General features: G+C 64.9%; 64 protein-coding genes and 1 other RNA gene (2 of these 65 only partly in view). 39 read left to right on the plus strand and 26 right to left on the minus strand.

From position 1 onward, the window contains the following. The 4 genes from GDR53_RS11580 to GDR53_RS11595 form a co-directional block, all read left to right on the plus strand. Positions 1 to 351 carry the 3' portion of a hypothetical protein gene (locus GDR53_RS11580; RefSeq protein WP_193334649.1) on the plus strand. 42 nt of this gene lie to the left of the window's left edge, so the window shows 351 of its 393 coding nt (coding positions 43-393); its start codon lies off the left edge, out of view; it ends in the stop codon at positions 349 to 351. A gap of 100 nt (positions 352 to 451) precedes the next feature. Then, positions 452 to 1,000, plus strand: a complete 549-nt coding sequence (locus GDR53_RS11585) for a hypothetical protein (RefSeq protein WP_193334650.1) — start codon at positions 452 to 454, stop codon at positions 998 to 1,000. An 85-nt stretch (positions 1,001 to 1,085) separates the two neighbouring features. Then, a complete protein-coding gene (locus tag GDR53_RS11590; RefSeq protein WP_193334651.1) occupies positions 1,086 to 1,724 on the plus strand; it encodes a DsbA family oxidoreductase in 639 nt (212 codons plus the stop codon). Between the two features lie 65 nt (positions 1,725 to 1,789). Beyond that, positions 1,790 to 2,602, plus strand: coding sequence for an alpha/beta hydrolase (locus GDR53_RS11595; protein ID WP_193334652.1), 813 nt, complete (start codon positions 1,790 to 1,792; stop codon positions 2,600 to 2,602). 68 nt (positions 2,603 to 2,670) lie between these two features. Here GDR53_RS11595 and rpsU read toward each other — a convergent pair whose 3' ends face one another. Next, entirely contained in the window at positions 2,671 to 2,940 is a 270-nt protein-coding gene (rpsU, locus tag GDR53_RS11600; RefSeq protein ID WP_193334653.1) for a 30S ribosomal protein S21, read from the minus strand. A gap of 152 nt (positions 2,941 to 3,092) precedes the next feature. On the opposite strand from rpsU, the gene GDR53_RS11605 reads away from it, so the two are divergent. Further along, positions 3,093 to 3,863, plus strand: coding sequence for an alpha/beta fold hydrolase (locus GDR53_RS11605; protein WP_232846611.1), 771 nt, complete (start codon positions 3,093 to 3,095; stop codon positions 3,861 to 3,863). A gap of 7 nt (positions 3,864 to 3,870) precedes the next feature. Here the strand turns inward: GDR53_RS11605 and GDR53_RS11610 are convergent, their stop codons facing one another. The 3 genes from GDR53_RS11610 to GDR53_RS11620 form a co-directional block, all read right to left on the minus strand. Further along, positions 3,871 to 4,923 carry a 5-(carboxyamino)imidazole ribonucleotide synthase gene (locus GDR53_RS11610; protein WP_193338067.1) on the minus strand — a complete coding sequence of 351 codons (1,053 nt, stop codon included), beginning with the start codon at positions 4,921 to 4,923 and terminating at the stop codon, positions 3,871 to 3,873. 39 nt (positions 4,924 to 4,962) lie between these two features. Then, a complete protein-coding gene (gene purE / locus GDR53_RS11615) occupies positions 4,963 to 5,427 on the minus strand; it encodes a 5-(carboxyamino)imidazole ribonucleotide mutase (RefSeq protein WP_408639803.1) in 465 nt (154 codons plus the stop codon). Positions 5,428 to 5,533: 106 nt separating this feature from the next. Further along, positions 5,534 to 5,749: a YdcH family protein gene (locus GDR53_RS11620; protein ID WP_193334655.1), complete on the minus strand. Its 216-nt coding sequence runs from the start codon at positions 5,747 to 5,749 to the stop codon at positions 5,534 to 5,536. Between the two features lie 155 nt (positions 5,750 to 5,904). Between GDR53_RS11620 and GDR53_RS11625 the strand changes: the two genes are divergently transcribed. Next, complete coding sequence (locus GDR53_RS11625; protein ID WP_193334656.1) at positions 5,905 to 6,075, plus strand: YdcH family protein; 171 nt, start codon at positions 5,905 to 5,907, stop codon at positions 6,073 to 6,075. A 73-nt stretch (positions 6,076 to 6,148) separates the two neighbouring features. Here GDR53_RS11625 and GDR53_RS11630 read toward each other — a convergent pair whose 3' ends face one another. The 4 genes from GDR53_RS11630 to GDR53_RS11645 all read right to left on the minus strand — a co-directional run bounded on the left by GDR53_RS11630 (position 6,149) and on the right by GDR53_RS11645 (position 10,692). After that, on the minus strand, positions 6,149 to 6,916 hold the full coding sequence (locus GDR53_RS11630; RefSeq protein ID WP_193334657.1) for a sulfite exporter TauE/SafE family protein: 768 nt from the start codon (positions 6,914 to 6,916) through the stop codon (positions 6,149 to 6,151). Between the two features lie 24 nt (positions 6,917 to 6,940). Next, positions 6,941 to 8,791, minus strand: a complete 1,851-nt coding sequence (locus GDR53_RS11635) for a monovalent cation:proton antiporter-2 (CPA2) family protein (RefSeq protein ID WP_193334658.1) — start codon at positions 8,789 to 8,791, stop codon at positions 6,941 to 6,943. Between the two features lie 18 nt (positions 8,792 to 8,809). Further along, entirely contained in the window at positions 8,810 to 9,535 is a 726-nt protein-coding gene (locus GDR53_RS11640) for a DUF1013 domain-containing protein (RefSeq protein WP_193334659.1), read from the minus strand. A 143-nt stretch (positions 9,536 to 9,678) separates the two neighbouring features. Then, complete coding sequence (locus GDR53_RS11645) at positions 9,679 to 10,692, minus strand: NAD(P)H-quinone oxidoreductase (RefSeq protein WP_210321322.1); 1,014 nt, start codon at positions 10,690 to 10,692, stop codon at positions 9,679 to 9,681. A gap of 78 nt (positions 10,693 to 10,770) precedes the next feature. On the opposite strand from GDR53_RS11645, the gene GDR53_RS11650 reads away from it, so the two are divergent. Beyond that, complete coding sequence (locus GDR53_RS11650; RefSeq protein WP_193334660.1) at positions 10,771 to 10,953, plus strand: DUF1192 domain-containing protein; 183 nt, start codon at positions 10,771 to 10,773, stop codon at positions 10,951 to 10,953. Between the two features lie 37 nt (positions 10,954 to 10,990). Here GDR53_RS11650 and GDR53_RS11655 read toward each other — a convergent pair whose 3' ends face one another. After that, the gene (locus GDR53_RS11655; RefSeq protein WP_193334661.1) at positions 10,991 to 11,182 is read right to left on the minus strand and encodes a hypothetical protein; all 192 of its coding nucleotides are present in this window, start codon (positions 11,180 to 11,182) and stop codon (positions 10,991 to 10,993) included. A gap of 384 nt (positions 11,183 to 11,566) precedes the next feature. Between GDR53_RS11655 and GDR53_RS11660 the strand changes: the two genes are divergently transcribed. Then, complete coding sequence (locus GDR53_RS11660) at positions 11,567 to 11,737, plus strand: hypothetical protein (protein WP_193334662.1); 171 nt, start codon at positions 11,567 to 11,569, stop codon at positions 11,735 to 11,737. A gap of 310 nt (positions 11,738 to 12,047) precedes the next feature. Continuing rightward, positions 12,048 to 12,566, plus strand: a complete 519-nt coding sequence (gene rcdA / locus GDR53_RS11665; RefSeq protein ID WP_232846612.1) for a protease adaptor protein RcdA — start codon at positions 12,048 to 12,050, stop codon at positions 12,564 to 12,566. Positions 12,567 to 12,664: 98 nt separating this feature from the next. On the opposite strand, the gene rpmE is transcribed toward rcdA, so the two are convergent. Next, positions 12,665 to 12,886, minus strand: a complete 222-nt coding sequence (rpmE, locus tag GDR53_RS11670; protein ID WP_193334663.1) for a 50S ribosomal protein L31 — start codon at positions 12,884 to 12,886, stop codon at positions 12,665 to 12,667. Positions 12,887 to 13,108: 222 nt separating this feature from the next. Between rpmE and GDR53_RS11675 the strand changes: the two genes are divergently transcribed. Continuing rightward, positions 13,109 to 14,929, plus strand: a complete 1,821-nt coding sequence (locus GDR53_RS11675; RefSeq protein ID WP_193334664.1) for an ABC transporter ATP-binding protein — start codon at positions 13,109 to 13,111, stop codon at positions 14,927 to 14,929. A gap of 208 nt (positions 14,930 to 15,137) precedes the next feature. On the opposite strand, the gene GDR53_RS11680 is transcribed toward GDR53_RS11675, so the two are convergent. Next, positions 15,138 to 16,163, minus strand: a complete 1,026-nt coding sequence (locus tag GDR53_RS11680) for a peptidoglycan -binding protein (RefSeq protein WP_193334665.1) — start codon at positions 16,161 to 16,163, stop codon at positions 15,138 to 15,140. Between the two features lie 4 nt (positions 16,164 to 16,167). Beyond that, the gene (locus tag GDR53_RS11685) at positions 16,168 to 17,154 is read right to left on the minus strand and encodes a flagellar motor protein MotA (RefSeq protein ID WP_193334666.1); all 987 of its coding nucleotides are present in this window, start codon (positions 17,152 to 17,154) and stop codon (positions 16,168 to 16,170) included. Positions 17,155 to 17,324: 170 nt separating this feature from the next. Between GDR53_RS11685 and GDR53_RS11690 the strand changes: the two genes are divergently transcribed. After that, complete coding sequence (locus GDR53_RS11690; protein ID WP_193334667.1) at positions 17,325 to 18,041, plus strand: DUF1868 domain-containing protein; 717 nt, start codon at positions 17,325 to 17,327, stop codon at positions 18,039 to 18,041. A gap of 11 nt (positions 18,042 to 18,052) precedes the next feature. On the opposite strand, the gene GDR53_RS11695 is transcribed toward GDR53_RS11690, so the two are convergent. From GDR53_RS11695 to GDR53_RS11715, 5 genes are all read right to left on the minus strand, one after another. Beyond that, positions 18,053 to 18,847: an inositol monophosphatase family protein gene (locus tag GDR53_RS11695; protein WP_193334668.1), complete on the minus strand. Its 795-nt coding sequence runs from the start codon at positions 18,845 to 18,847 to the stop codon at positions 18,053 to 18,055. A gap of 3 nt (positions 18,848 to 18,850) precedes the next feature. Then, entirely contained in the window at positions 18,851 to 19,417 is a 567-nt protein-coding gene (gene efp, locus GDR53_RS11700; RefSeq protein WP_193334669.1) for an elongation factor P, read from the minus strand. A 122-nt stretch (positions 19,418 to 19,539) separates the two neighbouring features. Then, on the minus strand, positions 19,540 to 20,673 hold the full coding sequence (locus GDR53_RS11705; RefSeq protein WP_193334670.1) for a tetratricopeptide repeat protein: 1,134 nt from the start codon (positions 20,671 to 20,673) through the stop codon (positions 19,540 to 19,542). Continuing rightward, the gene (locus GDR53_RS11710; RefSeq protein WP_193334671.1) at positions 20,670 to 21,266 is read right to left on the minus strand and encodes a thiamine phosphate synthase; all 597 of its coding nucleotides are present in this window, start codon (positions 21,264 to 21,266) and stop codon (positions 20,670 to 20,672) included. The genes GDR53_RS11705 and GDR53_RS11710 overlap by 4 nt, the downstream gene beginning before the upstream one ends. 193 nt (positions 21,267 to 21,459) lie before the next feature. Then, positions 21,460 to 22,488, minus strand: coding sequence for a class I fructose-bisphosphate aldolase (locus GDR53_RS11715; RefSeq protein ID WP_193334672.1), 1,029 nt, complete (start codon positions 22,486 to 22,488; stop codon positions 21,460 to 21,462). Positions 22,489 to 22,694: 206 nt separating this feature from the next. Between GDR53_RS11715 and GDR53_RS11720 the strand changes: the two genes are divergently transcribed. Beyond that, positions 22,695 to 23,525, plus strand: a complete 831-nt coding sequence (locus GDR53_RS11720; RefSeq protein ID WP_193334673.1) for an aldo/keto reductase — start codon at positions 22,695 to 22,697, stop codon at positions 23,523 to 23,525. 69 nt (positions 23,526 to 23,594) lie between these two features. On the opposite strand, the gene GDR53_RS11725 is transcribed toward GDR53_RS11720, so the two are convergent. The 4 genes from GDR53_RS11725 to GDR53_RS11740 form a co-directional block, all read right to left on the minus strand. Continuing rightward, positions 23,595 to 23,885, minus strand: a complete 291-nt coding sequence (locus GDR53_RS11725; protein ID WP_193334674.1) for a type II toxin-antitoxin system RelE/ParE family toxin — start codon at positions 23,883 to 23,885, stop codon at positions 23,595 to 23,597. After that, positions 23,882 to 24,184, minus strand: coding sequence for a type II toxin-antitoxin system RelB/DinJ family antitoxin (locus GDR53_RS11730; protein ID WP_193334675.1), 303 nt, complete (start codon positions 24,182 to 24,184; stop codon positions 23,882 to 23,884). Before GDR53_RS11730 ends, GDR53_RS11725 begins: the two co-directional genes overlap by 4 nt. 69 nt (positions 24,185 to 24,253) lie before the next feature. After that, on the minus strand, positions 24,254 to 25,456 hold the full coding sequence (locus GDR53_RS11735) for a phosphoglycerate kinase (protein ID WP_193334676.1): 1,203 nt from the start codon (positions 25,454 to 25,456) through the stop codon (positions 24,254 to 24,256). An 86-nt stretch (positions 25,457 to 25,542) separates the two neighbouring features. Further along, a complete protein-coding gene (locus GDR53_RS11740) occupies positions 25,543 to 25,833 on the minus strand; it encodes a hypothetical protein (protein WP_193334677.1) in 291 nt (96 codons plus the stop codon). Between the two features lie 181 nt (positions 25,834 to 26,014). Between GDR53_RS11740 and GDR53_RS11745 the strand changes: the two genes are divergently transcribed. Beyond that, on the plus strand, positions 26,015 to 27,079 hold the full coding sequence (locus GDR53_RS11745) for a MerR family transcriptional regulator (RefSeq protein WP_193334678.1): 1,065 nt from the start codon (positions 26,015 to 26,017) through the stop codon (positions 27,077 to 27,079). Here the strand turns inward: GDR53_RS11745 and GDR53_RS11750 are convergent. From GDR53_RS11750 to tkt, 3 genes are all read right to left on the minus strand, one after another. Further along, positions 27,049 to 27,588, minus strand: a complete 540-nt coding sequence (locus GDR53_RS11750; protein ID WP_193334679.1) for a putative glycolipid-binding domain-containing protein — start codon at positions 27,586 to 27,588, stop codon at positions 27,049 to 27,051. The genes GDR53_RS11745 and GDR53_RS11750 overlap by 31 nt on opposite strands. Before the next feature lie 120 nt (positions 27,589 to 27,708). Continuing rightward, positions 27,709 to 28,716 (minus strand): type I glyceraldehyde-3-phosphate dehydrogenase, encoded by a 1,008-nt coding sequence (gene gap, locus GDR53_RS11755; protein WP_193334680.1) that lies wholly within the window; start codon positions 28,714 to 28,716, stop codon positions 27,709 to 27,711. Between the two features lie 48 nt (positions 28,717 to 28,764). Further along, positions 28,765 to 30,738, minus strand: a complete 1,974-nt coding sequence (gene tkt / locus GDR53_RS11760) for a transketolase (RefSeq protein WP_193334681.1) — start codon at positions 30,736 to 30,738, stop codon at positions 28,765 to 28,767. 205 nt (positions 30,739 to 30,943) lie between these two features. On the opposite strand from tkt, the gene GDR53_RS11765 reads away from it, so the two are divergent. From GDR53_RS11765 to GDR53_RS11785, 5 genes are all read left to right on the plus strand, one after another. After that, complete coding sequence (locus GDR53_RS11765) at positions 30,944 to 31,231, plus strand: DUF4164 family protein (protein WP_193334682.1); 288 nt, start codon at positions 30,944 to 30,946, stop codon at positions 31,229 to 31,231. Positions 31,232 to 31,235: 4 nt separating this feature from the next. Further along, positions 31,236 to 31,613, plus strand: coding sequence for a cell division protein ZapA (locus GDR53_RS11770; RefSeq protein ID WP_193334683.1), 378 nt, complete (start codon positions 31,236 to 31,238; stop codon positions 31,611 to 31,613). A gap of 115 nt (positions 31,614 to 31,728) precedes the next feature. After that, a non-coding RNA gene (gene ssrS / locus GDR53_RS11775) (6S RNA) lies at positions 31,729 to 31,885 on the plus strand. A 28-nt stretch (positions 31,886 to 31,913) separates the two neighbouring features. Continuing rightward, complete coding sequence (locus tag GDR53_RS11780) at positions 31,914 to 32,501, plus strand: 5-formyltetrahydrofolate cyclo-ligase (protein WP_193334684.1); 588 nt, start codon at positions 31,914 to 31,916, stop codon at positions 32,499 to 32,501. Then, positions 32,498 to 33,316 (plus strand): TIGR00282 family metallophosphoesterase, encoded by an 819-nt coding sequence (locus tag GDR53_RS11785; protein ID WP_193334685.1) that lies wholly within the window; start codon positions 32,498 to 32,500, stop codon positions 33,314 to 33,316. Before GDR53_RS11780 ends, GDR53_RS11785 begins: the two co-directional genes overlap by 4 nt. Here GDR53_RS11785 and GDR53_RS11790 read toward each other — a convergent pair. Next, positions 33,313 to 33,639: a nuclear transport factor 2 family protein gene (locus tag GDR53_RS11790; RefSeq protein ID WP_193334686.1), complete on the minus strand. Its 327-nt coding sequence runs from the start codon at positions 33,637 to 33,639 to the stop codon at positions 33,313 to 33,315. The two genes, GDR53_RS11785 and GDR53_RS11790, sit on opposite strands and share 4 nt — an antisense overlap. A 52-nt stretch (positions 33,640 to 33,691) precedes the next feature. Here GDR53_RS11790 and GDR53_RS11795 point away from each other — a divergent pair, with 52 nt between their 5' ends. Then, on the plus strand, positions 33,692 to 34,096 hold the full coding sequence (locus GDR53_RS11795) for a winged helix-turn-helix transcriptional regulator (protein WP_232846814.1): 405 nt from the start codon (positions 33,692 to 33,694) through the stop codon (positions 34,094 to 34,096). A gap of 78 nt (positions 34,097 to 34,174) precedes the next feature. Beyond that, positions 34,175 to 34,921 carry a YebC/PmpR family DNA-binding transcriptional regulator gene (locus tag GDR53_RS11800; RefSeq protein WP_193334688.1) on the plus strand — a complete coding sequence of 249 codons (747 nt, stop codon included), beginning with the start codon at positions 34,175 to 34,177 and terminating at the stop codon, positions 34,919 to 34,921. Between the two features lie 55 nt (positions 34,922 to 34,976). On the opposite strand, the gene GDR53_RS11805 is transcribed toward GDR53_RS11800, so the two are convergent. After that, positions 34,977 to 35,759, minus strand: a complete 783-nt coding sequence (locus tag GDR53_RS11805; protein WP_193334689.1) for a GGDEF domain-containing protein — start codon at positions 35,757 to 35,759, stop codon at positions 34,977 to 34,979. 394 nt (positions 35,760 to 36,153) lie between these two features. Between GDR53_RS11805 and ruvC the strand changes: the two genes are divergently transcribed. The 19 genes from ruvC to GDR53_RS11900 all read left to right on the plus strand — a co-directional run. After that, entirely contained in the window at positions 36,154 to 36,660 is a 507-nt protein-coding gene (gene ruvC / locus GDR53_RS11810) for a crossover junction endodeoxyribonuclease RuvC (protein ID WP_193334690.1), read from the plus strand. Next, entirely contained in the window at positions 36,657 to 37,274 is a 618-nt protein-coding gene (gene ruvA / locus GDR53_RS11815) for a Holliday junction branch migration protein RuvA (RefSeq protein WP_193334691.1), read from the plus strand. The genes ruvC and ruvA overlap by 4 nt, the downstream gene beginning before the upstream one ends. 37 nt (positions 37,275 to 37,311) lie before the next feature. After that, entirely contained in the window at positions 37,312 to 37,635 is a 324-nt protein-coding gene (locus GDR53_RS11820; protein ID WP_193334692.1) for a hypothetical protein, read from the plus strand. A 90-nt stretch (positions 37,636 to 37,725) separates the two neighbouring features. Next, entirely contained in the window at positions 37,726 to 38,709 is a 984-nt protein-coding gene (gene ruvB, locus GDR53_RS11825; RefSeq protein ID WP_232846815.1) for a Holliday junction branch migration DNA helicase RuvB, read from the plus strand. Further along, entirely contained in the window at positions 38,706 to 39,224 is a 519-nt protein-coding gene (locus GDR53_RS11830) for an NUDIX hydrolase (RefSeq protein ID WP_193334694.1), read from the plus strand. The genes ruvB and GDR53_RS11830 overlap by 4 nt, the downstream gene beginning before the upstream one ends. Next, on the plus strand, positions 39,221 to 39,616 hold the full coding sequence (gene ybgC / locus GDR53_RS11835; RefSeq protein WP_193334695.1) for a tol-pal system-associated acyl-CoA thioesterase: 396 nt from the start codon (positions 39,221 to 39,223) through the stop codon (positions 39,614 to 39,616). Before GDR53_RS11830 ends, ybgC begins: the two co-directional genes overlap by 4 nt. A gap of 234 nt (positions 39,617 to 39,850) precedes the next feature. After that, positions 39,851 to 40,552 (plus strand): protein TolQ, encoded by a 702-nt coding sequence (tolQ, locus tag GDR53_RS11840; protein ID WP_232846816.1) that lies wholly within the window; start codon positions 39,851 to 39,853, stop codon positions 40,550 to 40,552. Position 40,553: 1 nt separating this feature from the next. Then, positions 40,554 to 40,997 (plus strand): ExbD/TolR family protein, encoded by a 444-nt coding sequence (locus tag GDR53_RS11845; protein WP_193334696.1) that lies wholly within the window; start codon positions 40,554 to 40,556, stop codon positions 40,995 to 40,997. Positions 40,998 to 41,001: 4 nt separating this feature from the next. After that, positions 41,002 to 42,114 carry a hypothetical protein gene (locus GDR53_RS19685; RefSeq protein ID WP_210321323.1) on the plus strand — a complete coding sequence of 371 codons (1,113 nt, stop codon included), beginning with the start codon at positions 41,002 to 41,004 and terminating at the stop codon, positions 42,112 to 42,114. Positions 42,115 to 42,190: 76 nt separating this feature from the next. Next, complete coding sequence (tolB, locus tag GDR53_RS11855; RefSeq protein WP_193334697.1) at positions 42,191 to 43,501, plus strand: Tol-Pal system beta propeller repeat protein TolB; 1,311 nt, start codon at positions 42,191 to 42,193, stop codon at positions 43,499 to 43,501. Between the two features lie 289 nt (positions 43,502 to 43,790). Further along, on the plus strand, positions 43,791 to 44,240 hold the full coding sequence (gene pal / locus GDR53_RS11860) for a peptidoglycan-associated lipoprotein Pal (RefSeq protein WP_232846817.1): 450 nt from the start codon (positions 43,791 to 43,793) through the stop codon (positions 44,238 to 44,240). Between the two features lie 177 nt (positions 44,241 to 44,417). Continuing rightward, a complete protein-coding gene (locus GDR53_RS11865) occupies positions 44,418 to 45,470 on the plus strand; it encodes a tetratricopeptide repeat protein (protein ID WP_193334699.1) in 1,053 nt (350 codons plus the stop codon). Further along, positions 45,455 to 46,729 (plus strand): tRNA lysidine(34) synthetase TilS, encoded by a 1,275-nt coding sequence (gene tilS, locus GDR53_RS11870; protein ID WP_193334700.1) that lies wholly within the window; start codon positions 45,455 to 45,457, stop codon positions 46,727 to 46,729. The genes GDR53_RS11865 and tilS overlap by 16 nt, the downstream gene beginning before the upstream one ends. A gap of 227 nt (positions 46,730 to 46,956) precedes the next feature. Further along, positions 46,957 to 48,885, plus strand: coding sequence for an ATP-dependent zinc metalloprotease FtsH (gene ftsH, locus GDR53_RS11875; RefSeq protein WP_193334701.1), 1,929 nt, complete (start codon positions 46,957 to 46,959; stop codon positions 48,883 to 48,885). A 134-nt stretch (positions 48,886 to 49,019) separates the two neighbouring features. After that, entirely contained in the window at positions 49,020 to 50,363 is a 1,344-nt protein-coding gene (glmM, locus tag GDR53_RS11880) for a phosphoglucosamine mutase (RefSeq protein WP_193334702.1), read from the plus strand. Positions 50,364 to 50,532: 169 nt separating this feature from the next. Then, a complete protein-coding gene (locus tag GDR53_RS11885) occupies positions 50,533 to 51,267 on the plus strand; it encodes an outer membrane protein (RefSeq protein WP_193334703.1) in 735 nt (244 codons plus the stop codon). A gap of 136 nt (positions 51,268 to 51,403) precedes the next feature. Continuing rightward, complete coding sequence (denD, locus tag GDR53_RS11890; protein ID WP_193334704.1) at positions 51,404 to 52,393, plus strand: D-erythronate dehydrogenase; 990 nt, start codon at positions 51,404 to 51,406, stop codon at positions 52,391 to 52,393. A 94-nt stretch (positions 52,394 to 52,487) separates the two neighbouring features. After that, the gene (locus GDR53_RS11895) at positions 52,488 to 53,534 is read left to right on the plus strand and encodes an HD domain-containing phosphohydrolase (protein WP_193334705.1); all 1,047 of its coding nucleotides are present in this window, start codon (positions 52,488 to 52,490) and stop codon (positions 53,532 to 53,534) included. 9 nt (positions 53,535 to 53,543) lie between these two features. After that, on the plus strand, positions 53,544 to 53,895 hold the 5' portion of the coding sequence (locus tag GDR53_RS11900) for a molybdopterin-dependent oxidoreductase (protein WP_232846613.1). 149 nt of this gene lie beyond the right edge of the window; the window shows 352 of its 501 coding nt (coding positions 1-352); the start codon lies at positions 53,544 to 53,546; the stop codon falls past the right edge of the window.

Raw genomic sequence — 53,895 nt, forward strand, 5'->3', positions numbered from 1 at the left:
GCCCTGGTCGTGGGGGCGGCCACCAATGTGGCCATGCCTATCCTGGCCGGACGCATGGCCAATGCCGGCCCGGAGAGCCAGGCGCTGCTCGGCGGGGTGGCCGGCACGATGTCGAGGAACTCGCAACGGGCGCTGCTGACGCTGGTCGCCACCGGGCTGCTGATGGTGGCCATCGTCATCTGGCAGGGACGTGTCACCAGCCCCAGTCCCTGGTTCATCGCCAAGATTGCCCTGGTGCTGATGATCCTGGGCCTGATGCTGGCGCGGGGTCTGCCGGCGCTGAAGAATATCCGTCCCGCCACTTTCGGATTGCTGACCCGTATCGTGCTGCTGGCCATCATTTTCTGCTAAGTCATGGCGTTCAACTGATCACGAGCAGTTGACGCAAAGGGAACCCTTTTGCCGCCCCGGTCATTGCTTTGTCAGATCATGGCAAAGGCGGGAGGCCAGCATGACCACCAGCAGAGCGATTTCTCTTCCGATCCAGTCCGCCCTTGATGCCAACCGCCACGATGCGCTTGGCCTGGTGCTGAGCGGAGCCTTGCCGCTGTCGGTCTTTGTCATCGTGCATGGCATGGCCGAGTTGGCCGGGGTCATGCCGCTGTTTTTCGCGCCCTTCGGCCTGCCGGGTTGGCTCGGCGCGGCGCTGCATATCGGCAGCTTGCCGCTGTTCGGCATTGCCCGCTGGATGGTGGCGCAGCATGGCCCCAAGGGGCGCAGCGCCGGCTGGTGGCTGGTGGGACTGATGGCCGGGGTAATTGCGCTGCCCTTCCTGGTCCAGCCGCTCGATTCGCTGATGCTGAGCCTGGTCACCGTGATCCTGCTGCTGACCGGCATGGCCGCCGGCCTGCGGGTGGCCGCCGTGTCGCCGCGGGCGGCGCTGGTGATGGTGCCGGGGCTGGCCTGGATGGGGCTGAGCGCCTTTATCGGCCTGAGCCTGGCAGCCGGCTGGTCGCCGCCGTTCAGCCTGACCAATGCGCAGGGCCAGGCCGCCCAGTAGAGCAGGTTACATCCGGGTGCGTTCTTGCAGTCCTGCGCCATCCGCGCCATGTGGGGAGCAACAAGGATTTACCGAGGACCTGGCCATGACCAAGACGCTCAAGATCGACGTGTTCACCGATGTTGTCTGCCCCTGGTGCATTGTCGGTTCCGCGCGGCTGGATAAGGCCATCGCGGCGCTGCCGGACGATATCGACGTCGTGGTCGAAAACCATCCCTACTATCTTGATCCCGATACCCCCGCTGAAGGCGTGGTGGTGGCTGACATGCTGCGCCAGAAATACGGCAAGGAACCCAAGGAGATGTGGGAGCGGGTCGAGAGCGAGGCGCGCAAGGCCGGGGTTGAACTCGACCTCAGCCAGCAGCCGCGCATGTTCCCCACCAAGAAGGCCCATACCATCACCAGGTTGGCCAAGCCGATGGGCAACCAGCACGAGTTGGCCAATGCCATAGCCAATGCCTATTTCCTCGAGCACCGCCAGATCAACGACGACAATGTGCTGGCCGATATCGCGGTCGAATACGGCTTTGACCGCGGCGACGCGCTTGACGCCATGAATGACGAGAACGAGCTGGCCATTACCGAGCAGCTGGCAGTGGATGCCGCAGCGCAGGGCATTCGCGGCGTGCCGTTCTTCGTCTTTGGCGAGAAATATGCGCTGTCGGGCGCGCAGCCCGACGAAGTGTTCGAGCGCGCCCTGGCGCAGACCATCGACGAACTCTGAGACCGGCTGTCAGTCCGGCGTCAGTGGTGTAGATTCACCGGCAGTGATTTGCCGAGGTCTGGTCCGTGAAGCTTGTCGTTCGTATCGTACTCGGTGCCGCGCTGGTGGTGTTGCTCGCCTATGCCGGGGTGTTTGGCTATATCTATGTCAACCAGCGGGCGCTGCAGTACAGTCCCGCCGGCCCGGTGGTGGCGCTGGCCGACACTGCCCTGTCCGGGGCGGAGGAGGTGGCGATTGCCTCGGGTGATGGCACGATCAATGGCTGGTACCAGCCGCCGCAGGCCGGTCGCCCCGTGATCCTCTATTTCAAGGGCAATGCCGGCAGCTTCAGCGAGGAACATGTCCGGTTCGAGCAGTTCGCGGCTGCCGGTTATGGCTTTCTCGCCTTCGACTATCGCGGCTTTCCGCTGTCGCCGGGCTCGATCAGCCAGGACAATATCCTGCAGGACGGCACCAGCGCCTTTGACTGGCTGGAACAGCAAGGCTTTCCCATCGTCATCTGGGGACGCTCGCTGGGCTCGGGGCCGTCGACCTATGTGGCCAGCGTTCGCGACGCGCGAGCCTTGCTGATTGAGGCCGGGTTCCATTCAGCGGTGACCGTGGCCAATGAGCGCTATCCTTTTCTGCCGGTGGGGCTGGCCATGCAGGACCAGTACCCGGTCAGCCTGTGGATCGCCACTGTCACCGAGCCGGTGATGGTGGCGCATGGCACGGCGGACATAACGATCGGCGTCAGCAATGGTGAGCGGTTGTTTGCGCTGGCGCCGAACCCGGACGAGATCTGGATCGAGCCGGGCGCCGGGCATGACGACCTCTGGGCGCGCGGCATCTGGGCCCGGGCCGAGGCGTTTTTCAGCCGGGCCATGGCCGGACCGTGACGGAGATCCAGACACAACAAAACGCCGCCCCGAAGGACGGCGCTTGAATTTTTAGGGTGACGTCGCGCTTAGTTGCGCGGCGTTGCCGATGCGCTTGGGCGAACGGGCTGACCTGGACGCGGTGCCGGAGCGGGCAGACCGCCTTCACGCTGCAGGCGCTTGCGCGCCAGCTTGCGGGCGCGGCGGATAGCCTCAGCCTTCTGACGAGCCTTCTTCTCAGATGGCTTCTCGTAATAGTTACGAAGCTTCATCTCCCGGAAGACGCCTTCGCGCTGCAGCTTCTTCTTCAGTGCGCGGAGCGCCTGGTCTACGTTATTATCGCGAACGACTACTTGCAAAGGTCAACCGCCCTTTCGAAGCTTGGACATGTGGGTATGGATCGTGGCGCCGCGGCAAAAACCCCGTCGCCGACCAGCAGGGCTGATCACCGTGGGCCGCTCTATAGCCCAGCTATCCGGCCTTGTCCACCGACTCGTGGAGAAAAACCGTGATGAAGCTGGCGCCCGACTTGCCTGATCTGGCGGCGCAGGAAACAGTCCAGGCGATGATTTGCCGCAAGGAGATGAAGATGACCAGCACGCTGATCCTGCTGCCGGGATTGAACTGCGATGCCCGACTGTGGCGCGATGTGGTGGCGGGTCTGGGCGAGCAGGTGCGACCGATCGTGGCCGATCTGGGGGCAGAGGATTCCATTGCCGGCATGGCCCGGGCGGCGCTGGCGCTGGCCCCGGGGCGATTCTGCGTCGCCGGGCTCTCGATGGGTGGCTATGTGGCGCTCGAGATCATGCGGCAGGCGCCCGAGCGGGTCGAGCGGCTCGCGCTGCTCGACACTTCGGCCCGGGCCGATGACGACGCCCGGCGCGAAACACGGCGGGCGGGGATGGCCGCGGCGGCAGAAGGCAAGTTCGGCATCGTGGTGAGGGCGATGCAGGCGGGCCTGCTGGCGCCAGAGCACCTCAATACGCCGCTGGCCGCCGAAGTCGTAGCCATGGCCGAGCGGACGGGGCCACAGGCGTATCGGCGACACCAGCAGGCGATCATGGACCGAATCGACTCGCGGCCCCTGCTGGGCGCCATTGCCGTGCCGACGCTGGTCGGGGTGGGCGCGCTCGACACGCTGACGCCGCCGGCACTGGCCGAGGAAATGGCCGCAGCCATTCCCGGCGCGGCCCTGGCGGTGTTCGGCGGCGCGGGGCACATGTCCGCGATGGAAGCGCCAGAGGCGGTGGCGGATGCCATGCGCGCCTGGCTGGCGCGCTGAGTCGGGGTCAGCGGCGGCGGGTGATGGTGTTGATGTGGCCCATCTTGCGGCCGGGGCGGGCCTCTGCCTTGCCGTAGAGGTGCGGCTGGGTATTGCCGTCGATCTCGGCCGGCACCTTGGCGACGTCATCGCCGATGAGATTCTCCATCACCGCGTCGGCCATGCGGGCGGGATCGCCGAGCGGCCAGCCAAGCACGGCGCGGATATGCTGCTCGAACTGGTCGGTGAGGCAGACGGCCTCGGTCCAGTGGCCGGAATTGTGTACGCGCGGGGCGATCTCGTTGACGACGAGGGTCGGGCGATCGCCGGGTAGCACGAAGAACTCGACACCCAGCACGCCGACATAGTCGAGCGCCACGACGATGACCTTGGCCAGCATGGCAGCGTGTTTCTCGACGCCAGGCGGGATGTCGGCGGGCACGGTGCTGGTGTGCAGGATATGGTTGGTGTGGACGTTTTGCGCGGCGTCGAAGCTGCGCACCTCGCCATTGGCGTTACGCGCCACGACGACGGAGATTTCCTTGTCGAAGGGGACAAAGGCTTCGAGCACCAGCGGCTTGGGCTCCAATGCGGCAAAGGCTGCGGCGGCATCGGTGCGGTCGCGCAGCACCCGCTGCCCCTTGCCGTCATAGCCCAGCCTTGTGGTCTTGAGCACGGCGGGCAGGCCCAGGGCGTCAATGGCGGCGTCCAGGTCGGCCAGGGTTTCCACGGCGCGGTAGGCGGCGACGGGAATGTTCTTGCCGGCGAGGAATGCCTTTTCGGCCAGGCGATCCTGGGAGATGGAAAGGGCATTGGCGCCAGGCCGTAACGGCTTGCGGGCGGCCAGGAATTCGGCGGTCGCGGCCGGGACGTTCTCGAATTCATAGGTGATGACGTCGACGACATCGGCAAAGGCGGCGAGCGCGGCCAGGTCGTCATAGGCCGCGACGGTCCTGTGCGGGGTGACCTCGAAGGCGGGGCTATGCGGATCGGGGCAGAAGATGTGGGTGCGCATGCCCAGGCGGCTGGCGGCGAGCGCGAGCATGCGACCCAGCTGGCCGCCGCCGAGAATGCCAATCATGCTGCCGGCGGGCAGCGGCGTCGTATCATGGGCCACGGGTTACTCGGTATCGGCGGGAAACAGCGGGACGGCAGCGGTCTGTCGGGCGCGGAAGGCATCGAGGCGATCAGCCAGCTCGTCATCGGACAGCGCCAGCACGGCCGCGGCAATCAGGGCAGCATTGATGGCGCCCGGCTCGCCGATGGCCAGGGTGCCGACGGGAATGCCGCCGGGCATCTGCACGATGGAAAGCAGGCTGTCCTGGCCATTGAGGGCCTTGGATCGCACCGGCACGCCAAAGACGGGGAGGGGGGTCATGGCGGCGATCATGCCGGGGAGATGGGCGGCGCCACCGGCGCCGGCAATGATGACCTTGAAACCCTCGGCGCGGGCCGTGCTGGCAAATTCGACCAGACGCTCGGGGGTGCGATGGGCCGAGACGATCAGCGCCTCATATTCCACCTCGAGGGCCTCGAGCGTTTCGGCAGCGAGACGCATGGTGGGCCAGTCGGACTGGCTGCCCATGACGATGGCAATGGGTGGTTTGGTGAGCACGGCCGATTCCCCTATCGGTCTTTGCAAAGCGCGGAACTAGCCCAATTGTCGCCACACATCAAGCCTTCGGACCCCCTCAGGCGATGATGTCGGGCAGCAGAATGTTCTCGAGTTCGACAATGCGATCCTTGAGCGCCAGCTTGCGCTTTTTCAGCCGCTGAATCAGCATGCGATCGGCGACATGGGACTCGGTCAGCGTATCGATGGCCGCGTTGAGATCGCTGTGTTCCTGGCGTTTTGTCGCCAGTTCCAGGCCGTATCGGGCTTCTTCTTCCTTGGTGAGCGACAACATCAATTCGAGCGCACCCCAACGCCGTAAAACACACCCTTGGTTAACCGATCACGGGTGGATTTGCACATGATTTCCCATTGGGTCACGAAGACAGTCGACATTGCGTGAATTTTTTGTGACGATCAGGTGTCCACAGAGGCTTTCAAGGAGTTGTCATGACGACTGAAGGGCATATCGCGGCGCTCGAACGGCGCCACCAGGAGTTGGACCGCCAGATCCAGGCCGAGCTGCAAAGCACCAAGGCCGACGACCTTACGGTCAGCGCACTCAAGCGCAAGAAACTCGAAGTGAAGGACGAGCTCCACAAATTCAGCATGACAGGCTGACACGCGGCGACAGTTTTACCCTCCCATAGGGTGGAAAGGGTCACGGCATTTGCCGCGGCCCTTTTTTGTTGCCTCATGCGCCGGCGAGCAGGCCGGTTGTCCCCTTCCAGACCAGGTAGAGTGCCAGCAGGAACACCAGCCAGTAGGCGATGCGATAGAACCACACCATCGAGATGCGGCGGACCAGCCAGACACCGCCAAGCACGCCGACAATACCCACCGGAATGAGCGAGGCCGACAGGGTCAGGTTGTGCAGGCTGAGCTGCCCCAGGAAGAAGTAGGGGATGAGCTTGGCCGTGTTGACGATGGCGAAGAACACCGACGTGGTGCCGGCATAGACTTGCGGCGTCAGCCGCTGCGGCAGCACGTAGATCTGGAAGGGCGGGCCGCCGGTATGACTGATGAAGCTGGTAAAGCCGGCAAAGCCGCCCCAGAATGTGCCCCATGGCCCTGATGGCGGCAGGCCCTCGAGCTTCTTGCGCAGCGGCAGGATGGCATCGAGGATGAACAGCAGCGTCACCACGCCGACGAACAGCAATACGCCATCGTCCGACACGATCGACCACAGCGCCCAGCCCAGCAGGGTGCCCGCTGCCGCACCGGGCAGCATGATGCGGATGATGCGCCAGTCGATGTCCTTGCGATAGGTCCAGACGGCGATCACGTCCATGGCCAGCAGCACCGGCAGCATCATGCCAGCGGCGTCGCGGGCAGGCATGACGAGGCTCAGCAGCGGCACGCCGACCATGCCCAGGCTGCCGAGCAGGCCGGCCTTGGACAGGCCGACAACGAGCACCGCAATCACGGCGATGGTGATGAAATAGGGGTCGATGATGGGCATGGGGATAGTCCGGGAAGGGTCGTACTAGTCGGTACGCTTTGCCGTGGCTTTGTCAACCGGGGCCGGCGGTGGATCGGCAGTCATGGCAGCGGTGAGCAGGCCCATGGAGTTGCGCACCATGCCGACATAGGCGTTTTCATCCTCGCGGACGGCAAAGCTGTCGACCAGCAGCTGGTTGTCATGGGCCTCGAAGGCGCGGGCGAGGTGCTCGGCCTCCTCGGGCGAGTGGCCGAGCCGAACCAGGACCTTGGCGCCCAGATTGATGGCGGACAGGAAGGTCTCGCGCTCGAAGACGTCGATGCCCAGGGCCATCAGGTCATGGGCATGGCCGCGATCGACGGCGCGGGCGGCGATGGCCACGTGCGGATAGTGCCGGCGCATGTTGCGGGCCACGGCCAGGATGCGGTCGCGGCCGCCAACGGCGATCACCACCAGTTCGGCATGCTGCACGCCGGCAGCCTGCAGCAGGTCGATCCGGGCGGCGTCGCCGTAGAATACCTTGACGCCGAAGCGGCGGACCAGCTCGATCTGCACCGGATCATCATCGATCAGCGTCATCTCGAAGCCCTGGGCGCGCAGCATGCGGGTGACGATCTGGCCGAACCGGCCATAGCCGAGCACGACGATCTTGCGGTGCTCGTCGATGGAGTCGGCGGGGTGAGTGGCCCCGCGCGCGTCCAGGCGGGGCGCTATCAGCTTGTCAAAGACCAGCAGCAGCAGCGGCGTGGTGACCATCGAGAGCGCCACCACCACACTCATGGTGTCGTATTGGGCCGTTTCGAGGACGCCTTCGGTGCGGGCGAGCTGCAGCACGACAAAGGCAAATTCGCCGGCCTGGCTGAGCATGATGGCGATCAGCATGCGGTCGGCGAAGTGCATGCGGAAAAAGCTGGCCAAGCCAAACAGGATCACCATCTTGACCGCGACGAGGCCGATCACCAGCGCGGCGATGCCGAGCGGGTCGGTCGCCAGCACCGAAAAGGCGATCGACATGCCTACCGAGATGAAAAACAGCCCGAGCAGCAGGCCCTTGAAGGGTTCGAGATTGCTCTCGAGTTCATGGCGATATTCGCTGTCGGCCAGCAGGACCCCGCCGATAAAGCCGCCCAGAGCCGGCGACAGGCCGAGATATTGCGTGATCATGGCGGCGCCCACGACCATGGCCAGGCCCATGGCGGTAAAGGCTTCGCGCAGGCCGGTGCGGGCGACATAGCCCAATATCGGCCGCACGACATAGCGGCCGGCCACCAGGGCGGCGATGAAGGCGCCGACCACCGACAGGGGCATCAGCCAGTCGATTGGATTGTCGAGAGCCTCGACGGCCAGGGTGACTTCGGCATTGATCGCTGCGCCGCTGCCGGCGATGGCCAGCAGGGGAATGGCAGCCAGCACGGGAATGATGGCCACATCCTGCACCAGCAGGATAGCGAGGCTGGCTCGACCGGTATCGGTGCTGGTGATGTCGCGCTGGGCCACTGTCTGCATGGCAATGGCCGTGGAGGACATGGACAGGGCCATACCCATGATCAGGGCGACGTTCCAGTGCAGGCCCGTCAGGGTCAGCAGCAGCATGACGACAACAGAGGTGACGATGATCTGGGTGACGCCCAGGCCCAGCACCTTGTGGCGCATGCGCCAGATTTCGCGGGGCTGCAGATCAAGGCCGATGAGAAAAAGCATCATGACGATGCCGAATTCGGCGATGTGGCGGGTGGTATCGCTGTCCGATACCAGGCGCAGGCCATAGGGCCCGATCAGCACGCCGGCGGCCAGATAGCCCAGGACCGTGCCCAGGCCGGCCGCCTTGGCCAGCGGCACCAGCGCCACGCTGGCTGCCAGCAGAACGAAAATGACCAGCAGGATGTTGTTTTCCATTCTGCTGGTCGTTTCTGCCTAGTTGTCGGAGTCGGTCTGGATCGACTTGAGTCGGGAGAAGACCGAGTCGGCGTCGAAATCGTCCTGCGCTTCGGCAGGGCGATGATCGTTGGCGGCAAATTCGCCGTTCTCGTCGGTGTGGCCGCGGCTGCCGGAGCGGGCCAGGGCCTCCTCGGCGGTCATCAGCATGGTGCCTTCCTCGGCCTCGTCGACGCCCGGGCCACCCTTGGAGGCGCGGCGCACTTCAAGATCGAGGTCGATCTGGCTGCAGAGGCCCAGGGTCACCGGATCCATCGCCGCCAGGTTGGCAGCGTTCCAGTGGGTGGATTCGCGCACCGAGTCGATGGTCGACTTGGTGGTGCCGACCAGACGCATGATCTGGGCGTCCTTGAGTTCGGGATGGTTGCGGACCAGCCACTTGATGGCGTTGGGGCGCTCGTTGCGGCGCGAAATCGGGGTATAGCGCGGACCCTTGCGCTTTGCAGCGGCGACGCGAACCTTGGGCTCGCTCAGGATCAGGCGGTAATTGGGATCGGCCTCGGCCTTCTCGATCTCCTCGCGGGTCAGCTGACCGTTCTGGATCGGGCTGGCACCCATGATGCCGCCGGCGACGTCGCCGTCGGCAATGCCCTGAACTTCCAGCGGATGCAGGGTGCAGAAGGCGGCGATCTGCTCGAATGACAGCGCCGTGTTGTCAACAAGCCAGACGGCGGTCGCCTTGGGCATCAACAGTGGCTGGGTCATGATAAATCTCTCCTGCAGGCGCGGCCGGTTTTCCTCCGGACCGCTCCGCCTCTTTGCTTCGTGCTGAGGGGGAACAGGGACAATATATGGATTTGCCCGCTGATCCGCAATGGCAATGTAGGATTTGCCCACCGGCAGCGCGGCTAAGCCCTGGCACCGAAGGGCGTTACCAGCACCAGCTTGCCGATATGGCCGCGTGCCTCCATGGCGCGGTGGGCGGCGGGTGCCTGGTCAAACGGGAACGGGGTGATCGCGGGTTTGACAAAGTCGGGCGCCGACAGTGCCGGCAGCAGATGGGTGCGGATATGGTCGGCGATGTCGGCCTTGGTGGCGGCCGTCTGCGGGCGCAGGGTGGAGCCCGACAGCGTCAACTGCTTTGCCATCAGCGTCCGCAAGGGTATCTGGGCGTTTCCGCCGTCGAGGGTTGAGACCTGGACGATATGCGCACCGCGGGCGCAGGCCTCGATATTGGTCTGGGCCATGGCGCCGCCGATGATGTCGAGCACGCGGTCAACGCCGCGGCCCTCGGTCAGCGCCAGCGTGCGGGCGACGATGTCTTCGGTGGTGTAGTCGATGGTGGCGACTGCCCCCAGGCGGGTGGCATAGGCCGCCTTGGCGGGCGACGAGACCACGGCAATCGCGCGTGCCCCCAGGATGGTGGCGATCTGGATGGCGGCGCCGCCAATGCCGCCGGCCGCGCCATGCACCAGCACGCTCATGCCGGACGCCAGACCGGCGCGCAGCACCAGGGTCTGGGTGACGGTGAACCAGGTTTCCGGCAGGGCGGCCGCCTCGGCCAGGCTCCAGCCTTCGGGGACGGGCAGCACCTGGCCGGCGGGAACGGCGACGAATTCGGCATAGCCGCCGCCATTTGTCAGGGCCATGACGCGGTCGCCGAGCTGCCACTGGCTGACATTGGCGCCGGTCGCAGCGACTTCGCCGGCCACTTCGAGGCCGGGCAGTGGCGAAGCGCCGGGGGGCGGATCGTAGACGCCGCGACGTTGCGCCAGGTCCGGGCCATTAACGCCGGCCGCCGCAACACGGATCAGCACCTCATCAGGCCCGCAGGGCGGCATGGGCCAGGGCTGGCGCTGCAGGACGTCAGGCCCGCCGGGCGCGGTGATGGCTATGGCATGCATGGTGTCAGCTGGGGTCATGGCGCCATGCTGGACGAAGCAGGCTTGCCCGGCAAGCCCGTCGCGCTAAGCTGCCCCTTCCAAACGCAGGAGGCTGGCATGGATGAAGACGCAGTGGACAAGCCCAGGACGCATGCGGTGGGCATGGATATCGAAACCATGTCAGTGGAAGAGCTGAGCGAGCGCATCAGCCTGCTCGAGGCGGAGATCGTCCGCCTGCGGGCGGCGATCACGGCGCGGGGTGCCACAAGGCAGGCGGCCGAATCGGTGTTCAAACTCTAGATCCGATGGCCGGTAACCGGGTCCGCGCCCGGAGCGATCAGGAGCGCGTGGGCCGGGGCGGGGCGGCAATCGAGACAGTTGAGACCGCACGGCGCGGCGTATCGTGGCGGCCATGGTCGGGCATGCGGCCGGGCCGGACAGGCGTGGTGGCGCTGCTGCCCGGCCTGGGGGCGATGGCCATCAGGCCCACAAGCAGGCTTGCGGCCGTTGCCGCAGATAATGTGGCCATCGTGGCTCTCCAGTTTGATGTCGCGACACCGGTGGGCGCAGCAGGGGTGAGGCTGCTGTCCGCCGGAGCTTGTGGTTGATTGGGTGTGCGGCAAACTGACCATGCCGGCGCGGGAAGTGAATAGACCTGCAAGCGACAGGGTTAAGGCGGGGTGCCTTGTTAACTGGCAATTTGCTGGTCGCCGTTAAGGCCCCGTTAAGCTTTTGTGGGCCCCTGGAGTGTCCGGCTCCAGGCAGGCAGGACACGGGATTCCGCCTGAGGCGGCCGCAGAGGGCATGATTTTTCCAGCCCGCCATGTCTGGGAGGCTAATACACTACTGAACTGGTAGGCATTCAGTCCGCGCGTGCAAAATTGCCCGGGTAGCGAGCGAAGGATGATGTGTCATGAGCCAAGGCTTCTCCAGATCCCAGAAATCAACGCCGATTTCCCATCGCCAGGCGCCCATAGACCTGCCACCGCGCGGATTTCTGATCCTGATGCTGGCCCTGACGGGCTGGGTCGGATTGATCGGCGTGTTTGCCCTTGTCGGGCAGTTTCTGGCGGTTCTCTTCTGAACGCAGCCCAGAAATCCCGGCCTGGATCGGGTAAGGTTAAGCAATTGAACGTCGTTAACGCGCCCTTAAGCAATTGTCGGTAACGTGAGGATATTCAGATTGTTCTGGATTTTTCAGAGTGGTTTCTCCCTCTGTTTGACGCCTCCCTGTTAACTTCGAGAGCGGTTCCTACCGCTCTTTTTTTGTTTTTGGGGTCCCTTGATCATCCAATTGCCATGCTTTTAAACCTGTCTTCATGGCTTGTGGCGCCTGATGACAGGGCGCCCGGTGCCGGCGCCTGACTTGGGCGCCAGAACAGGGAGACGTCTGGTTGGCAGAGGGGAACGAGAACGGGGCGGCCATTGCGATCGGCCCACGCATCGTGGCTGCGGGCGGCTTTGATACGCTCTATCGCGAAGGCATGACCCTGATCGAGGATGTCGCCTCCTATCTCGATGGCGAGGGGCGCGGCGACAGCCGGATCCTCAGCCGCGAGGCGTCCTTCGTCTACGCCACTGAATCCATGCGGCTGACCACACGGCTGATGCAGCTGGCCTCCTGGCTGCTGCTGCAGCGGGCGGTCAATGAAGGCGAAATCACCAAGGAAAATGCCCGCTCCGAAAAGGAGAAGGTCAAGTTCTCCGCCACGCCGTCCGAACGCGGCGGGCCAGGCTATGACCAGCTACCGCCGGTTCTGCGCGACTTCATCGACAAGGGCGACCGCCTGTTTGACCGGGTGATGCAGTTTGACGTGCTCGAACGCGGCCGCATGAGCGAGATGGATCCGGGCACCGCCAATGGCATTGCCGACCAGCTGGCACGGCTCAAGGCGGCTTTCGGGCGCGCCTGAGCCGGTCGCGCTTGAGCGCCAGACCAGGCCCCACCACCGTTTCGACAACAAAAAACCCGGCACAATGGCCGGGTTTTTCAATTCTGCCAAAGGCTGGCTTAGATGCCCAGGCCCTTGAAGCGCTCCTTGAAGCGCGAGACGCGGCCGCCGCGATCGAGCAGCTGGCCCGTGCCGCCGGTCCAGGCCGGGTGGGTCTTGGGATCGATGTCGAGCTGCAGAGTGTCGCCGTCCTTGCCGTAGGTCGAGCGCGTCTGGTACTTGGTGCCGTCGGTCATCACCACATTGATCAAGTGGTAGTCCGGATGGGTATCAGCCTTCATGGTATTCGCCTCAAATCAAACGGGCGCCGTGGCGCCCGGAGAGCATCTGGAATTGGTGTTGGGCGCTTCATACAGAAGAGAAGGCCAATCTGCAAGGGCGTGGCGCGGCAATTTCACGCCGGACAAAGCGGTTGCCGCGGCAGGTGCCAGTGCCTATATCGGAGCCTCAGCGCGGCCCGGGATTTCCGGACCCCATCTCTAAAAGAGTGGCGTAACCGAGCGATGACTGACCAATCCGTCCCGGTTCAGGCCGACACGAGCATCCCCACATCCCAGCCGACGACCCCGGTGCGCAAGCTGCAGCCGTTGCGGCGCCTGCTGCCCTTCATTCTCAAATATCCGGTGCGGCTGTCGCTGACCGTGCTGTTCCTGCTGATCTCGGCAGTGTCCTCGCTGTCGATTCCGGCGGTGCTGGGCGGCGCGATCGATGAGGGCTTCATCGAGCAGAACCTCGAAAATGTCGGCCGCTATGGCTGGCTGATCGTGGGCATTGCCGCGGTCATGGCCATTGCCAGCGGCGCGCGGTTCTATTTCATCTCGGTAATCGGGGAGCGCGTGCTGGCCGATCTGCGGCAGGCCGCCTTCCTGCATCTGCTGCGGCTCGATGCCCGCTATTTCGATACCAATCGGGTGGGCGAGCTGACCAGCCGACTCAATGGCGACGTCGCGGTGATCCGCAATGCGGTGGGCTCGAGCTTCTCGCTGGCCCTGCGCTCGCTGGTCACCATTATCGGCGCGCTGGTCATGATGTTCCTGACCAGCCCGACCCTGACCCTGGCCGTGGTGATCGCCGCCCCGGCGCTGCTGATCCCGCTTGTCGCCTATTCGCGCCGGCTGCGCGGCATGTCGCGCAAGACCCAGGATGCGCTGGCGGACCTTTCCGCCATGGCGACCGAAATGCTGGGCGCCACCCGCACCGTCAAATCCTTCACCCAGGAAAAGACCCAGTCAGCGATCTATGACGCCCATAGCGAAGACAGCTACCAGGCCGAGATAAAGCGCCTCGGCGCCCGTTCGGTGCTGGTGGGCATGGTGATTTTCCTCGGCACGGCAGCCGTGGTGTTCCTGGTCTGGTGGGGCGCCCGTGCGGTCTTCGCCGGCACGGTGACCGCCGGCCAGCTCACCCAGTTCCTCGTCTATGCGCTGATGGCCTCGGGCGCGCTGACCAATGTCAGCGAAGTGCTGGGCATCCTGCAGACCGTGGCGGGTGCGACGGAGCGCCTGACCGAAATCCTCGACACCGAGGCGAGCATCACCGATCCGGAGCATCCGGTGGCACTGCCCGTGCCGGCTCTGGGCACGGTGGCTTTCGAGAATGTCGATTTCGGCTACGAGACCAGCGGCTATGAGCAGGTGCTGCGCGATCTGAGCTTTACCGTGGCCAAGGGCCAGACGGTGGCGCTGGTCGGCCCGTCCGGCTCGGGCAAGTCGACAACCCTGTCGCTGCTGCAGCGGTTCTATGACGTCAGCAGCGGCGCCATCCTTGTCGATGGCCTCGACATCCGCAGCGTGCGGCTCGAGGAACTGCGGCAGCGCTTTGCCTATGTCGAGCAGGAGCCGACGATCTTTGCCGGCACCATTGCCGACAATATCCGCTTCGGCAAACCCGAGGCGAACATGGGCGAGGTCGAGGCCGCGGCCCGGGCGGCCCTGGTGCATGACTTCGTCATGGAGCTGCCGCTGGGCTATGACGCCATTGTCGGCGAGCGCGGCGTGATGCTGTCGGGTGGGCAGAAGCAGCGCCTGGCGATTGCCCGCGCCATTCTCAAGAATGCCCCGATCCTGCTGCTGGACGAAGCCACCTCGGCGCTGGATGCGCAGAGCGAGCGGCTGGTGCAGACGGCACTGGAGCGCTTGATGGAAGGCCGCACCACGCTGGTGATCGCGCACCGGCTGGCGACAATCCGCGATGCCGACAAGATCCTGGTACTCGAAGCGGGCCGCATCATCGATGCAGGCACGCATGACCAGCTGGTGGCCAAGGGCGGTCGCTATGCCGAACTGGCGCGGCTGCAGTTCCGGCTGGATGACGTTATCGGCTAGGTTCTGGGGCTTCCTGTTTGCGGCAGGACACCTGATACATCTCGGCATACATCTCGGCCTATACCCCCACCCGACCCCGTCGGGGCCACCCTCTCCACAAGGGGGAGGGAAGGGAAGACCCTGAAATCCGGGTTCATCGTCTCCCTCCCCCTTGTGGGGAGAGACGGCGCGCAGCGCCAAGGGTGGGGGACAGGCTGATAATGCCTGCCTACCCCTCGGTCAGCTTGAACTCGATGCGGCGGTTGCGGCGATAGGCTTCGTCGGTATTGCCCGGGTCGAGCGGGGTGAACTCGCCGAAGCCGGCCGCGACCAGGCGGTTGGGCGACACGCCGCGGCTCACCAGATATTGCGCCACCGAAATGGCCCGGGCCGCCGAGAGCTCCCAGTTGGACGGGAAGCGGGCATTGCTGATCGGGCGGCTGTCGGTATGGCCGTCAATGCGCAGCACCCAGTTGATATCGGCGGGGATCTCGGTTTCGAGCTGCAGGATGGCGTCGGCCAGGGCGTCCAGGTCAGGCAGGCCGCCGGCCTGCACATCGGCCTGGCCGGGATCGAACAGCACTTCGGACTGGAAGACGAAGCGGTCGCCCACGACGCGGACATCGGCGCGGCCTTCAAGAATCTGCCGCAAGCGGCCGAAGAAGTCGGAGCGATAGCGCGTGAGATCCTGCACCCGCTGGGCCAGCGCGACATTGAGGCGGCGGCCGAGATCGGCAATCTGGGTGCGCGACTGGGTATCGCGGGCTTCGGAGGCCTCGAGCGCCGTCTCGAGCGCGCCGATCTGGGTGCGCAGGGCGGCCAGCTGCTGGTTGAGCAGGGCCACCTGGGCATTGGCTTCGTCGGAAAGCTCCTGGGCGGCCTCCAGGTCGCCCTGCAGGCCCGCAATGGCGGCGTCCTTGTCGCCAATGCCGGCGCCAATGCCCTCGAGCTGGCTGGCAAGGCTGGCATTGTCGGCCTGGGTGCTGCCCAGGGTGGCGGTCAGGTTGGCGATCTGGCTGTTGAGGTCGTCGGCATTGGCGCGTTCGAGCTGCAGCAGGTCGGTCAGTTCGGCGATCTGGCTGTTGAGGCGGGCGAGCGCGGTGTCGCGGCCCTGCAGTTCCTGACCGAGGAAGAACTGGGTCAGCATGAACAGGCTCAGCATGAAAATGATGACGAGCAGCAGGCTCGACAGGGCGTCGACGAAACCGGGCCAGTAATTGGCCTCGATGCGCCGGCGGGAACGGGCTCCCGGCATGGGTCTAGTTCCGCCGCTCGTTGTCGGACTGGGCCAGCACCGCGTCGATCAGTTCGCGCAGCTTGCGATTGGTCTCACCCTGCTCTTCGATATGCTTGCGCAGATCGTCCTGCTCGGTGCGGATATGCTTGACGAGGCCATCGATGCCGCGGGCCAGCTCGGCCATGGCGCGGATGGCGTTCTGGCTGGAATTCTGGTTCTGCATGGAGCTGCCGAGCTTGTCGAACATGGCCTGCATTTCCGGGCCGCCGGCATTGGCCTGCATGGCGCTGACGGGGTGGTCGAGCTCGGTCATGGAGGTCATCCAGTCCTCGAGATCGGTATAGAAGGCGTTCTGGGCCTGGCTGGTCTGCAGGTCGAGAAAGCCCAGCACCAGCGATCCGGCAAGGCCGAACAGGCTGGACGAGAAGGCGGTGCCCATGCCGGCCAGCGGGGCGCTCAGGCCCTCGCGCAGGCTGGCGAACTGCGAGGCGGTGTCGCCATTGGCGACGTCGAGCGAATTGATGACGCCGGCCACCGAGGTCACGGTTTCGAGCAGGCCGTAAAACGTGCCCATGAGGCCGAGAAAGACCAAGAGGCCGGTGAGATAGCGCGAGGTGTCCTTGGCTTCGTCAAGGCGGTTGCCCACCGAATCGAGGATCGAGCGCATGGACGATGGGGTGATCACCGCCTCGCCGATGCGCTCGCGCAGGATGCCGGCCACGGGCGCCAGCAGGATAGGCGCGCGCACATTGGTCGTGGTGCCGTCCTGCAGGGAATTGACCCAGTGCACTTCGGGAAACAGGCGGACGACCTGGCGGAAACTGAGGAAGATGCCAATGCCAAGGGCAAAGAAGATCATCGAGTTGATGAACGGATTGGCCCAGAAGAAGGTGGTGATGGTGTTGAACAGGATCGCCCCGACCAGCGCGACCAGCACCAGAAAAATCACAATCTTGATGAGGTAAACGGTCGGGCTGCCGAGGTGGTAGGGATCATAGCCTTGCGTCATGTCTGCCTGAACCTTGCCTCAACGCGCAAATCACTGCAGCCGAGACTAGTTCAGACCTTGGTTATGGGGCAATGCCAAAGGTTAACCATTGCAGCGGTGTGATCGGCCGTCATGCAAGCTTCGCGAAGCCGCCGTAAGGGGAGCCATCCGCTCCTGTCCGAGATTTTGCCATGCCGATCGACCTGCCTACGCTTGCCCAGCACTTTGGCCGCCAGCCCGACCGTGTGCCGCCGCGGCATCTGGGCACGCGCTATAACCAGGCGGGTGTTTTCCTGCCCGAGCCGGGCAATACGGTGGTGTGCCACGTGGCGGAAGGTTCGGCGACGCAGCAGGCGCTCATGGACGCGCGGCTAGTGTTCCAGGGCATGGCAGACGCGGCCAAGCTCGCCTTCACGCCGGTCGCCAGCTACCACATGACGCTGTTCCAGGGCATTATCGAGGGACGGCGGGAATATCCCTACTGGCCGCGCGACATGAACAGCGACACCTCGATCGCCGCCATGACCGACGACTTCGCGCGGCGGCTAGGCGACTTTGCCGGCGGCCCGGCCTTCCAGGTGGCGGTCAACGGGGTGGCGCCGACCGGCCTTCGGCTCGAGGGCGTCACTGCCGCGGATCGGCAGGCCATGGCGGACTGGCGCGACGGTTTCTCCGACCTACTCGGCTATCGGCACCCCGATCACGAGACCTATGAATTCCACATCACCATGGCCTATCTGATCGACTGGATCGACGCAGACGCGCTGCCGGAATGGCAGGCCATGCTGCACGCGGTCGAGGCAGACATCGTGCAGCGCGCACCGGTGCTCGAGCTGCGGGCGCCGGCCTTTTGCAGCTTTGCCGACATGAACTGGTTCGAGGAACTGGTGGTGTTCAACCCCCGCTAAGGGGGCTGAGCCTACTGAACGGCCCGGATTTCCTTGAGCAGAGCCGGCTGCAGGGTCTCGTTGCCGGCGACGATCTGGCCGTTCCAGACCGAACCGGGCGCTCCCGCAAAGTCGGAGACGAAGCCGCCGGCTTCCTTGACCATCAGCATGCCGGGCGCCACGTCCCAGGGGGCGAGGCCGGCTTCCCAGAGGCCGTCATAGCGGCCCGAGGCCAGCCAGGCCATGTCCACGGCAATCGAGCCGGAGCGGCGGATGCCGGCCACGGCGGGATTGATATGGGCCAGCTGGCGCAGCTGCAGGCTGTCATTGGGGGTGCCCTGGGTCTTGATCCCGGTGCAGACCACGGCGTCAGACAGGCTGCGACGACCGGCAACGCGCAGGCGCTTGCGGTCATTGAGCCAGGTGCCACCGCCCTTTTCGGCGGTGTAGAGCTCGTCCATGACGGGGTTGTAGATCACCGCCGCGACGATCTCATTGGCGCGCTCAAGGGCGATGGCCACGGCAAAGAGCGGGATCGAGTGCAGAAAATTGGTGGTGCCGTCGAGGGGGTCGACGATCCAGCGGTGCTGGCCATCGGTGCCGGCGACCTCGCCGCCCTCTTCCATCAGGAAGGCATAGGTGGGGCGGGCCTTCTGCAGCTCGGTGAAGATCACCTGCTCGGCGCGCAGATCGGCCTTGGAGACGAAATCGGCCGGGCCCTTGCGGGAAACCTGCAGGTTCTCGACTTCGTTGAAGTCCTTGGTCAGCGATTTGCCGGCCTTGAGGGCGGCGCCGACCATGACGTTGAGGATTGCTGAACGGGCCATGGGTCAGTCCGCCCGGCGCATATAGGTGACTTCAGACGTGTCGACGACGATACGCTCGCCAACGGCGATGAAGGGCGGCACCATCACCTTGAGGCCGTTGGACATGATGGCGGGCTTGAACTGGCTGGAGACGCTCTGGCCCTTCTGCACCGGATCGACCTCGGTGACTTCGAGCACCACATTGGCGGGGAACTTGATGCCCAGCGGGGTGTCTTCGTGCATTTCGAGGGTGATCTTCATGCCGTCCGAGAGGAAGGCAGCGCGGTCACCGACAAAATCCTTGGCCAGCTCGACCTGCTCATAGCTCTGCTGATCCATGAAAACCAGGCTGTCGCCCTGCTCGTAGAGAAAAGTGAAATCGCGGAATTCGAGTTCCACCTGCTCGACCGTCTCGGCGGAGCGGAAACGCTCGTTGAGCTTGGTGCCGGTCAGGATGGCCTTGAGCTCGACCTGGGCATAGGCGCCGCCCTTGCCGGGCTTGACGTGATCGACCTTGACCGCGACCCAGAGGCGGTCCTGATGGTTGATGACGAAACCGGGGCGGATTTCATTGCCGTTGATCTTGGCCATGCGGGTGGGTGCTTTCGGGTGCGCGAAGTGTTGGAGCGGGCCACGCGCGCCGGATGCGGCTGGCCGAAGGATGGTTGTGCTGACGGGCGTGGGGCGCTTCTTGCCTCAGAATGCCGCTCCGTTCAAGGGTTTTGCGGTTCCGCCGCCGGGGTGACCGTCGTCGGCAGCAGGTCGGGCAGGGTCGCCGGTGCCGTGTCGCCGGTCCCGGGCGGGGCGATGGAGGGAATTTCCGCGACCGTCTCGATGCTGGGCGGCGTACTCGGCCAGAAGCGGGCGCGCTCCTCTGCCTGGGTCAGGTCCTCCGGCGGAATGGAAACCAGCAGGCGATCCAGCGCCGGGTCGCTCAGGCCCTGGCGGCGTGACAGCGCCCGCCACATGCCGGCCTCCTGCAGGTCGAGGGGCACGCCTTCACCAACCGCCAGCAGCTTGGCATAGCGGTTCTGGGCGACGGCGCTGCCGGCCTCGGCGGCCCGAGCATACCAGCCGGCCGCGGCGGCAACATCGCGCTCGATGCCCTGGCCGAGATAGAGCAGGGTCGCGTAATCGACCTGCGCTTCGGTCAGGTTCTGTTCGGCGGCCAGACCAATATAGCGCGCGCCTTCCTCGAGATTGGGCGCGAGGCCCGCGCCCTCGATCAACATGGTGCCATAGTCATACTGCGCTTCGGCGAGGCCCGCCTCGGCCGCTTCGAGCATCAGGCTGGCGGCGGTGGAGAGGCTGGGCGAGGCGTAGATGCCCTCGATATGCAGCAGAGCCAGATTGTATTTGGCGGGCAGATAGCCGGCCTGGGCGGCCTTGTTGAACAGGTCGGCGGCGCGCGCGCGGTTCTTGGGCACGCCGATGCCGTCCTGGTAGATCATGGCCAGCTCGAACATGGCCAGGATGTCGCCATTCTTGGCGGCCAGCTCATACCAGCCGGCGGCGCGCTGGTCGTTCTGGGCCACGCCCAGGCCCTTGGCATAGATCTCGGCGATCAGCGTCTGAGCCGGCGCATCACCCTGTTCGGCGCGGGGCAGGGCAAATTCGAGGGCGGTGAGGAAGTAGCCCCGCTGGAAAGCGCCAAAGGCCAGATCGGTCGGCACGCGGGGGCCAAAGATCTGGTCGCTGATGATTTCGGCAGGACCGGCAGCCGGGGGCGCTTCCTCGACCGCCTGGTCCTGGACCACGTCCTCCTGGGCCACGGCAAGGGTAGCCAGCGAGAAGGACGACAGCAGCACCGAAAGGGCCAGCAGATGAAGGCGGCGCCGGATGCTCATGGCGCGTCCAGGGCGTTGACGATGGCGGCAGCGGCAGCAGCCGGATCGTCGGCCGACCAGATGGAATCCGAGAGGGCGAGGAATTCGGCGCCGCGCGGATCGGTCGTAGGGGTGGCGCCTGGATCGCTGAGCACAGCGGGAATCTCGAAAGTGGCAGCCCACCACTCCGCAAGGTCGGCAGCCTCGGCATCGCTGCCGCCTTCAAGCGGCCCAAAGAACAGATAGTCGACATCCATTTCGCCGATGGTCATGGCGTCGTGGCGGGTGGGGATATTGCCGGCCCCGACGATCAGGCCAGGCTTGAGCGCCTTGAGCGCCGCCTTGACGGCGCTGGCATCGCCGGAAATATGCACCCCATCGGCGCCGATGCTCCGGGCGAGCCCGGCATCGTCCTCGACCAGAACGGCGCAGCCGGCGGCTTGGCCGATGCGGACCAGGTCTTTGGCAAAGCTGGCATAGGCGGCGTCATCGCGGGTGCCGCGGCGCAGCAGCAGGGCCGAGAAGGCGGCAACGTCCAGCACAGCCTGCAGCGCCTGGGCAAAATGCGTCGGATCGGCGGCGGCGGGCGTGATCAGATAAAGCTGGGGGGCCATGGGTTCTCGATACTGACGCTATGGGCCTCTTCATGGTGGGCCATTTTGGCAAGAAAGAGGACGCCCCTCCAATAGGGGATGGAAATGTGACGCGCAAAGAAAATGCGCGCCCCGTTCCGGAGACGCGCAGGGGGCACGAAAAAGCGCGCCCGCTAAGGGCGTGCAGGTGTGACGTTGGGACGTCAGGCAGAAATCAGGCAGCGGTGTCGACCTCGCCGCTCCAGGTGCCGAGGGCGGCCAGCGAATTCATATGGGCGCGGTGGCTGAAGGCGGCCTGGGCGGCCGGAAAGTTCTCGCGGCGACCGGCCCAAGTGCGCAGGGCGACATTCTGCAGGGCGCGGCCATAGGAGAAGGTCAGCGGCCAGGGCTTGCCGGCAATCTGGTTCATGGCCGTGAGGTGGGCAGTGGCCTCCTCATCGGTCTGGCCGCCGGACAGGAAGGCAATGCCGGGCACGGCGGCCGGGACATGCTCGCGCAGCACCGCCACGGTGCGGCGGGCCACTTCCTCATAGCTGGGCCGTTCGCGCGAATTGACGCCGGGCATGATCATGTTGGGCTTGAGCAGCATGCCGCCCAGGTCAACGCCGGCGAGGCGCAGTTCCTTGAAGGTATTTTCCAGCACGTCGCCGGTCACTGCGGCGCAGCGCTCCATGGAATGGTTGCCCGGATCGCCATCGCCGACCACTTCGGGCTCGACCACCGGCACAATCCCGGCCTCCTGGCAGAGAATGGCATAGCGGGCCAGAGCATGGGCATTGGCGCGGATATTATTGCGGGTGGGGGCCACGTCGTTGATGGTGATGACGGCGCGCCACTTGGCAAAGCCGGCGCCATGCTCGGCATAGCGCACCAGGCGCTGGCGCAGGCCGTCGAGGCCCTCGGTGATCTTTTCATTGTGGTCGCCGGGCATGGGGAAGGCGCCGCGATCGACCTTGATGCCGGGGATGACGTCGGCATCGGCCAGGATGGCGCGGAAGGGCGTGCCGTCGGCGGCGGACTGTTCGAGGGTTTCTTCGGTGAGGATGACACCGGAGATATATTTCGTCATGGCCTCGGTGGAGCGGAACAGCATTTCGCGGTAGTCGCGGCGCAGATCGAGCGAGTTGGGCAGGTTGATCTTGGCAAAGCGCTTGGCGATGGTGCCCTCGGATTCGTCGGCAGCCAGGATCCCCTTGCCGGGCTCCATCAATTTCTGGGCAATGGCATTGAGCGACTTCGTCATGGCAAACCTCGGCTGTGGGATTGACCGGGAGATTAGACTTTCGTTGCCGCCAGTTCGATTAGACCTAGGGTTATTAGACCAAAGGCGAATCTTGTATGGTAGTGTTGATACTGGATGGAACGCCCTTGGGTCGTGTGCCGTTCTGGCCTACAGCAAACCGGTCCGGCGCCCATTGGGCGCCCTTTCCCCAACAATGGATGACAATGATGAGCACGCAACCGCACGTGAGCCTTAACGACGGCCATGCCATTCCCCAGCTCGGCCTTGGCGTGTGGAAGGCTACCGACGAGACAGCGCGCACCGCCGTGGCCAGCGCGCTCAAGGCAGGCTATCGCCACATCGATACGGCGGCTATCTACGAGAACGAAGCCGGCGTCGGCGTCGGCATGGCGCAATCGGGTGTCGCGCGCGCCGACATCTTTCTCACCACCAAGCTGTGGAACGAGGCGCAGGGCTTTGATTCCACGCTGCGGGCCATGGATGAGAGCCTGAAACGGCTCGGGACCGACTATGTTGATCTCTATCTGATCCACTGGCCCTCGGCCTTTCGCGGCAAGTTCATCGATACCTGGAAGGCGATGATCCGGCTGCGCGAAGAGGGCAAGGCCCGCTCGATCGGGGTGTCCAATTTCGAGGGCGACACCATCGACCAGCTGATTGCCGCAACCGGCGTGACGCCGGCGATCAACCAGATCCAGCTCCATCCGCTGTTCCAGCAGGCGCCGATGCGGAAAAAGAACGCAGAGCTGGGCGTGGTGACGGAAAGCTGGAGCCCGCTGGGTCAGGGCAAGCTGCTGGACCATCCGGCGCTGGCAGCGATTGCCGCGCGCCATGGCAAGAGCGTGGCGCAGGTGATCATCCGCTGGCATATCGAACTGGGCCTGGTGGTGATCCCCAAATCGGTGACGCCGAGCCGGATCGTCGAGAATTTCGCGGTGTTCGATTTTGCGCTCAGCGACGCGGACAAGGCCGCCATCGCCGCGCTCGACAGTGCCGAGGGTCGCATCGGCTCGGATCCGCTGACGGCGACGTTCTAGATCAGGCGGACAAGGCAGAGGCCGTCACCCTAGCGGTGGCGGCCTGGGCATTGTGTACACACCCTTTGGCTATGCGCCGTCGTCTTCCGGCCAGGTGCGCGCGGTGTGGATGACCCTGATAATCGAGACCAGTCCGGGCTCGACGCGATAGACCAGCACATAGCTGCTTCCCGCGATCGTCAGTTCACGCGTTCCCGGCACGCGACCCGCGCGACCCAGATAGGGCAAACCGGTCAGCTGGGCCGCCCGATCCCGAAAGCGTTCATCGAGACGAAGTGCGGCGTCGGGATTATCTGCCTCGACATAGACGTAGATGACCTCGCGATCCCGCCGCGCGGCATTCGTCCAGCGTAGCTTCATTCCCTGTCGAGGGCGCGACGTGTGGCAGCGCGTTTTTCGGCGAAGTAGGCTTCAACTTCCTCGGACGAGTATCCCGGGCGTGGATCGTCCAGCGCTTCTTGCACCTTGGCGCGGAACCAGCGGTCATATTCCGCAGGATCGGTGGTGAGGTTGAAGGGCAAGGCGCCCTCGTTTGCCACTTTGGTCAGAAGTATGCGCACCGCGTCGGAGACGGAGAGGCCCATCAAGGCGAGTACCTCGCTGGCGCGCTCCTTGATTTCGGGATCGATACGGGTCTGAATCAACGCATTGGCAGCCATGGCGACCTCCGGGGATGCACAGCAATGTAATGCGTTTGCAGTACAAAATCCAGTTAAGCCTAGCGCAGACTACTTCTTGAGCGCATCAACCCCCGGCAGGGGCTTGCCTTCCATCCATTCAAGGAAGGCGCCGCCGGCGGTCGAGACATAGGTGAAGTCGTCCTTGACCCCGGCATGGGCGAGGGCCGAGACCGTGTCGCCGCCACCGGCGACCGAGATCAGCTTGCCGTCATGGGTGCGCTTGGCGACGTGCTTGGCGATGGCGACGGTGCCGGCATCGAAGGGGTTCATCTCGAAGGCGCCCATCGGGCCGTTCCAGACCACGGTGTTGGCGTCGTCGATGGCGCCCAGAATGCGCTCGATCGAGGACGGGCCGATGTCGAGCATCATGGCGTCATTGTCCATGGCATCGACGCCATAGAGGCGCGTGGGCGTATCGGCCTTGAAGTGCCAGGCCATGACCGCGTCGATGGGCAGGATAATGGCGCAGCCGCTGTCGATCGCCTTGTCCATGATGCGCAGGGCGGTCTCGGCGAGGTCCTTTTCGCAGAGCGACTTGCCGACGCCATAGCCCTGGGCGTGGAGGAAGGTATTAGCCATGCCGCCGCCGATGACGAGGCCATCGACCTTCGTGACGAGGTTTTCCAGCAGGTCGATCTTGGAGGAGACCTTGGCGCCGCCGACAATGGCGACCACGGGCTTTTTGGGCTTGCCGAGGCCGGCTTCGAGCGCTTCGAGCTCGGCCTGCATGCCCAGGCCCGCAGCGGCCGGCAGCAGATGGGCCAGAGCGGCGGTCGAGGCATGGGCGCGATGGGCGGCCGAGAAGGCGTCGTTGACATACACGTCGCCGAGGCTCGCCATGCGCTGGGCCAGTTCGGCGTCATTGGCCTCTTCGCCGGGATGGAAACGGGTATTTTCCATGATCAGCACGGAGCCGGCTGGGGCTTCGTCGATGGCCTTCTTGGCGGCGCTGACATCGGTCCAGTCGGTGGCGACAAAGCCGACCGGGTGGCCGGTGGCGTCGGCGACGGCGGCACAGACCTGCTCGAGCGAGAATTCGGGGTCGACCTTGCCCTTGGGGCGGCCGAAATGGCTGAGCAGGATGGCCTTGCCGTCATGCTTGACGATTTCGCGAATGGTGGGCACCAGCCGCTCGATACGGGTGGCGTCGCTGACCTCGCCATCGTGCATGGGGACGTTGAGATCGGCCCGCAGCAGCACGCGCTTGTTGGTGAGATCAAGCTCATCAAGGGTTTTGAACGTCGCGCTCATGGTCGGGCCTCCGGAACAGATATCATCGGTGGCGTAGCAGAGCGCTGGCGGAGGGGGAAGGCAAGTCGCGCAAAATTCTGTTGCGCTCAGGCGGGCAGCAGCATGGTGCGCAGGCCATGCCCGGCAAAGAACAGCGGCAGGCCAAGCAGGGTAACGCAGATCAATTGTCCCAGGTCATCGACCAGCACATGGCGGGCAAAGCCGTCGCTGGGCCAGGCGGCAAGGCCGACGCGGCGGCGGATCAGGCGATCACGGAACAGCACATAGAGCGCGGTGAGGGCGGGCGGGACCACGAGGACAGCGGGCTGCCCGATGCCGCCGATTACCAGGGAGGCGATGGGCAGACTGGCGAAGATGCGCGGCATGATGTGGAACATGGTTTGTGCCCCTGCAACCTGACTGCTGCAGAGGCTAGGCTAGTTTGATGACTCGGCAGTGACAAGGCAAACGGCATAACCATGGCGTGAACGGGACCGGGGCGGTCGTGACAACAGGGCTTGACCCGGCCCTTGGGGCCGGCTCGATAAGCAGGGCGCTGCATCAAGCCAGAGGTCAATCGTGCGCTCTCAACTTGTCTATCTCAAGCCGACCGACGCGGCCCGCCAGCTCGGCGTTTCCAGCAAGGCGCTGCGCCTTTACGAAGCGCGGGGCCTGGTGACGCCCGGCCGCACGGCCGCGGGCTGGCGCAGCTACGGACCCGACGACATGGCACGCGCCGCCGAGATCGTCGCGTTGCGGGCCTTCGGCCTCAGCCTGGCGGAAATTGGCAGGGTGCTGGCGGGAAATGCCCACGATCTGGCGCCAGCGCTGGCGCGGCATCAGCAGGGGCTGGAAACCCGCATCCGCGACATGGCGGGCGCGGTCGACCGCGTGCGCGCCCTGCGCAGCGCGCTGAGCGCGGGCATGGTGCCGACATCGGATGATCTGGCGCGGCTGTTGGGGCCGGTGACCGCAGCCAGCGTGGCGTTCGATCTGCCATGGCCCTGGGGTGGTGAACGCTTCGAACTGCGCGAGCAGCGGCGGATCACCTATATTGTGGGGCCACTGGGCAGCGGCAAGACGCGACTGGCGCGGATGCTTGCCGAGACGATCGACGGCGCGGTCTTTGTCGATCTCGACCGGCGGGCTAAGGACGGGGCAACAGCAGAGGCGCGGCTTGAGGCGGATGGCATCCTGCAAAGCCAGGTTGCGGCGGCGCTCGATTGGCTGGACGGTGATGGCGCGACGCGCTCGCCGGCTTTGACCGCCCTGCTCGTGGCACTGGCGGGCAGCAATGCCAGCACGGTCGTGGTCGACATGGTCGAGCAGGGGCTCGATCATGCGACGCAGGAAGCCGTGATCGCCTATCTGCGGCGCGGCTGGCCGGACATGCCGGCGCTCTTCCTGATGACGCGCTCCAGTGCCATTCTTGATCTGGCGGCGGTGGGGCCGGATGAGGCGATCATCTTCTGCCCGGCCAATCACAGCCCGCCAAGCCTCGTCGCGCCTTATCCCGGCTCGCCCGGTTACGAGGCGCTGGCCAGCTGCCTTGCAACGCCCGAGGTGCGGGCGCGAACCGCCGGCGTCGTGGCGCTGCGACCGGTACGGGCTGATCAGGCCTCGCGGGTGAAGAGGCCGGGATAATCGAGCACCAGGCCATCGCCGTCGACGGTGATGATGCGCTCGAAAGACCCGTCAGCCGACTGGTAGCGGAAGCGGGTCTCGTCGAGGCGGGTGTAGATCTGCTCGTCGCGCCGTACGGTCATGGCGTCGGCGTCGATCCAGCTCGTGGCAAAGCGTTGCGGCTGGTTGATGACCCAGTCGCAGCGCCAGAGCGGCAGGGAATTGGTCAGGGGCGAGACGGAGAGATCGATGTCGATGCAGCCACGCAGAGCGGGCAGCGGGTCGGCGCGATCATCGCTCCAATTGCCGGCGCCGTCGCTGAACAGCTCGAGCACCGCGCCATCGGTGCGCTCCAGCCGGACGGTGCGGACCTGGCCGGCCTCGTCGAGCTTGAGCCGATAGAACAGGCCGAAGGTGGGGGTGATGATGGCGCTGCGGATGCGGGTGTCGCGGGCGGTGGCGGTGACGTGGCAATGCTCGAGCTTGTCGGGGTCAAAGCCGCGCCAGCGGACGGATCGATCAAGGCTCATGGCAGTCCCGCACAAGTGGAGTGGGTCGATATTGGTCAAAGCCGGGCGGGCTGGCAATCGGGCGCCAACAAAAAGGGCGCCCCGATGGGACGCCCTTGATGGAGTGCTGTCAGGCGACGCCTAGAGCGTCTTGCCCATGGCGACAGCGGTGTCGGCCATGCGGTTGGAGAAGCCCCATTCATTGTCGTACCAGGCCAGGATGGAGGCGAAATTGCCACCCATCACCTTGGTCTGGTCGAAGGCCAGGGTGGAGGAATGGCTGTCGTGGTTGAAGTCGATCGAGACGTTGGGCTGGGTGGTGAAGCCCAGAATGCCCTTGAGCTCGCCTTCGGCATATTTCTGGACGGCCTGGTTGATCTCGTCGGCCGTCACGTCGCGGCTGGTGAGGAACTTGAAGTCGACGCAGGAGACATTGGGTGTAGGAACCCGGATGGAGACACCGTCCAGCTTGCCCTTGAGCTCGGGCAGCACCAGGCCAATGGCCTTGGCGGCGCCGGTCGAGGTCGGGATTTGGCTGAGCGCGGCAGCGCGGCCGCGATAGAGATCCTTGTGCATGGTATCGAGCGTGGGCTGGTCACCGGTATAGGAGTGGATGGTGGTCATCATGCCGCGCTCGATGCCGAATTCCTTGTGCAGGACATAGGCAACGGGGGCGAGGCAATTGGTGGTGCAGGAGGCGTTGGAGACCACGATGTGGTCAGCGGTGAGCTGCTTGTCGTTGATGCCGAAGACCACGGTCAGGTCGGCGCCATCGCCGGGTGCCGAAATCAGCACCTTCTTGGCGCCGGCCTTGAGATGGGCGCTGGCCTTTTCCTTGGAGGTGAAGATGCCGGTGCATTCGAGCGCGATGTCGACCTTCATGGCGGCATGCGGCAGCTCGGCCGGGTCGCGTACCGCGGTCACCTTGATGGGGCCACGGCCCACGTCAATGGTGTCGCCGTCGACGGTGACGGTGCCGTTATAGCGACCATGCACGCTGTCGAAGCGGAACAGATGCGCATTGGTTTCGACCGGGCCGAGATCGTTGATCGCCACGACTTCGATGTCGGTGCGGCCGGATTCCATGATCGCACGGAGGACGTTGCGGCCGATGCGGCCAAAACCATTGATGGCGACGCGAATTGCCATGGGGAGACGCTCCTTGGGAGGGGTTCGGAGAAGGGAGGCTGCGCTCTCTTACAACTGTGCCGTGACGGCTTCAACAATGGCTTTAGGCGTAATGCCAAAGAACTCATAGAGCTCGTCAATCGGGCCGGAAGCGCCAAAGCCGGTCATGCCGACAAAGCGGCCCTTGTCGCCGAGCAGCTTGTTCCAGCTCATCTCGGTGCCGGCCTCGATGGCGACACGGGCCTTGGCCTTGCCGATGATCTCGGTGCGATAGGCGTCGGACTGCTTGGCGAAGAGTTCCATGGATGGGACCGAGACCACGCGGGCGGAAATGCCCTTTTCCTCGAGCAGCTTCTTGCCGTCGAGCGCGATGGCGACTTCCGAGCCGGTGGCAAAGATCACCGCCTGGGCGTCGAGATCGCCGGCCAGGGTATAGGCGCCGCGGGCCGACTTGTTTTCGGCAGTATATTGGGTGCGCACGGTGGGCAGGTTCTGGCGTGAGAGGGCCAGGATGGAGGGGGCGCTATCGCTTTCAAGCGCCAGCTGCCAGCATTCGGCGGTTTCCACCGCGTCGGCCGGGCGGAAGACCAGCAGGTTGGGAATGGCGCGCAGGGCGCTGAGGTGCTCCACCGGCTGGTGGGTCGGGCCGTCTTCGCCCAGGCCGATCGAGTCATGGGTCATGACATAGATGACGCGCTGGCCCATCAGGGCCGAGAGGCGGATGGCCGGACGGGCATAGTCGGTAAAGCACATGAAGGTGCCGCCATAGGGGATCAGGCCGCCATGCAAAGCGATGCCGTTCATGGCGGCGGCCATAACGTGCTCGCGGATGCCGTACATCATGTAGCGGCCGGCATAATTGTCGGCCTGGAAGGGCAGGGTTTCCTTGGTGTTGGTCAGGTTCGAGCCGGTCAGATCGGCCGAGCCGCCCTGGGTCTCGGGCACGACGGCATTGATGATCTCGAGCGCCATCTGGCCCGACTTGCGGGTCGCGACCTTGGGCTGGTCGACGGTCAGCTGCTTTATATAGTCGGCCATGGCATTGGCAAAGCCGGCAGGCAGTTCGCCGGCCATGCGGCGCTCAAACTCGCTCTTGTGGGCAGAGGCGCCCAGACGCGAGGTCCATTCGCCACGGATGTTCTGGGCGCGCATGCCGGCAGCGCGCCAGGCCGACAGCGTGTCGGCGGGAATTTCAAAGGCGGGATAGGTGATGCCGAGCGCCGCCTTGGCGCCGGCCAGTTCTTCGGCGCCGAGCGGGGAGCCATGTACCTTGTTGGTGCCGGCCTTCTTGGGCGCGCCGAAGCCGATCGTGGTCTTGGCGGCGATCAGGGTGGGCTTGTCGGCGGCCTTGGCGGCGAGCAGGGCCTTTTCGATGGCGTCCTGGTCGTGGCCGTCGATTTCGATGGTGTGCCAACCCGAGGCCTTGAAGCGCGCGATCTGGTCGGTGCTGTCGGCATTGGACACGGCGCCGTCAATGGTGATCGAATTGTTGTCCCAGATCACCGTCAGCTTGTGCAGCTTGAGGTGGCCGGCCAGGGCAATGGCCTCCTGGGAAATGCCTTCCATCAGGCAGCCGTCGCCGGCCAGGCACCAAGTGTGGTGATCAACGAGGTCGGCGCCGAACTCGGCGGCCAGCTTGGCCTCGGCCACGGCCATGCCGACGGCATTGCCGACGCCCTGGCCGAGCGGGCCGGTCGTGGTCTCGATGCCCTGGGCGAAATGATATTCGGGGTGGCCGGCGGTCTTGGAGTTGAGCTGGCGGAAATTCTTGATCTGGTCGATCGTCATGTCCTCGTAGCCGAGGAGGTAGAGCGATGCGTAGAGCAGCATCGAGCCGTGGCCGGCCGAGAGGACGAAGCGATCGCGGTCAGCCCATTTGCTGTCAGCGGGGTCAAACTTCATCACCTTGGTGAACAGCACCGTGGCGATGTCGGCACAGCCCATGGGCAGGCCAGGGTGGCCGGAATTGGCTTTTTCAACCGCGTCCATCGACAGGGAGCGGATTGCATTGGCCAGATCGTTCTGCTGGGCTGTATTGGTCATCGGGCTTGCACTTTCCTCGGGACTGAAATCTGGGGAGAAGATGGTCCAAACGCCTCCTCCCAAAGGCGGTTTGAGGCATAACAGGTTGGGATTGCCTGTCAATGACAAGGCATGGCCGAGATGGCGGCGCGCCAGTTGCATTGCGGCGAGCGCTGGGGCAGGCTGGCCGCGGCGGAATCGCCGCGCGTTGAGGACCGTAGCAGCAATGAGTGACACGGAACTTCAAGATGATCTGACCGCTGCCAATGCGCAGTTCGATCGGGCGCTGGCGCGGCTCAACCAGTCGGTGCAGGATCTGGGCACCCGAATGCGCCAGCACAACCGCATGGAGGTCGATACCCAGCGGCTGGTGCATGAGCGGGCGCGGCTGGCCACCGAGCTGGACAAGGCCGCGGCGCGCGCCAAGCGGCTCGATGACAGCGCCCATGAGGTATCGCGACGCCTGGTCGATGCGATGGAGACGGTCCGCTCTGTGCTGGCCAAGGCGGAGTAGCGGCATGCCCGAAGTCAATGTCGAGATCAATGGCCGCAAATACCGCATGGCCTGCGAAGAGGGCCAGCAGCAGCACCTGATCGGCCTGGCGCAGCGCTTCGACACCCATGTCGAGCAGCTCAAGGGCGCGGTGGGCGAAATCGGCGACAACCGGCTGACGGTCATGGCCGGCATAGCGGTGGTCGATGAGCTGGCCGAGGCCGAGCGCAAGATCAAGGCTCTTGAAGAAGACGTCCTGGTGCTGACCCGCGCCGGCCAGGAAGTGGCCGCCGAGATCGAGGCGCTGGAAATCCGCTTTGCGCAGAAGCTCGGCGCGGCCGCCCGCACGATCGAGGGCATGGCCACCATTCTGGACGATACCGCGCCGGTGCCGCAGGGCTAGGGAGGGCGCCCCGCAAGCAAAGCGGCTGGAGGGCCCGCCGTCAGGGCGTTGGCATCACTGATTGGTGGGAAGCCCGCGATGGGGCTTTGCAGCGGCCGATCAAGCGCCTATATCTTGGCGGCTGCCCGGTGCGTGAGGATACCAATATCCCCGGGGCCTTATCGATCTTAAGGGAGCTGTCCCTGACCGGACCCGTGGGTTCGGACATACGGCGCCCACCTACGTAAAGTAGGTTCCGGGATCGCTTATCCCACGGCCAGGGTGGCACCTAATTTCTGAGAGCAGGCTACAGCGCGGCGCATGGTGGACGAGACAATCGAAGACGCCAAGGCCGGTTTGCGGCGCCAGGCCCATGCCGCGCGCGCCGCGCTTTCCCCTGTCGAGCGCGCCGAGGCCGCCGACCGCGTGGCGGAGCACTTTTTTGCCGGCAATGTCCTCCAGCCAGGCCAGGTAGTGGCCGCCTATTGGCGCATTCGCGACGAGCTCGACTGCCAACCCATCCTGCTGCGGCTGATGGAGGGCAACCAGACCGTGGTGCTGCCCGTCGTGCTCGGTCCCGACCAGCCGCTGGAGATGCGGATCTGGGAACAGGGCACGGCGCTCTACGAGGCCGGTTTTGGCACGCTGGCGCCGTCGGAGCTGGCGCCGCTGGCCGAGCCGGACGTGGTGCTGATGCCGCTGCTGGGCTTTGACAGCCAGGGCACCAGACTGGGCTATGGCGGCGGCTATTATGATCGGACCCTGGCGCAGATGACCAAATCCCCCACCCTGATCGGCCTGGCCTTTGCCGCCCAGGAACTCGACGCCATTCCGCGTGAAGACCATGACGTGCCGCTCGACGCGGTGATCACCGAGGCCGGTCTGCGCCATTTCGGCGCCAGCGCATGAGGCTACTGTTTCTGGGCGATGTGATGGGCCGTTCGGGCCGGGATGCGGTCAATGATCGGCTGCCCGGGCTGATCGAGCAGTACAAATTCGATTTCGTCGTGGTCAATGGCGAGAATGCCAGCCATGGCAAGGGCCTGACCGAGCCGCATTTCAACGCCATCCGCCATGCCGGGGCCGATGTGGTGACGCTGGGCGACCATGCCTTCGACCAGCGCGAGACGATTTCCTATATCGAGCGCGAAAACACGCTGATCCGGCCGATCAATATGCCGCCCGGCACGCCCGGGCGCGGCGCCATGCTGGTCACCGGCCGCAACGGGCACAGCGTACTGGTGGTCAATGCGCTGGGGCGCGTCTTCATGGGCCCGGCCGATGATCCGTTCCGCGCCGTGGAAGCGGCGGTGGCTGCCTGTCCGCTGGGCGAACAGGCCGATGCCATCGTGGTGGATTTCCACACCGAGGCGACCTCGGAAATCCAGGCCATGGGGCATTTCCTCGATGGCAAGGTGAGCCTCGTCGTCGGCACCCATACCCATATCCCCACGGCCGACCATCGCGTGTTGCGCGGCGGCACGGCGCTGATGGCGGATGCCGGCATGTGCGGGGATTTCGATTCCGTCATCGGTACCGATACCGAAGAGCCGCTCAACCGGTTTCTCACCGGCATTCCCAATGGGCGGTTCTCACCGTCCGAGGGCGAAGCCACGCTGTGCGGGGTGGCCATCGAGACCGATCCGCGCAGCGGGCTTTCCCGCCGGGCCATGCCGCTGCGCATTGGCGGCAGCCTGGCCCAGGCCATGCCGGATTTCGGCTAGCCGATCGAGAGGCTGGCGATGCGGTCGCCGCCGAGGGTGAAGCGATAGGTCAGGTTTGCCGGGCTGCCGGGAAAATTGCCTGACACCCTGCCGGTGACGACCTCTGTGTCGCCCTCGATCTTGGCGTCGATCACCTCGACGGTCACCCGATATTTTGCCGTCGTATGCTCCAGCCAAGCGCGAATGGCAGTGGGACCGGTATGGGTCTCGCCCTCGTCACGCACGCGCGCATCCGGCGCGAACGGCGCGAGCATGGCATCAATGTCGTGGCGGTTGGCGGCGGCGAAGTAGTCGGCAAGCGGGGCGGGCAGGATCTGGGACATGGTGGGTCTCCATCTGTTGGCGGGTGCCAGAGATAGGGGTACACTGCACCGCATCACAAGAACCGACGAAAAAGTAAGGTACCTACTTTTGAGTAAGTCCATTCATCCCATTCCCGGCTCGGCGGCGGACAGGGTGGAACAGGCGCTGCAGTTTCTCGAGGGCCGCTGGAAGCTGGTCATCCTGTTCCGCCTGTTCGGCGGGAAGGTGCAGCGCTTTTCCGAGCTGGAACGGTCGATCCCGGCGATTTCGCAGAAGATGCTGATCCAGCAGTTGCGGCAGATGGAGAGCGACGGCATCGTCCGGCGCATCGTGCACCATCAGGTGCCGCCCAAGGTGGAATATTGCCTGACCGACTGGGGGCAGGCGCTGTGTCCGGCGCTCGATGCGCTACTGAGCTGGGCCGAGACCAGGCCCGTAGTGGAATCCGGCAGCCCTGAAGTTGTCGAGGTCTCTTGAGTAGCGGCGCTCTTTATTTTTGCAGATCATCCCCCTATAAGCGGGCAAAATTCGTCAGAAGCATCCGCGAGGGATCGAATGGCCGGCCATTCACACGCCAAAAACATCATGCACCGCAAGGGCAAGTCGGACGCCGTGCGTTCGAAGGTCTTTTCCAAGCTGGCCCGCGAAATCACCGTGGCGGCCAAGATGGGCATGCCCGATCCGGCCTTCAATTCGCGGCTGCGCCTGGCCGTGGTCAATGCCCGTTCGCAGTCCATGCCCAAGGACAATATCGACCGCGCCATCAAGAAGGCGATCGGCTCGGACGGCGAGAATTTCGAAGAGATCCGCTATGAGGGCTATGGCCCGGGTGGCGTCGCCATCATCGTCGAGACGCTGACCGACAACCGCAACCGCACCGCCTCCAATGTGCGCTCGTACTTTTCCAAGTGCGGCGGCGCCATGGGCGAAACCAATTCGGTCGGCTTCATGTTCGACAAGGTGGGCGAGATCGTCTACCCGGCCAAGGCCGGCAGCGAAGATGCCATCATGGAAGCGGCCATCGAGGCCGGCGCCGATGATGTCGAGAGCAGCGAAGACGGTCACTATGTGACCACGACCTTCGAGGCCATGGTCGACGTTGCGGCCGCGCTGGAAAAGGCGCTGGGCGAAGCAGAATCGGTCAAGGCCGTGTGGAAGCCGCAGACCAATGCCCCTATCGACGCCGACAAGGGCGCTACGCTGATGCGGCTGATCGCCATGCTGGAAGAAGACGATGACGTGCAGAACGTCTATTCGAACTTCGAGATGAGCGATGAGGATATGGCCAAGCTCGACGCGTAATTCAGTGCGCTGATGGCCGGGTTATCGAGGGCGGTGCTGCTGGCGCCGCCCTTTTTCATGCCGACTGCTGCAGTTCCGGTTCGGCCAGGTCGGCGACGCTGACCACGGCAGAGCGGTTGCGGCCGGCGCGCTTGGCCTCGTAGAGACGCTGGTCGGCAATGCGGAACAGTTCGGCAAATTCGCGCTCGCCCTCGAACACGGCGCCGCCAATGCTGACCGAGAGCAGATGACGCTGGCCGTCCGGGGCAAAGTTGGCAAGGCGCACGGAGCGGCGGATACGCTCGGCAATGGCGTCGGCCTGGTAATGGTCGAGGTCGGGCAGGTAGACGGCGAATTCCTCGCCGCCCATGCGCCCCACCAGATCGCCCGAGCGCAGCACGGCACGGATCGAGCGGGCGATGATGGCCAGGGCATCGTCGCCGCAATCATGGCCGAACAGATCGTTGATGGCCTTGAAGTTGTCGGCGTCGATCATCAGCAGGGCACTGGTCGTATCGGGCCGGCGCTGGCTCAGCAGGCCGCTGACGCGACCGGTGAAGGCGCCGCGATTGAGGCAGGAGGTCAGGCTGTCGGTGCGCGCGACCAGACCCAGGCGGATATTGCTGAGCGCCAGGCCACGCACGCGCATGCCCAGAAACAGGAAGAGCGGCATCCCCACGATGGCCGGAATCACCAAGGCGCTGAGCACCGACCGCTCCAGGGCGCGGCCGCCCAGATCGCCGAACAGCGCCAGATTGACCACCAGCGAGACCACGATGCAGAACAGCGTGCCGATCAGGGTCCAGCGCCCGACGCTGGACCAGCTCTGCAGGGCAGTCAAAGATTTGGGGCGCAACATGGACAAACTCCGGCCGACAAGGGCGCTGCCGTGCAGCGCCGGAACAAGGCGATCAACAACGAGGAATGGTGCGTCCCCTGCTTTATTGAGTTGGTCGTCGGTGGGCCAGTTGCGTCGCGAGCGCCGAAACGGCGCTCGGCCAACCGCAGGCGTAACCCGGCGCCCGCAGCTTTCGTTCCCTCATCCCGATATCCGCCGCGCTGACCGGCGCATATGGTTAACCGGACGATCCCAAAGTCGGAATCACTCCCCGCATCAACGCTAGGGCTGCCCGTTGAAGAATGCCTTGCCAAGATCATCGCAATTGTTCGTATCGGGGGGTTTCTCGCGAAACTGTTTCCGCTTTGTTCACATTGGACTTGGTAGGATCGTTGCTGGCGATTAAGGATGATCCATGAACCTGGCGACACGAATCATCGGCATTGATCCCGGCCTGCGCCGCTGCGGCTGGGGGGTCATCGAAACCCTGGGCAACCGGCTGACCTTTATTGGCGCCGGCACGGTGACGCCGCCGGTCGATGGCGGGCTCGCCGAACGGCTGGCCGTGCTGTTTGCCGGGCTCGGCGAGGTGCTGGACCGCTTCGCGCCCGAAGAGGCGGCGGTGGAAGAGACCTTCGTCAATGCCGGGGTGCGCTCGGCGCTGATCCTGGGCCAGGCGCGCGGCGTGGCGCTGCTGACGCCGGCATCACGCGGCCTGCCGGTGGCCGAATATGCGGCCAATCTGGTCAAGAAGTCCGTCGTGGGCACAGGCCATGCCGGCAAGGGACAAGTGGAACTGATGGTGCGCACGCTGATGCCGACAGCCGACTTCAAGGGGCCCGATGCGGCCGATGCGCTGGCCATTGCCATCTGCCACGCGCATCACCGGGTGGCGCAGCAGCGGTTGAGGGCCATGGCATGATCGGCAAGCTCAAGGGCATGATCGACAGTTTTGGCGATGACCATGTGCTGATCGACTGCGGTGGCGTGTGTTATGAAGCGTTCTGCTCGAGCCGGACCCTGCAGGCGCTGCCGCGGGTGGGCGAGGCCGGGGTGCTGTTCATCGAAACCATTGTCCGCGAGGACATGATCCGGCTCTATGGCTTTGCCACTGAAACGGAAAAGGCCTCGTTCATCCTGCTCTCGACCGTGCAGGGCGTGGGCGCGCGGGTGGCCCTGTCGATCCTGTCGGTGCTGTCACCGTCCGAGCTGTCGAGTGCCATTGCACTGCAGGACAAGGCCATGATCGGCCGCGCCAATGGCGTGGGCCCCAAGCTGGCTGTGCGCCTGGTGACCGAGCTCAAGGGCAAGGTGCCGACCGGCGTCGGTATCGATGCCGGCACGCTGGGGCTGCAGGCCGCCCTGGGCGAGGGCGTGGCGCCCGGCGCCATTGCCGATGCGGTCTCGGCGCTGACCAATCTGGGCTATTCCAGCGCCCAGGCCTCGGCGGCTTTGGCGCGCATCGTCGCCCGCGAGGGCGATGGCGTGCCGACCGAGAAGCTGATCCGGCTGGGCTTGCGGGAGTTGAGCAGCTAGGCTTGCTCCATTTACAGCTGCAACACGGATTTCCCAGATGTCTCTGCCGAGCAAAAAGCAACTGCCGTGCCTGTTTATGGCGAGCCTGATGATCGCGGCCAGCGTGCCCGGTGTGGCGCTCGCCGATCAGAATGAGGTTGTCGGTGTAGCCATCTATTTCGAGGAGGCCGATGGCTCGACCAAGCCCTTCCTGTTTCACGACCTCAACAATCCCCTGCCGCGCTGGTCCTGCGAGGCGCGGCTCGATTATCTCACCAAGATGTTCTACCGCATGAGCCGGTCCAATCCCGACCTCAAGGGCAAGAAGGCGGTGCGCTCGGATTGCGCTCGGGTCGAGGGGTTCGATTTTGGCAGCCAATGACATGAATACAGCCCGATCCAGAATGGACCTGCTCGCGTGACCTCTCTTACCTCCCCCATTGCCGGACGCGACGGCGACGTCGATGTTGCCATGCGACCGTCGGGCTTTGCCGAATTTGTCGGGCAGGCCGATGCGCGGGCCAATCTCGAAGTCTTCATTGCCGCGGCCAAGCAGCGCCAGGCGGCGCTGGACCATGTACTGTTTGTCGGCCCGCCCGGCCTCGGTAAAACCACGCTGGCGCAGATCATTTCGCGCGAGCTGGGCGTGGGCTTTCGCGCCACCTCCGGTCCGGTCATCGCCAAGGCGGGCGACCTCGCCGCGCTGCTGACCAATCTCGAAGATCGCGACGTGCTGTTCATCGATGAGATCCACCGTCTCAGCCCGGCCATCGAGGAAATCCTCTATCCGGCCATGGAGGATTACCAGCTCGATCTGATCATCGGCGAAGGGCCGGCGGCCCGCTCGGTGCGGATCGATCTGGCCAAGTTCACCCTGGTGGGCGCCACGACGCGCGCCGGGCTGCTCACCACGCCGCTGCGTGATCGCTTCGGCATTCCGGTGCGGCTCAATTTCTACACGCCCGAAGAGCTGGTGCAGATCGTCACCCGCGGCGCGCGGCTGCTGGGCATGCCGATGGCGCCCGACGGGGCCATGGAAATTGCCCGGCGCTCGCGCGGCACGCCGCGCATTGCCGGGCGCCTGCTGCGAAGGGTCACCGATTTTGCCCTGGTCGAAGGCTCGGGCCAGATCACCCGCGCCATTGCCGACAAGGCACTGCTGCGGCTCGATGTGGATGCGCGCGGGCTCGACCAGCTCGACCGGCGCTATCTGGGTACCATTGCCGATTTCTATGATGGCGGCCCGGTTGGCATCGAAACCATTGCCGCTGCCTTGAGCGAGCCGCGCGACGCCATCGAGGAGATCGTCGAGCCCTATCTGCTGCAGCAGGGCTTCATCCAGCGCACGCCGCGCGGCCGCATGCTGACCGGCGCGGCCTTCCAGCACCTGGGCAAGAGCGTGCCGCAGGGCTTTGTCGGCCTGCAGGCGAGCCTGTTCGAAGAGCCCGAGGCATGAACGACGCGCGCATCATGCTGAGCTTTCCGGTGGGGGGTACACGCTTCAACTATCGGGTGGCCGGCGTTGCCATTGTTGATGGGCATGTGCTGGTCTGCCGAGAGGATGACGACGACTATTGCATGCTGCCGGGCGGTCGCGTCGAGATGGGCGAGCCCAGCGGGCTTAGCCTCGTGCGCGAAATCGCCGAGGAAATGGACATGGTCGGCACGGTCGGGCCGATGCTCTTCACCTCGGAAAGCTTTTACGGCCGGGTCGGCGAGCGTTTTCACGAACTGGGCTTCATCTATGCCCTGCAATTGCCCGCCCATCTGCGGCCGGGCGGGACACAGCCTTTCCTGGTGCGCGAGGATGAGGGGCATTTGCTGCAGTTTTCCTGGCTACCGCTGGAGGGCGCGGCGCTGACCGAGGCGCGGTTGCTTCCCCCCTGGCTGCCAGAACGGCTGCGTCGCCTGTTGGGCCAGCCCGAGCATGTTGTGTTTGTGGAAGGGCAGGGGGAACTGACCCAGTCATGACCCATCATTTTCCCGTCCGCATCTATTACGAAGACACCGATTTTTCCGGCAATGTCTATCACGCGGCCTATCTGAAATTCTTCGAGCGCGGCCGGACCGAGTTTTTGCGCGATCTGGGCGTGCACCATGCCGAACTGGCGGCCCAGGGCCTGGCCTTCGCCGTCCGCTCGATGACCATCGAGTTCGAGGGCGCGGCCCATATCGATGACCTGCTGACGGTCACTACAGGTGTGGTCAAGGTCTCGGGCGCCCGGCTGGTGCTGGAGCAGACCATTGGCCGTGGCGAGACCGTGCTGACCCGGGCGGCGGTGGTGGTAGCGGCGATCAAGACGACGGGCGGACCCGCGCGGCTGCCGGCCGCGCTGCGCGATCTGCTGACGGGACAAGGCTGACGGCACGAGCCACCAAGTCATGGAGATCACGACTTGGTGGCTCGTGCTTTGGGAATCGCTTTGTTAACCATTCCTTGACCATAATTGCGGCAAAGCGAACATGTGTCCGGTTCGGGGTCCGCAACGCTCCGGTTTCCGGGCATTTCTCTTAATTTTGACAGATTTAGACCCCATCGCCTTCCGGCTGAGGGTCGGTGCGTGAACCAGGCCAAGAAGGATCACTACATGGAAGCCATGGACGCTGTGGGCGCCGTCGTGCCGCACACCGATTTTTCCATCTGGGGCCTGTTCTGGGCCGCTGACTGGATCGTCAAGTCCGTGATGCTGGGTCTGCTGGGCGCCTCGGTCTGGTGCTGGGCGATCATCATCGACAAGACCATCGTCTATCGCCGTACCAATGCCGAGATGAACCGCTTTGAGCGCACCTTCTGGTCGGGGCAGTCGCTCGAAGAGCTCTACCAGATGCAGTCGGAAAAGCCGTCCGGCGGCATGGGCGCGGTCTTTGTCGCCGCCATGAAGGAGTGGAAGCGCAGCCATGAGCAGAATGCCGCGAGCTTTCTGGGCATGCAGCAGCGCCTCGACAAGGTGCTCGACGTCGCCATTTCGCGCGAGAGCGACAATCTCGAAAAGCGGCTGGGCTTTCTGGCCACCATCGGCTCGGCCGGCCCGTTCATCGGCCTGTTCGGCACGGTCTGGGGCATCATGAACGCCTTTACCGCCATTGCCGCCTCGTCCAATACCAGCCTGGCCGTGGTGGCCGGCCCGATCGCCGAGGCGCTGTTTGCTACCGCCATTGGCCTCGTCGCGGCTATTCCGGCGGTTATCGCCTACAACAAGCTGAGCTCGGACGCCTCCAAGATGGTGGGGCGCCTTGAAGGCTTTGCCGACGAATTCTCGACCATTCTGAGCCGCCAGCTCGAAGCGCGGAGCCACTAATATGGGCATGGGCGTAGCAGGCGGCGGTGGCGGCGGACGCGGCCGGCGCGGTCGCAAGAAGGCGATCATCAGCGAGATCAACATCACACCCATGGTGGACGTGATGCTGGTGCTGCTGATCATCTTCATGGTGGCGGCGCCGATGATGACCGCTGGCGTGCCGATCGATCTGCCGCAGTCGGCGGCTGGCGATATGGCCAACCAGGCCGACCCGGTGACCGTCGCGGTCACGCCCGATGGCGTGATCTATGTCAACGAGGACGTGGTCGCCGAACCCGAATTGACCAGCACCCTTGCTGCAATGGGCGTCGATGGCGCCGAAGACCGCATTTTCCTGCGCGGCGACACGACGGCCGACTATGGCTCGGTGATGCGCGTCATGGGACTCCTCTCGGCTGCCGGCTACACCAAGATCGGTTTGATCACCGAGCGGAACCCGGGCTAGTCCAGTGCGCATTGGCGTAACCGCATCGATTCTTGCTCACATCGTGGTGCTGACCATTGGTCTGATCAACCTGGGCATGACGCAGCCGTTGACGCCGGTGGTGGAGTCGATCTCGGTCGATCTGGTCCCGATCGAGGAATATTCCAATATTCGCGCCGGCCAGCTCGACAGCACGGTCGTCGAGACCGAGACGCCCTCGATCGTTGAAGACGATACGCCCGCCGAGATCGCGCAGCCGACCGGCAATACCGAAGAAGACCAGGTGACCCCGTCGCCGGCCGACATTCCCACGCCGGCCCCGGTGACCAATACGGCGCCGGCGCCCGAGAGCCAGCCCGAGCCAGCCCCGGAACCTGAGCCTGAGCCGGCCCCGGTTCCAGCTACAAGGCCGACCCCGGCACCCGAGCCGGAACCCGTGCCCGTGCCGGAACCGACACCCGAACCCACGCCCGAGCCGACCCCGGCGCCAGAGCCAGAACCGGTCCCCGAGCCCATCCCGACGCCCGTGCCAACCCCGGAGCCCGTTCCCGAACCTGTCCCCGAGCCGGTGACGCCCGCCGTTGCCGCGCCGGCTCCGGTCGCTCGGCCGAGCAATCTGGCGCAATTGCGCGAGCGCTTTGCCGCAGCCGAAGCCGAGCGCAAAAAGCGCGAGGAAGAGGAGCGCCAGCGCGCTGCTGCGGCCGAGCAGGCCGCCCAGGAACAGCCCGAGGCGCAGCTTGATGCCTCGCTGGCCGATGACATTTCTGCCATTATCAACACCGATACTACCACTGGCGGCACGACCGGGGCCGGTGGCACGCCCACGCTGGGCGATACCACGGGCACCTCGGCGCGGCTCAGCCAGTCGGCCATCGATGGCCTCGTGGCCCGTATCAAGACGTGCTGGAACCTGCTGCCGAGCGACATCAATAGCGGGCTCAATGTGGTATTGCTGGTGACGATGAACCCGGACCGGACGGTGGCGAACACGCAGATCGTCCAGGCCGACCCATCGCCGGCCGGCGGCGCCGTGGCCCGGGCGGCCCAGCGCGCCGTGACAGCCTGCGGCCCGTACGACATGCTGTCGGACGACGCCTTCGACAACTGGCGGCAGATCGAAATGGAACTGCGCCCATGAATTTGGATTGGGTGACTGAGAATTGGTATGCTGGGGGCGCAAACTGGCGCACCAGCGGCGACATTGGAGACGATAGATGAACCTGCTTACCCGGCGCCATGCGCTCAAACTCGGCCTGGCCGGTGGCGCGCTGCTGGCAAGCACCTCGCTCACCCTGGCGCAATTGCGTATCGTGGTGGAGGGCGCCAATTTCCAGCCCCTGCCGATCGCCATCCCCGATTTCGCTTCGTCCGACCCGGCCTTTGGCACGGAAATCGCCGAGATCGTGCGCAACAATCTGCGCCGCTCCGGGCTGTTCCTGCCGCTCGACCCGGCGACGCTGCCGGTGCAGGTGGGCGATGTCACTGCCGAGCCCGATTTTGTCACCTGGCGCACCGCCAATGTCGATGCCCTGGTGATGGGCGCGGTTGAGCGCGGCGGTCAGATCTCCTCGTCGGTGCGCGTCTGGGATACCCAGCAGGCGGCCCAGGTGGTCGGCCAGAGCTACAATACCGACGCCAATTCCAGCCGTCGCGTGGCCCATATCATTTCGGACGCCATCTATCAGTCGCTGGCCGGCGGCACGGGCTATTTCGATACCCGCGTCATCTATGTGGCCGAAAGCGGCCCCAAGGCCAACCGCGTGCGTCGCCTGGCCATCATGGATCAGGACGGCGCCAATGTGCAGTACCTGACCGATGGCAGCACCATGGCGCTGACGCCGCGCTTCTCGCCCAATGGCGACATGGTCACCTATATGAACTTTGCCGATGGCAATCCGCAGGTCTATCTGCTGCAACTGTCGACCGGCCAGCAGCAGCGGCTCGCCGATGTCGGCGCCATGACCTTTGCGCCACGCTTTTCGCCCGATGGCGGCACGGTGGCCTTTTCGGTGGAGCAGGGCGGCTCGACCAATATCTATACGACCAGCATCAATGGCGGGTCGCCGCTGCAGCTGACCTCTGGCACGGCGATCGATACCGGTCCGTCCTACTCGCCCGATGGCAGCCGGCTGGTGTTCGAGAGCGATCGCGGCGGCTCGCCGCAGATCTACATGATGGGCGCAGGCGGCGGCACGCCGCAGCGCGTCAGCTTCGGCCAGGGCAGCTATTCCACCCCGGTCTGGGCGCCGACCGGCGATCTCATCGCCTTCACGCGGCAGTCGGGCGGCCAGTTCAATATCGGCATCATGAATGCCGACGGTTCGGGCGAGCGCATGCTCTATACCAGCTTTCATGCCGAGGGCCCGAGCTGGGCGCCCAATGGCCGGGTCATCATGTTCTTCCAGGATCCGGGCGGCAATGACGGCCCCAAGCTGATGAGCGTCGACATCTGGGGCCGCAACCTGCTGACCATCCCCACCGAGAGCTATGCCTCCGACCCGGCCTGGTCCGGCCTGCGGGCTTAATTCGACAGCCAGACCGTGCCCTCGTCAGCCGGGGGTACGGTCGGCATCACCCTTTTGCGCCAAGGGCTTAACCTTAACGGGTATTGCTCGGTCACTGTGGCGCCACGGCATCATCACAGAAAAGCCAGCATTCCCGCCACATTGGCGCCGTGATAGGCAATGATTAACCAAGCCAGCAAACCCGGCCTTAAGATTAAGTGCGGTAAATCCCAACCTTAAGATTATGCCTTTCAGGAGCCTATCCGTGGTCATCACCGCACCTTTCTCCACCGCATTGCGTGCCGCCGCCATGCTGCTTTTCGTCGTGGCGATCGCGGCCTGTTCGCGTACGCCCAACACGCTGCCGACCGGCGTGGGCAATCTCGGGCCTGGCGGCGGTGCTCCCGGCAGCCAGCAGGAATTCCTGGTGTCGGTCGGCGATCGCGTGTTCTTCACCACTGATTCGAGCTCGCTGACCCCCGAGGCCTCCGCCACGCTGGACAAGCAGGCCGCCTGGCTCAACCAGTACCAGAACTACCGCATCATGATCGAAGGCCATGCCGACGAGCGCGGCACGCGCGAATACAATATCGCCCTGGGCGCCCGTCGTTCATCGGTGGTCGTGAACTACCTGGTGTCGCGTGGCGTGGGCCAGCAGCGCATTACCAGCCAGTCCTTCGGCAAGGAACGCCCCGTGGCGATCTGCAACGACATTTCGTGCTGGAGCCAGAACCGCCGCGCGGTCACCGTCGTCCAGTAGACGTTTACGCCAAGCCGGCTTCCCAGGAAGCCACCAGCCGGTGCAAACCGGCAACAGCAGCGCCCGGAGCCAGCAAATTGGCCCGGGCGCTTTGTTTTGACCAAAATTGGCCTTTATTTGCAGGCCAGCAAGGGTTCATGGTTCTTGTGCACAGCGGACCTTCGGAGGCTCAGTATCTTGCAGACAATCATTTCAACCCGGGCAGGCAGAACAGGCCTGCGACTGGCCCTGGCCAGCGTCCTGGCCCTGGGGGTCGCGACTCCCACATTGGTCAATGCCGCGATGTTTTCGACGCCCGCGCCGCTTGGCCGCGTGCTGAGCGATGCTGCGCCCGAGCGCGTGCATGTGGCGCAGGCTGCCGATACGGCCCAGCTGATGGTCCGCCTGCAGCAGCTCGAAGAGCAGAACCGCCTGCTCAATGGCCAGATCGAGGGCCTGACTTTCCAGCTCACGCAGATGCAGGAACTGGTCAACCGCATGGCCGAAGACAATGAATTCCGCTTCCAGGCGCTGGAAGGCGGTGCGAGCCCAAAAACTGATGCGGCAACCCAAGCAGGCGGCGTGACGCAGCCTGAGGCGTTGCCGCAGGACCCGGCCAATACGGCAATGGACCCCGAAGGGGTGCCGATGACCGATATTCCCGAGCAGGGGGTGCAACCGCTCCCCGGCGAGATCGAGTTCGACCCCACCTTCACCGATGGCAGTGCCGCACCGATGGATGATCTGGGCAATTCCGCCGATCCGCTGGTGGGCACCGGCGCGACGGGCGGCGTTGACCTGGTGACCGGCGAGCCGCTCAATCTGGCCTATGACCCGGCGGCCGCCGATACCGGCGATGCCGATGCCGACGCCCAGTTTGCCGCCGGCTTTGAGGCGATCAGCACCGGCGATTATCCGTTTGCCGAGGATCAGTTCACCCAGTTCCTGGCGCTCTATCCGGACAATCCGCAGGCGACCGAAGCCGCCAACCTGCTGGGCGATGCCTTGCTCTACCGGCAGGCCTATAGCCAGGCGGCCGATGTGCTGCTCAATGCCTTCCAGAAGGCGCCGGACAATCCGCGCGCGCCGGACCTGCTGCTCAAGCTGGGCATGGCTTTGTCGGGGGCCGGCGAACGCGAAACCGCCTGCCGGACGCTGGCGGAAGTCGACAAGCGCTTTACCGCGCTGCCGGCCGTGTTCACCACTCGCCTGGCCGAGGAAAAAGCCCGGGCCGCATGCCCCCCCGGCTAGGAACCGACCTGTCGAGCCAGACCGGTCTTGCGGCGCTGTTTGCCCATGTGGCGACAGCGCCGGCCATTGGCCTGGCCGTTTCGGGCGGGGCGGACAGCCTCGCTCTGCTGCTGCTGGCGGCACGCTGGGCCGCCGGCCTGGCGCAGCCACCGCGCCTTGTCGTCTATTCGCTCGATCACGGCTTGCGACCCGAAGCCGGCGCTGAAGTCGCCATGGTGCTCGATGTCGCGCGCTCGCTCGGCGTTACGGCGCGCGGGCTGGTCTGGACCGGGGACAAGAAAGTGACCGGCCTGCAGGAGGCGGCGCGCCAGGCGCGCTACCGGCTGATCGGCGCGGCCATGCGGGACGATGGCGTCGGCGTGCTGCTGACGGCGCATCACCGACAGGACCAGGCCGAGACGGTGCTGATGCGGCTGGCGCATGGCAGCGGGGTCGAAGGCCTCAAGGGCATGGGCGCCATGGCCGAGATCGAGGGCGTGCTGGTGCATCGCCCCCTGCTCGACGTCGACCAGAGCGCTTTGCTGGACATCGTCGCGGCTGCCGGACTGGTGCCGGTGGCCGATCCATCAAATCTCGATCCCCATTACGAGCGCGTCCGCTGGCGTCAGGCCATGCCGGCTTTGGCCGAGCTGGGGCTTGATGCGGCGACGCTGGCGCAGTTTGCCGCCCGGATGGGCGAGGCGGATGCGGCCATTGCGCAGATGGCAGAGGCGGCCTTTGCCGAGATCGTGCGGCTGGATGGTTTCGGCGCGGCGTCTATCGCCCTGGCGACCTTTGCCGGGCTGTCGCCAGCGGTATCCACGCGGGTGCTGGGGCGGGTGCTCAATATCGTGGGTGGGCGGCAGAAGCCGCGGGCCCTGGGGCAGGTGGAGCGGCTGCGGCAGGCGATCTGCGGGCCGGGCCTTGATCGCGCCAGCACCGTGCTGGGTTGCGTCGTCCGGCTCAAGGGCGAGACCATCACCGTGGCGCGCGAGCCGGGACGGGCCCTGCCAGCCGACGCCATCCTGCTGCCGCATGGCGAACTGGTCTGGGACGAGCGCTTTCGCATCATCAATGGTTCTGACGAGGGCGGCCTGACCGCCAGCGTCGCCGACTATCTGCCGCGCCACCGGCTGGAAGCCTTTCTGGGTTTCAAGGTCACCGCGCCGGCCGAGGCCATTCGCACCGCGCCGATCGTGCGCGATGCTACCGGCGGCGTGCTGTCGCTGGGCGGCTGGTCGTTCGACGAGCGCATCAGTGTGCAGTTGCTGATCGACTGAGCCCGGGCCTGCCTTCGCCCCATGGCGCTGGCGCCCTGCCGGTCAGATGATGGGTGATGGGTGATAGACTTGGCGCCCTGGCATGACGTATTAACCCCGTCAGGATATTGTGACTGGACGGGGCGCCCAAAGCGCCGCAGGTCTGGCCCTTGTAACGCCCCATTGCCGGACTTACATTCGGCCCACTAACCGCGCCTCCTCGCGCGGTCCTTTCCGGGACAGGACTGATGAACGGAAACTTCCGCAACTTCGCCATCTGGCTGGTCATTCTCTTTATGCTGATGGGCCTGTTCCAGGTCTTCCAGTCGTCGACCCGCTCGGTTTCCGTTTCTGACAAGAGCTACAGCCAGTTCGTGAGTGATGTTGAGGCCGGCCGGGTCAACAGCGTCACCATCACCGACAATGTGGTGTCCGGTGCGCTGTCCGATGGGACGCGCTTTGAAACCGTGCTGCCAGCCGGCGCCGATATCATTTCACGCCTCGAGGCCAGCGACGTGTCGATCACGGCGCAGGCGCCCGAAACCAGCCCGTTCTGGACGGTGCTGCTCAGCTCCTGGCTCCCCTTTATCGTCATTATCGGCGTCTGGTTCTTCTTCATTCGCCAGATGCAGGGCGGCGGCAAGGGTGGCGCGATGGGCTTTGGCAAGTCGCGCGCCAAGCTGCTGACCGAATCAAGCGGCAAGGTAACGTTTGAAGACGTGGCCGGCGTGGATGAGGCCAAGCAGGATCTCGAGGAAATCGTCGAATTCCTGCGCGATCCGGGCAAGTTCCAGCGCCTGGGCGGCCGTATTCCGCGCGGCGTGCTGCTGGTGGGTCCTCCGGGCACCGGCAAGACGCTGCTGGCCCGTTCGGTCGCTGGCGAAGCCAATGTGCCGTTCTTCACCATTTCGGGTTCTGACTTCGTTGAAATGTTCGTGGGCGTCGGCGCCAGCCGCGTGCGCGACATGTTCGAGCAGGCCAAGAAGAATGCGCCCTGCATCATCTTCATCGACGAAATCGACGCCGTCGGTCGCCAGCGTGGCGCCGGGCTCGGTGGCGGCAATGACGAACGCGAGCAGACGCTCAACCAGCTGCTGGTCGAGATGGACGGCTTTGAGGCCAATGAAGGCATCATCCTGATCGCTGCGACCAACCGTCCCGACGTGCTTGATCCGGCGCTGCTGCGTCCGGGCCGTTTCGACCGCCAGGTCGTCGTGCCCAATCCGGACGTCGCCGGCCGCGAAAAGGTGCTCAAGGTCCACGTCCGCAAGGTGCCGCTGGCCCCTGACGTCGACCTTAAGGTGCTGGCTCGTGGTACCCCCGGTTTCTCCGGCGCCGATCTGATGAACCTCGTCAACGAGGCGGCCCTGATGGCGGCGCGGCGCAACAAGCGCTTCGTCACCCATGCCGAGTTCGAGGATGCCAAGGACAAGATCATGATGGGCGCCGAGCGCCGCACCATGGCCATGTCCGAGGACGAAAAGAAGCTGACCGCCTATCACGAGGCTGGCCATGCCATCATCGCGCTCAAGGTTGCCGGCATCGACCCGATCCACAAGGCCACCATCATTCCGCGTGGTCGTGCGCTGGGCATGGTGATGACCCTGCCCGAGAGCGACAGCTATTCGTTCAGCCGCGAAAAGGCCCTGGCCCGTCTGACCATGCTGTTCGGCGGCCGCGAGGCCGAGATCATCAAGTTCGGTCCGGAAAAGGTCACCAGCGGCGCTTCGGGCGATATCCAGATGGCCACGAGCCTCGCCCGCTCGATGGTGATGGAATGGGGCATGAGCGAAAAGCTCGGCCGCGTCCGCTACAAGTCGAGCGACCAGGAAGTGTTCCTGGGCCATTCGGTGACGCAGTCGACCAATATGAGCGACGATACCGCCCGTATCATCGACCAGGAAGTGCGCAAGCTCATTGAGGATGGCGAGGCCTCGGCCAAGGTGATCCTGACCACCTATCACGACCAGTGGGAAGCCATTGCCCAGGCGCTGCTCGAATATGAGACGCTGACGGGTGACGAATTGCGCGCCCTGATGGAAGGCCACCAGCCGGTTCGGCCGGACGAGAATGGCCCCTCCAACAAGGCCAGCGGCGTGCCCTCGGCCGGCAAGTCCGGCAAAAAGCGCCCCGATGCGCCACCGACCGGCGATCTCGAGCCGCAGCCAGGCAGCTAACACCAGCCACAGAATTGAAGGGGCCGCCGCGAGGCGGCCCTTTTGCATGGCGGGGTTTTCCGCTATGCCGCCACAAAGTGGTATTAATCCCAGCGGCCAGCAGGCCGCGCAGCGCGCGATGAGGGGCATTTCAAATGGTACGCAAGTATTTTGGCACCGATGGGATTCGCGGGCTGGCCAATGGCCCCAAGCTGACGCCGGAACTGGCGCTCAAGGTGGGCATGGCGGCGGGGCAGAAATTCGTGCGCGGCGACCATCGCAACCGCGTGGTGATCGGCAAGGATACACGCCGCTCGGGCTATATGATCGAGCAGGCCCTCACGGCCGGCTTTACCGCGGTGGGCATGGATGTCTACCTGCTGGGGCCGATGCCGACCCCGGCCGTGGCCATGCTGACGCGCTCGCTGCGCGCCGATCTGGGCGTGATGATCTCCGCCTCGCATAATCCGTTCGAGGACAATGGCATCAAGCTGTTCCGTCCGGACGGCTACAAGCTGAGCGACCAGATCGAGCTCGAAATCGAGCGGCTGATCGACAGCGATCTCTCCAAGACGCTGGCGCATGGCCGCGATATCGGCCGGGCGCATCGCGACGAAGAGGCGCGCACGCGCTATATCGAATATGCCAAGCGCACTTTGCCGCGCAATACCGACCTGGCCGGCCTGCGCGTGGTGCTCGATTGCGCCAATGGCGCGGCCTACAAGGTGGCGCCGGTCGCGCTGTGGGAGCTGGGCGCGGAAGTGTTCACCATCGGCGACAAGCCCGATGGCTTCAACATCAATGACAAGGTCGGCTCGACCGCGCCCGAGGCGGTCTCGGCCAAGGTGCGCGAAATGCGCGCCGATATCGGAATTGCGCTCGATGGCGACGCGGACCGCGTCATCATCGTCGATGAAAAGGGCAATGTCGTCGATGGCGACCAGTTCATGGCGGTGATTGCCGAGAGCTGGCTGCAGCGCGAGGTGCTGGTGGGTGGCGGCATCGTGGCCACGGTGATGTCCAATCTGGGCCTGGAACGCTATCTGGGCACGCTGGGGCTGACGCTGGAACGCACCCAGGTGGGCGATCGCTATGTGCTCGAAGCCATGCGCGCCAAGGGCTTCAATGTGGGCGGGGAACAGTCCGGCCATATCATCCTGTCCGATTTCACTACCACCGGCGATGGCCTCGTGGCGGCGCTGCAGCTGCTGGCCGTGCTCAAGGCACAGGACCGGCCGGTATCGGAAATCTGTGCGCGCTTCACCAAGGTGCCGCAGGTGCTGCGCAGCGTGAAGTTCAAGACCGGCAAGCCGCTGGAGAACAAGCTGGTCATGGCGGCCATTGCCGATGGCCAGGCCATGCTGGGCGTCGGCGGGCGGCTGGTGGTGCGGGCGTCAGGCACCGAGTCGGTGATCCGGGTGATGGGCGAGGCGGACGATGCCGGCCTGGTTTCATCGGTAGTGCAGCAGATCGAGGCGGCTATTCTCGACGTCGCGTGAAGTAGATCTCAAGTGTAAATGGAAAGTAACACTGATTAACGATATGCTAATGGCTGATCACATTTGTAGAGGTCGGTAAGGTTAAATCTTTGGGTTAAGCGACATTTAAGGATATTGCTCGATATTGGGGGCAATCGACTGGTGTCGTGGCAACCGAAGGACATTACTCATGCGCAAGCTTATCGCTGCGATCATGGTGGCAGGAACCGCCCTCGTAGGCGGTCAGGCAATCGCCGCCGATTTTCCCTACTATCCGCCTGTGATCGAAATCCCCGATGTCGACTATGGCGTCTCCGGCAGCTTCTACCTGCGCGGCAGCGCGGCGGCCAATGCGATGTGGGCGCCCCATGTGAATCATCCCTCGGTCACCACCGGCTCGGGCATTTTCGAGATCAATCGCTTCGGCTATGGCTATTCGGTCGGCGCCGGCGTCGGCTACGAATTCGGCAATGGCTTCCGGGCGGACGCCACGGTGGATTACCTCAGCAATGAGGGCATGCGCACCACCATTGTCAACGGCGCACCAGTGGCCAATGGTGACCACACGCTGTCGCTCCGTTCCACCATCGTATTGGCCAACGCCTATTACGACTTCCCCCTGGCCAGCGACAGCTACGGTGCGGCAGGCGGCATGTTTGGTTATGTCGGCGCCGGTGCCGGTGTTGCCTTCAACGATTTCATTACCAACGGCCCGGGCAATCCGGACACCCGCGACCAGAATACCAGCTTTGCCGGAGCCGGCATGGTCGGCGTGGGCTACGACTTCGGCCAGGTGGTTGCCGATATCGGCTACCGCGCGCTCTATATCAACAAGATCCAGAACGACGCGGCGCCCAATCCCTATACCCTGGACAATAACTTCATTCACGAAGTGCGCGGCACGCTGCGCTACCGCTTCAACTAGTCTTTCAGCGCGCGGCCACGACGGCGCGCACCGAACAGCCATTATGCCGGCACCCGAGAGGGTGCCGGTTTTTTTGGGCCATGCGCTGGACAGGGTCGGTGTCGGGTGTTCTGCTCGACGCAAGGGAGAGCCGCATATGAAGGTACTGATCGTGGGCGCCGCCGGCATGGTCGGCCGCAAGCTGGTGGCGGCGCTGCTGGCGGCGGGGCAGGTCGGTGGCAAGGCCATTACCAGTCTCACGCTGGCAGACGTGGTGGAGCCGTCCCCGCCCGGTGGCGCGGTGCCGCACACATTGGTGGCGGCGGACCTGGCTGATCCGGCAACGGCGTCTCGTCTCGTGGCGGACCGTCCGGACCTGATCTTTCACCTGGCGGCCATTGTCTCGGGTGAGGCCGAGGCCGATTTCGACAAGGGCTATGCCATCAATCTCGATGGCACGCGGCACCTGTTCGAGGCGATCCGGCTGGCCGGCCAGGCGAGGCCCTATTGTCCGCGGCTGGTGTTCACCTCATCGATTGCCGTGTTCGGCGAGCCGCTGCCCGCTGTGATCGGGGACAGCCATGAACATACCCCGCTGACCAGCTATGGCACGCAGAAGGCGATCGGCGAGCTGCTGCTGGCCGATTATTCCCGGCACGGTTTCCTCGATGGTGTCGGCATCCGCCTGCCCACCATTGCGGTGCGCCCGGGCAAGCCCAACAAGGCCGCGTCCGGCTTCTTTTCCGGCATCATCCGCGAGCCGCTAGCCGGGCTGGAAGCGGTGCTGCCGGTGCCCGACAGCGTGCGGCACTGGTTTGCCAGCCCGCGTGCGGCAGTCGGCTTCCTGCTGCATGCGGCGGCGATGGATACCAGCCTGCTGGGGCATCAGCGCAACCTTTCCATGCCCGGTCTGGCAGTGACGGTGGGCGAGCAAATCGCCGCGCTTGAGCGCGTCGCCGGACCCGGCGCGGTGGCGCTGATCCGGCGCGAACCCGACGCCACCATTGCCGGCATCGTTGCCGGCTGGCCCAAGGCCTTTGCCGCCGATCGCGCCCGCGCACTGGGTTTTGTCGGCGATGCCAGCTTCGACGAGATCATCGCCATCCACATTGCAGACGAGCTGGGTGGCCGCATCGCCGGGCGATGAGCGGCGCACGCTTCACCAAGTCGAAACCATGGCGCAACTCGGTGATTACGTTCTATCGAGGGATTTAATATGCTGGACCTTCAAGGGGGTCCCCATGCGCGTCGTCATTGTCGAAGACAATTCCATCAATCTCGATCTGCTGTGCACCATGGTGGGCAAATTGCCCCATGTCGCGGTACAGGGATTTTCCGATCCGGCGCTGGCCCTGGCCGATGCACGGCAGCAGGGCTGCGACCTGCTGATCGCCGATTATGTGATGCCGGGCATAAGCGGCCTGGAATTGATTGAGGCAATGCGGCAACTACCATCGCATGCCCATGTCCCCATGGTGATGATCACCGCCGACAATGATCGGGCCGTAAGGCTGGCCGCCATCGCAGCGGGGGCGACGGACTTCGTGACCAAGCCTGCAGATCCGCTGGAGCTGCGCTCGCGGGTGACCAATCTGCTGGCGCTGCGCGGGGCGCAGAACGCCCTGGCGGACCGGGCGGCGTGTCTGGCCGCTGAAATTGCCGAGGCCACGCGCGATCTGCAGCGGCGTGAAGAGGAAATTATCTGCCGGCTGGCGCGGGCCATCGGCTTCCGCGACGGCGATACCTGGGACCATGTCGACCGGGTGGCGCAGATCGCCCGCCTGCTGGCCGAGGCGCTCGGCGAGGATGAGACCTTTGTGCGCAATCTGGGCCTGGTGGCCCCCTTGCATGATGTCGGCAAGATCGGGGTTCCGGACGCCATCTTGAACAAGCCGGGGCGCCTCGACCCCGATGAACTGGCGATCATGCGTGGCCATGTCGGGATTGGCGCCAAGATTCTGGCTGGCGGCGATTCCGACCTGGTGCAGATGGCCGAGGCCATCGCAGCGGGACACCACGAACGCTGGGACGGCACTGGCTATCCGCAAGGCCTGGCCGGCTCGGACATTCCGCTGGCCGCCCGGATCACCGCTGTCGCCGACGTGTTTGATGCCCTGTGCAGCGAGCGGCCCTACAAGAGAGCCTGGCCGGCCGAAGAGGCCTATGCGGAAATATGCCGCTGTGCGGGCTCGCATTTCGATCCTGCCTGTGTCGCGGCCTTCGCGCGCAGCTGGCCCCGTATTGCGCCGCTGGTCGGCGCGTCTCCCGATATCACCGTTGCAGCTTAGGATATGTCCGTGCGCCAACTGCTTGCCATCGCTCTGCTCGCCTTGTCTCCGATTGCCGCCGCCTCCGCCCAGGATCTGCCAGCACCCACCGGCCCGGTGGTGCTGACCATTTCGGGCGCCATTGGCACCACCAATGGGGACGGCGTGGCTATGTTCGACCAGGCCATGATCGACGGCCTGGCCCAGCACACCATTACGAGCGAGACGCCCTGGTATGACGGGGAGCAGGCCTTCAGCGGCGTGCTGGTCTCGGCGCTGCTCGAGGCGGTCGGCGCCACGGGGTCGGCGCTGAGCGTGACGGCGCTCAACGGCTATTCGGCTGAAATCCCGCGCGCCGATGTCACCGACAATCCCGTCATCC

This window comes from Devosia beringensis (genome assembly GCF_014926585.1).
Taxonomy (GTDB): Bacteria; Pseudomonadota; Alphaproteobacteria; order Rhizobiales; family Devosiaceae; genus Devosia; species Devosia beringensis.

Coding starts and splice junctions, on each gene's coding strand:
- GDR53_RS11765 (WP_193334682.1), top strand. CDS start 30,944: ATGAGTGACACGGAACTTCAAGATGATCTGACCGCTGCCAATGCGCAG.
- ftsH (WP_193334701.1), top strand. CDS start 46,957: ATGAACGGAAACTTCCGCAACTTCGCCATCTGGCTGGTCATTCTCTTT.
- denD (WP_193334704.1), top strand. CDS start 51,404: ATGAAGGTACTGATCGTGGGCGCCGCCGGCATGGTCGGCCGCAAGCTG.
- tolB (WP_193334697.1), top strand. CDS start 42,191: ATGAACCTGCTTACCCGGCGCCATGCGCTCAAACTCGGCCTGGCCGGT.
- GDR53_RS11585 (WP_193334650.1), top strand. CDS start 452: ATGACCACCAGCAGAGCGATTTCTCTTCCGATCCAGTCCGCCCTTGAT.
- GDR53_RS11655 (WP_193334661.1), bottom strand. CDS start 11,182: ATGGCCACATTATCTGCGGCAACGGCCGCAAGCCTGCTTGTGGGCCTG.
- glmM (WP_193334702.1), top strand. CDS start 49,020: ATGGTACGCAAGTATTTTGGCACCGATGGGATTCGCGGGCTGGCCAAT.
- GDR53_RS11740 (WP_193334677.1), bottom strand. CDS start 25,833: ATGTTCCACATCATGCCGCGCATCTTCGCCAGTCTGCCCATCGCCTCC.
- GDR53_RS11780 (WP_193334684.1), top strand. CDS start 31,914: ATGGTGGACGAGACAATCGAAGACGCCAAGGCCGGTTTGCGGCGCCAG.
- ruvB (WP_232846815.1), top strand. CDS start 37,726: ATGCGACCGTCGGGCTTTGCCGAATTTGTCGGGCAGGCCGATGCGCGG.
- GDR53_RS11650 (WP_193334660.1), top strand. CDS start 10,771: ATGGATGAAGACGCAGTGGACAAGCCCAGGACGCATGCGGTGGGCATG.
- purE (WP_408639803.1), bottom strand. CDS start 5,427: ATGGGCAGCCAGTCCGACTGGCCCACCATGCGTCTCGCTGCCGAAACG.
- GDR53_RS11710 (WP_193334671.1), bottom strand. CDS start 21,266: ATGGCCCCCCAGCTTTATCTGATCACGCCCGCCGCCGCCGATCCGACG.
- GDR53_RS11725 (WP_193334674.1), bottom strand. CDS start 23,885: ATGAAGCTACGCTGGACGAATGCCGCGCGGCGGGATCGCGAGGTCATC.
- gap (WP_193334680.1), bottom strand. CDS start 28,716: ATGGCAATTCGCGTCGCCATCAATGGTTTTGGCCGCATCGGCCGCAAC.
- GDR53_RS11660 (WP_193334662.1), top strand. CDS start 11,567: ATGAGCCAAGGCTTCTCCAGATCCCAGAAATCAACGCCGATTTCCCAT.
- GDR53_RS11680 (WP_193334665.1), bottom strand. CDS start 16,163: ATGCCGGGAGCCCGTTCCCGCCGGCGCATCGAGGCCAATTACTGGCCC.
- GDR53_RS11820 (WP_193334692.1), top strand. CDS start 37,312: ATGTCTCTGCCGAGCAAAAAGCAACTGCCGTGCCTGTTTATGGCGAGC.
- tolQ (WP_232846816.1), top strand. CDS start 39,851: ATGGACGCTGTGGGCGCCGTCGTGCCGCACACCGATTTTTCCATCTGG.
- GDR53_RS11805 (WP_193334689.1), bottom strand. CDS start 35,759: ATGTTGCGCCCCAAATCTTTGACTGCCCTGCAGAGCTGGTCCAGCGTC.
- GDR53_RS11635 (WP_193334658.1), bottom strand. CDS start 8,791: ATGGAAAACAACATCCTGCTGGTCATTTTCGTTCTGCTGGCAGCCAGC.
- GDR53_RS11645 (WP_210321322.1), bottom strand. CDS start 10,692: ATGACCCCAGCTGACACCATGCATGCCATAGCCATCACCGCGCCCGGC.
- ruvC (WP_193334690.1), top strand. CDS start 36,154: ATGAACCTGGCGACACGAATCATCGGCATTGATCCCGGCCTGCGCCGC.
- efp (WP_193334669.1), bottom strand. CDS start 19,417: ATGGCCAAGATCAACGGCAATGAAATCCGCCCCGGTTTCGTCATCAAC.
- GDR53_RS11605 (WP_232846611.1), top strand. CDS start 3,093: ATGAAGCTGGCGCCCGACTTGCCTGATCTGGCGGCGCAGGAAACAGTC.
- GDR53_RS11630 (WP_193334657.1), bottom strand. CDS start 6,916: ATGCCCATCATCGACCCCTATTTCATCACCATCGCCGTGATTGCGGTG.
- GDR53_RS11790 (WP_193334686.1), bottom strand. CDS start 33,639: ATGTCCCAGATCCTGCCCGCCCCGCTTGCCGACTACTTCGCCGCCGCC.
- GDR53_RS11895 (WP_193334705.1), top strand. CDS start 52,488: ATGCGCGTCGTCATTGTCGAAGACAATTCCATCAATCTCGATCTGCTG.
- tkt (WP_193334681.1), bottom strand. CDS start 30,738: ATGACCAATACAGCCCAGCAGAACGATCTGGCCAATGCAATCCGCTCC.
- GDR53_RS11610 (WP_193338067.1), bottom strand. CDS start 4,923: ATGATTGGCATTCTCGGCGGCGGCCAGCTGGGTCGCATGCTCGCGCTC.
- GDR53_RS11620 (WP_193334655.1), bottom strand. CDS start 5,749: ATGTTGTCGCTCACCAAGGAAGAAGAAGCCCGATACGGCCTGGAACTG.
- tilS (WP_193334700.1), top strand. CDS start 45,455: ATGCCCCCCCGGCTAGGAACCGACCTGTCGAGCCAGACCGGTCTTGCG.
- pal (WP_232846817.1), top strand. CDS start 43,791: ATGCTGCTTTTCGTCGTGGCGATCGCGGCCTGTTCGCGTACGCCCAAC.
- GDR53_RS11695 (WP_193334668.1), bottom strand. CDS start 18,847: ATGGCCCGTTCAGCAATCCTCAACGTCATGGTCGGCGCCGCCCTCAAG.
- rpmE (WP_193334663.1), bottom strand. CDS start 12,886: ATGAAGGCTGATACCCATCCGGACTACCACTTGATCAATGTGGTGATG.
- GDR53_RS11735 (WP_193334676.1), bottom strand. CDS start 25,456: ATGAGCGCGACGTTCAAAACCCTTGATGAGCTTGATCTCACCAACAAG.
- GDR53_RS11715 (WP_193334672.1), bottom strand. CDS start 22,488: ATGACGAAGTCGCTCAATGCCATTGCCCAGAAATTGATGGAGCCCGGC.
- GDR53_RS11690 (WP_193334667.1), top strand. CDS start 17,325: ATGCCGATCGACCTGCCTACGCTTGCCCAGCACTTTGGCCGCCAGCCC.
- ybgC (WP_193334695.1), top strand. CDS start 39,221: ATGACCCATCATTTTCCCGTCCGCATCTATTACGAAGACACCGATTTT.
- GDR53_RS11590 (WP_193334651.1), top strand. CDS start 1,086: ATGACCAAGACGCTCAAGATCGACGTGTTCACCGATGTTGTCTGCCCC.
- GDR53_RS11675 (WP_193334664.1), top strand. CDS start 13,109: ATGACTGACCAATCCGTCCCGGTTCAGGCCGACACGAGCATCCCCACA.
- GDR53_RS11800 (WP_193334688.1), top strand. CDS start 34,175: ATGGCCGGCCATTCACACGCCAAAAACATCATGCACCGCAAGGGCAAG.
- GDR53_RS11685 (WP_193334666.1), bottom strand. CDS start 17,154: ATGACGCAAGGCTATGATCCCTACCACCTCGGCAGCCCGACCGTTTAC.
- GDR53_RS11885 (WP_193334703.1), top strand. CDS start 50,533: ATGCGCAAGCTTATCGCTGCGATCATGGTGGCAGGAACCGCCCTCGTA.
- GDR53_RS11640 (WP_193334659.1), bottom strand. CDS start 9,535: ATGACCCAGCCACTGTTGATGCCCAAGGCGACCGCCGTCTGGCTTGTT.
- GDR53_RS11770 (WP_193334683.1), top strand. CDS start 31,236: ATGCCCGAAGTCAATGTCGAGATCAATGGCCGCAAATACCGCATGGCC.
- GDR53_RS11750 (WP_193334679.1), bottom strand. CDS start 27,588: ATGAGCCTTGATCGATCCGTCCGCTGGCGCGGCTTTGACCCCGACAAG.
- GDR53_RS11720 (WP_193334673.1), top strand. CDS start 22,695: ATGAGCACGCAACCGCACGTGAGCCTTAACGACGGCCATGCCATTCCC.
- ruvA (WP_193334691.1), top strand. CDS start 36,657: ATGATCGGCAAGCTCAAGGGCATGATCGACAGTTTTGGCGATGACCAT.
- GDR53_RS11845 (WP_193334696.1), top strand. CDS start 40,554: ATGGGCATGGGCGTAGCAGGCGGCGGTGGCGGCGGACGCGGCCGGCGC.
- GDR53_RS11730 (WP_193334675.1), bottom strand. CDS start 24,184: ATGGCTGCCAATGCGTTGATTCAGACCCGTATCGATCCCGAAATCAAG.
- GDR53_RS11830 (WP_193334694.1), top strand. CDS start 38,706: ATGAACGACGCGCGCATCATGCTGAGCTTTCCGGTGGGGGGTACACGC.
- GDR53_RS11785 (WP_193334685.1), top strand. CDS start 32,498: ATGAGGCTACTGTTTCTGGGCGATGTGATGGGCCGTTCGGGCCGGGAT.
- GDR53_RS11625 (WP_193334656.1), top strand. CDS start 5,905: ATGACGACTGAAGGGCATATCGCGGCGCTCGAACGGCGCCACCAGGAG.
- GDR53_RS11705 (WP_193334670.1), bottom strand. CDS start 20,673: ATGAGCATCCGGCGCCGCCTTCATCTGCTGGCCCTTTCGGTGCTGCTG.